Origin of the sequence: Hydrosulfovibrio ferrireducens (assembly GCF_046883345.1) — a bacterium.
Taxonomy (GTDB): domain Bacteria; phylum Desulfobacterota; class Desulfobulbia; order Desulfobulbales; family Desulfurivibrionaceae; genus Thiovibrio; species Thiovibrio ferrireducens.
In genome coordinates, this window is the sequence record NZ_JALKCW010000006.1 from 57210 (window position 1) to 114880 (window position 57671).

A 57671-nucleotide genomic window follows, 5' to 3' on the forward strand; every position below is an offset into this window, starting at 1 on the left:
CGATTCTTTTTTGCGGGGTGATTACAAGGGAGAGATCCCGGAGGTTGACGCCGAGGGCGTGCTTTCGATGTTGACCAAAAGAATCAACACCATGCTGGTCAACATGAAGACCGTGCAGGTTCCCTTGGCCAGCGCGGGTGAGCAGGCGCCTTTCGTGCTGAGCCATGCCCTGGATGTGGTGCAGCTCATGGAGCAATCCACCAGTGCGGTTCTTGATAAATCCGACAGGATTATCCTGCAGATCGAAGAGCTTGAGAACATGCTCCGCCAGACAGGCGGGAATGACGCCCGGGCCAAGGCGGTTGTCACCGAAATGAAGGCCGCCATGTACGATATCATCGCGTCCCAGTCGTATCAGGATGTTGCCCGGCAGAAGATGGAGAAAATCATCGTTGATCTCAATCAGATCCGTGACTGGCTCCTTGAAGTTCTGGTGATTCTCAACATCAAGAAAGATGGTTCCATGGAAAACGTACAGAAAAAGAAGGAATTGTTGCGAGGGGTTCATGCTCCCAGCGCGCCTTCTTCCTTGAAGCAGGACCTGGTTGATGATCTTCTGGCCGAGTTTGGCTTCTGAACCTGGAACTGTTTTGCAGCCCCCCTCTGAATTCCCGCAAGCGCACATATCCGCTTCGCCGTCTTAGACCCCGTCCCTTCAGCTCGCTATTTTCTTCCTTTCGCCAAATTGCAGTTCCGCGTCCGAGGCCCGCACATAGATGGGCACAGCCGTGGCCGGATTCAGGAAAGAACCTTGCCGGAAAAGACCCCAGGCCAGGGAACCAATGGCTGCCGCCCTGGCAAAACAGATCTCCTGGGGCGCTAGCAGAGCGGATTCTCCCAGCAGTTCCTTGAGCATCCGGCCATACAGGGGCAGGCCATCGCCCACCAGCAGGGTGGGGGTGGTGATGAATTCCTGCAAGCGTTCGGGCTTGATCACCATGGGACCGGTGGTTTTTTCCGGAAGCCCTTGTTCGTTGCAGCGGTAGAGGGCGGTGTAGATTTCGTTTTTCCGGGCATCAACCACCGGGCAGATGGGCAGGGAAGAGTAGGGCAACTGCCCGGCAAGCCCATCCAGGGTTTCCACCCCGAGGAGCGGTTTGCCCGTGGCCATGCAGAGTCCCTTGGCCGTGCTCAAGGCGATGCGCAGACCCGTAAAGCTCCCGGGGCCAAGACCAACGGCAATGGCTCCGATTTGGGGCCAGCTCAGCTCACACTGGGCAAGAAGCCAGTCGATCCCGGAGAGCAACCGGCGGGAGTGGGTGATGGAGGTGTTGAGGGAATACTCGGCCAGGCAGCGGTCTTCCGCAACCAGGGCCAGGCTGCCGCAGGTGGTGGCGGTTTCCAGGGCGAGGATAACCGGGGCGGATGCGGAGGAAGGGACCATTGCCTGGATCAGCCCCCGTTGCCGAGAAAGCGGAAGTCGTTGTAGAAGACAAAGAGCATCAGGGAAATAAGCAGCACTAGGCCGACGACCTGGAGGCGCTCCCTGGTTTCCACGCTCAACGGCTTGCGGCGGATGGCCTCAACGGCGAAAAAGACCAGATGCCCGCCATCGAGGATGGGGATGGGGAAAAGATTCAGCACCCCGAGACTGACGCTGAGGAGTCCGGTGAAGTGCAGCAGATTGAGCCAGCCGGCCTCCATCTGTTGCCCGGCGATCTGGGCGATGCGGATGGGCCCGCCCAGTTCGCTGGCCGGGACCACCTTCTGGATGATCTTGACAATGCCCAGGAGAGTAATCTTGATCAGGGCCCAGGTATGCATTGCCCCGGTCTGCAGCGCTTCGACAGGGGAAATAGGAACCACCTCGTCGGCCACCCGGATGCCGAGCATGTAGCGGGTGTCGATCACCTCGCCGAAGATGTTCTTGTCTTGTTCCATTTTCGGCTGGCCGGTAAGAGTCAGGGTTTGGTCGCCCCGTTGGACCATGAGGGTCACGGGATTTCCCTCGCTGAGCTTGATGAGGCGGGCAACATCATTCCACTCTTGGACCGCGGCGCCGTTGATGCTGAGGATGAGATCGTTTGGCGCGAGCCCGGCCTTGTCCGCCGGGGAATCCACGGTGACTCCGCCGATTCGCGCTTCGTTCACCGGTTGGGAGATGCCCATGACCGCAAAGATGGTCGAGAAGAGCAGGACCGCGAACAGGAGATTGAAGAGCGGTCCGGCAAAGACCACCAGAAAACGTTGCCAGATGGCCTTGTGCGAAAAGGAAAACCCTTGCTGGTCGCTGGCCACCTCCTCGGTGAGGCTTTCGCCGTACATCTTCACGTAGCCGCCGAGGGGGAAGGCGCTCAGCAGATATTCGGTGTCGCCCACGGTGCGGCCGAACACCTTGGGGCCAAACCCCAGGGAGAATTTAAGCACCCGGATGCCGAACAGCTTGGCGCAGAGAAAATGGCCGAATTCATGGATGAAGATCAGAGGGCCAAGGACGAGGATAAAGGCGAGGATAGAGGTCATGGGTCTCTTCAGATGGTTAAGGGTGTGTGTCCGGGCGGCAGCTCCGGACTGAGAACGTCTTTGCCGAGGCGTTGCTGGGTCTGCATGCGCAGGGCCTCGATAATCGAGGCCGCCTGCATTCGGGCGGCAAGGTCGGCGTCTAGGATTGCGGTCAGGCTGGCGCCTTCCTCCCTGGGCAACCGGCTCACGGTTTCCGCAACCACCAGGGCGATTTCCGGAAAGCGGATGGCGCCGGTCAGAAATGCCTCGACCGCCACTTCGTTGGCGGCATTGAGCACCGCGGGCAGGCTCCCTCCCCGTTTGCACACCTGGTAGGCGAGTTTTAGGGCGGGAAATCGTTCAAAATCCGGCCGGGAAAAACTCAAATCCGAGGCCTGCGCCAGGTTCAACCGCGGCAGATTCATCCGCAGCCGTTCCGGGTAGGAGAGGGCATAAGCAATGGGGATGCGCATGTCCGGCACCCCCAGTTGGGCGACCACCGAGCCGTCCACGTATTCCACCATGGAATGGACAATGCTCTGCGGGTGGATGAGCACCTCGATGTCCTCGATGGCGATGTCAAACAGCCAGCGGGCCTCGATGACCTCCAGACCTTTGTTCATCAGGGTGGCGGAGTCGATGGAGATCTTTTTGCCCATCTCCCAGTTGGGGTGATTCAAAGCCTGTTCCGGGGTGACGGCCCAGAGATCGCGTTCGTTCAGATTGCGGAACGGCCCGCCCGAGGCGGTGAGGATGAGCTTGCTGACATCCGCTTTTTTCCCGGCTTCCAGGGCCTGGGCAATGGCGCTGTGCTCGCTGTCGATGGGCAGCAGGGTTCCCTTGTTGCGCTGAACCGCCGCCATGACCAGGTGCCCGGCCATGACCAGGGTTTCCTTGTTGGCCAGGGCGATGTTTTTTCCAGCCTCAATGGCGGCCATGGTGGGGGTGAGCCCGGCTGCGCCGACGATGGCGGAAACAACCGTGTCCGCGGAGGGCAGGGTGGCGACGGCCACATTGCCCTCGGTGCCGACCACTATCTTTTCAGACCAGCCGGGGGGCAGGCTCTGGGCCAGTTCGCCCGCCAGCTTTGCCTCGCTAATGGAGATTTTTTCGGGGTTGAAAGCCTCGATCTGCTCGCGCAACAACCGGCCATTGGTGCCCGCGGCCAGACCCACGATGCGGAAGCGGCCGGGAAACTGGCGGACCACTTCCAATACGTTGCGGCCGATGGAGCCGGTTGAGCCAAGCAAGGAGATGTTTTTCATGCGTCTTTCGGTTCTCTTGAAAATGGGGGGCAACGGTAATGTGCTCCCGCATGGGTCACATCAAACACAGTCCTGTCCCAAAATACAACAGGTAATAGAGTACCGGCGCGGTGAGCAACAGGGAGTCGATGCGGTCCAGCAAGCCGCCGTGTCCTGGGAGAAGGCTGCCGGAATCCTTGACGCCGAAGGCCCGTTTGATGACTGATTCCGAAAGATCCCCGGCCGCGCCGAGGCAGCCCAGCAGAAGGACGATAAGGCATATCCAGAGCAACCCCTGCTCGGGCAGAAAAAAATGGCGGACAAGAAGGCTCGCGCCAAGGCTGCCGGCCAGGCCGCCGGCAAAGCCTTCCCAGGTCTTGCCCGGGCTGATGGTCGGGCAGAGCTTGTGCTTGCCGAATTTGCTGCCGGTATAGAAGGCGGCGGTGTCCGAGGCTACGGTTATGGCGGTGAGCAGCAGCAACCAGGCGCGCCCCTGCGGCAGGGCCATGAGCAGCACCAGATGGGCGCTGCACAGGCCGAGATAGAGATAGCCAAAGCCCGCGCGGCTGATAATTTCGTAGGGCTGGACAAAGCTGGCGTACCGGAACAAAGTGAGGAGCAGAAGGGCGACCAAGGCAAAGCTCAAGCCGCCGAGCAGGGTGGCGGCGTCGCCGGAATAGGCGCCGAGCACCGGCAACAGGCCGAAAAGGAGAATGGGTGTTCTGGCGCGGGTGTTGAGGTCGGGCAGGACAATGACCAGGTATTCGTTCAGCGCCACTGCGGCCAAAGCAGTGATGACCAGCCAGAACAGGGGCAATGGTCCCGCGAAAAGAAGGAACAGCCAGGCAGCGCTTGCCGCAATACCGGTAATGAGTCGTTTCATGCAGATCCTGTCATAGCCGATTCTGGCGGCGTATGATCAATGGGTGGGTGTCTGTTCCGCCTGTTCGCCAGTTTTGCCAAAACGCCGTTGCCGCTTCTGAAAGTCGAGAATGGCATGCAGCAGGTCCTTTTTTCTGAAGTCCGGCCAGAGGATCTCCGTGAAATACAGCTCCGCATAGGATGCCTGCCACAGGAGAAAATTGCTCAGGCGGGTTTCGCCTCCGGTGCGGATCACCAGGTCCGGATCCGGCAAGCCTGCGGTGTACAGGTGCTGTTCCAGCATACTTTGGTCAATCTCTCCCGGGCTCAGGGTTCCGGCCAGGCATTTTTGGGCGATTGCCTGCACGGCCTGGGTGATTTCACTCCTGCCGCCGTAGCTCAAGGCGAGGTTGAGGATCAGCCCTGTATTGCCGGAGGTTTCCTGGATCACCCGCTCCAAAACCTTACGGACTTCCGAGGGGATGCGTTCTTTCTGGCCGAGGCAGCGCAGGCTCACATTGTTGTGGACCATGGTGGCGAGCTCGCTTTCCAAAAAGGACTTCAGCAGCCCCATGAGCGCCTGGACTTCCAAGGGGGGGCGCTTCCAGTTTTCCGTGGAAAAGGCGTAGAGGGTCAGCACGCCGATGCCGAGTTCCCGGGCGGCGCGGACGATATCCTGTACGGATTCCACCCCGGCCCGGTGGCCCATGATGCGTGGTTTGCCCTGCTGTTCGGCCCAGCGGCCATTGCCATCCATGATGATGGCGATATGGCGGGGCAAGGCGGTGGTATCAAGCTTGGGCATTGGAGCGGTCTCGATTCTCAGCGGATGACAGTGTGCAACCGGCTGAAGTAAGGATGGGCAGGTCGTGAATATTTACGCCGTTGTAATCCGATACTGTCGTCAATTGGCTGGCAAGAACAGCATGGGAAGCTGCAACGAAATAAACGGCTCCTAAACCGCCATGACCTCTTTTTCTTTGTCAGCCATGATCTCATCGATCTGCTTGATGAAACGGTCGGTGGCGTGTTGGGCCTCATCCTGCATCCTGAAGAAATCGTCTTCCGGGATTTCCTTGTTGCCTTTTTGCTTTTTCAGGGTGTCGATGGCCTCGCGCCGCAGATTGCGAATGGCAACCCGGTGCTCCTCGCTGATTTTCTTGACGTTTTTTACCAGCTCCTTGCGCCGTTCTTCGGTGAGCTGCGGGATGGAGATCCGGATCATCTTGCCGTCGCTTGACGGGTTGAGGCCCAGGTCCGAGGAGAAGATGGCCTTTTCGATGGCGGGAAGGAGCTTGGTGTCCCAGGGTTGGATAACCAGCATTCTGCTTTCCGGGATGGTCACGGCGCCGACCTGATTGAGCGGCATCGGTGTGCCGTAGGCCATTACCTTTATCCCGTCGAGCAGGGAGGTCGTGGCCCGTCCGGTACGAATCTTGGTGAGATCGCGCTTAAAGGCCTCGATGTTTGCCGTCATTTTTTCGGTTAGCGCTTCAATAATTTCACTCATTGTCCTCTCCCTGTATCAAGGTGCCGATCTGTTCTCCGCAGATGGCTTTCTTCATATTGCCGGGGATGTTCATGTCAAAAACCATGATGGAGGTGTTGTTGTCCATGGCCAGCGAGATTGCCGCCGCATCCATGACCTTGAGACGTCGCTGTAGAACCTCGCTGAAGCTGAGATGGGGAAATTTGACCGCATCCGTGTGCTTGAGAGGATCCTTGTCGTAGACGCCATCGACCCGGGTGGCCTTGCAGATCAGGTCGGCATTGATTTCCAGACCCCGGAGCACCGCGGCTGTATCGGTGGTGAAGTAGGGGTTGGCTGTGCCTGCCCCGAAGATCACTACCCGTCCCTTGCGCAGATGATGCACTGCTTTTTGCCGGGAATAGGGTTCGCAGACCGTGAGCATGGGGATGGCGGAAAGAACCCTGGCCGGGATGCCTTTTCTTTCCAAGGCGTCATGCAGGGCCAAGGCATTGATGACCGTGGCCAGCATGCCCATGTTGTCGGCGGCGGCCCGGTCCATGCCGGAAGAGGCGCCGGATACTCCCCGGAAGATGTTGCCCGCGCCGATGACCAGGCTGATTTCCACCTTGAGATCCACAAGGGTCTGGATCTCCGCGGCCAGATAATCAAGCACCTTGGTGCTGATGCCGAAAGCGGCGTCGCCCATAAGGGCTTCGCCGCTCAGCTTCACGAGAACTCTTGGGTATTTAGGAGCCGTCAAAGAATTATCCATGTTTTTCTGGTTATTCATTTACGGCCGCTTATGCCGTTCTTTTCATATTTAGGGGCCGTTACGAAATAACCATTACATTTTTTACCATTTCGTTACGGCCGCTTATGCCGGTCACGACATTACGTGGAAACAGCGTTAGGCGCCAACCTGAAACCGGGCAAAGCGTTTGATGCTGATCTCTTCGCCCACCTTGGCCGCCAGTTCCTTGAGCAGGTCCTGGATGGAGATGTCGGGGTTCTTGACGAACTTCTGCTCCAAGAGGCAGCTCTCGGCAAAGAAGCGATCCATCTTGCCGCCGACCATTTTTTCGGCGATGTTCGCCGGCTTGCCGGAGTCGATGGCCTGCTGGATGAAGATGTTGCGCTCTCGTTCCGCCAGATCCGCGGGGACTTCCTCGCGACGGATGGATACGGGATTGGCCGCAGCAACATGCATGCAGATATTCTTGGCGAACTCGCTGAAAGCCGGGTTCTTGGCAACTGCGTCGTTTGCGCAGGATAATTCGACCATCACGCCCAACTTGCCGCCGGCATGGATGTACGTTTCAACCACGCCCTCGTTGAATTTGACGAAGCGCTTGACGCCGCTGTTCTCGCCGAGCTTGGCGACCAGTTCGTTGAGCATGTCCTGAATGGAGAGCGCGGGGTTTTTGACAAATTTTTCCGCCATGAGCTCGGCAGGGGAAGTGGCACCGCTCTCTGCCACATGCAGGGCAACGTTCTTGGCGAACTCGATAAAGGCGTCGCTTTTAGCAACAAAATCGGTCTCGCAGTTAACCTCGACCATCACGCCCAGTTTGCCGTCGGCCTGAATGAGCGTTTCCACCAAGCCTTCGCTGGTTGCCCGGCCGGCACGCTTCTGGGCAACAGCCAACCCTTTCTGCCGGAGCAGATCGATGGCTTTTTCCATGTCGCCGCTGGTTTCGGTCAGGGCTTTCTTGCAATCCATCATGCCCGCGTTGGTTTTGTCGCGGAGCTCTTTTACCATCTGACTTGTAATATTCACGGTTCTACCTTCATGTTCGGTAACTGTCCAACAACGCGCCGCATCTGCGTCGGAGTCTCGCAGGCTCGCTTACCTGTCATCGGCCTGCTCATGTGCACTGGCACACTTTGCAGACTTCTTCCTAGCATCTGCGGTGTTGCTGAACAGTTACGTTTCTTGGTTTGTATCTTTCCTGTCCCCAACGGGGATGGTTACCATTGTAAAGAGACTGGTTATGCGTCGCCTTTCGCGGCGGCAGCCTTGGCTTCGGTGTCCTTGTCGGTGGCGGCCTGGTGGGCGGTGGCAAGTTTCTCCTTGCCGCTCAACACCGCATCCGCCATCTTGGAAGCGATCAGCTTGATGGCGCGGATGGCGTCGTCGTTGCCGGGGATGAGATAGTCGATGCCGCGGGGATCGCAGTTGGTGTCGATCAGGGCAACCACCGGAATGCCGAGGCGGTTGGCCTCTTCGATGGCGATCTTCTCCCGTTTCGGATCGATGAGGAAGATGGCGGCGGGCAGCCCCTTCATGTTCTTGATGCCGCCCAGGTTGCGGTCCAGTTTGATCGCATCCTTTTGGATCTGGAGGGCTTCTTTCTTATGGTAGTGGTTGATGGTGCCGTCTTCCTGCATGGCCTCGTATTTCTTCAGCTTGTCGACACTGTTCTTGATGGTTTGGTGGTTGGTCAGCATGCCGCCCAGCCAGCGGTTGTTGATGTAGTACATGCCGCAACGCTCGGCTTCTTCCTTGATGATGTCCTGGCCCTGGCGCTTGGTGCCGACAAAGAGCACGGTGCCGCCCTTGGCCGCGGTCTTGGCGATGAATTCGTAGGCCTTGTTGAACAGGGGCAGGGTTTTGTCGAGGTTGATGATGTAGATCTTGTTGCGGGCGCCGAAGATGTACGGCTTCATTTTCGGGTTCCAGCGGCGGGTTTGGTGGCCGAAATGCATACCGGCCTCCAGCATTTCCTTCATGGTCATGTAAGACATGGTACTTCTCCTGTGGTTTTGGTTTTTCGTCCACCCCATCGCTCCAACCCGATTTCGGGCACCAGAGGAGCTTTTTGCAGGGGTGTGTTTATTTTTGAACCCGAATTTTTTAACATCCGAACCGTTTTTTTGCAAGGAAGAAGAGGGGGATTGGTCTTTTTTCTTTCTTTCCGGTGCTCGGCTGCGTGCCAATGGGAGGTTTACCCTCCCCCATTTGTTCTGCCGCCTTCGGCGAGAGGTGAGGAAAGCCCGCGGGGCCAGGACTGGCTGGGGTGCCTTTTTCTTGTTTCTTCTTTTGGGCACGCACAAGAAGAAAGAGAGAACAGCAGAAAGATTATCTCCGCCTTGTCCGAAATTTCCAGTAAGAAAAAAACTTGACGCCTCCGGGAAAAAAAGCAAAGGTCGCATGTCCACTTCAGGCAACACATCCCAGGAACAGGTATGACGAAAACAATCAGCCAGCTTTCACCCAAAAAGATCCTGATCCGCTCCACCAACTGGATCGGCGATGCCATCATGACCACTCCGGCGGTGCGGACCATCCGGGAAAATTTTCCCGCCGCCGAGATAACCATCCTGGCCTACCCTTGGGTTGCCGATATTTTTGCGGCCAGTCCCCATGTGGATCGGGTCATGCTCTATGAGAAAAAAGGCAGGCATAAGGGATTGGCCGGGATGTGGCGTCTGGGTCGCGAACTTGCGGCCCAGCGCTTTGACATGGCCATCCTGTTGCAGAATGCTTTTTCCGCCGCGCTGCTTGCCCTGTTGGCCGGAATCCCGGTGCGGGCCGGGTACCGGAGGGATGGCCGCGGTCTGCTGTTGAGCCATGGGGTAACCATTAAAAAAAGCACCAGGATGCGGCATCAGGTCTATTATTACCAGGAAATGCTCAAGGATCTTGGCCTGATCTGTTCTCCCCAGGAGCTGTTTCTTGCCCTGCCGGATTCCGCCAATGCGTGGGCCAGGGATTTCTTAGCGGCCAAGGCGAAGAAGCCGGTGGTGGGCTTGAATCCCGGTGCGGCCTATGGCCCGGCCAAGCGCTGGCCCGCGGAGAGGTATGCCGGACTGGCCAAGCGTCTGGCCGAGGAACAGGGCGCCACCCTCCTGGTTTTCGGCACCTCTGCCGATGCCGAGGCTGCGGCGGAGATTTGTGCGGCAGCGGTGGGCCAGGTACATGATTTGACCGGCAAGACCACGCTGGCCCAAGCCATGGCCCTGATCGGGATGTGCGATGCCTTTGTCACCAACGATTCGGGCCTGATGCACGTGGCTGCCGCCCAGAAAACTCCGCTGGTCGCCATCTTCGGCTCCACCGATGCCGTGGCCACCGGGCCATTCGCCCCAAGGGTGGAGGTGGTGAATAAAAATCTCCCCTGCAGCCCGTGCTTGAAAACCCATTGTCCTCAAAACGATTTTGCCTGCATGCTGGAGATCGGGGTGGGCGAGGTATATGCCGCAACCTGCAGGCTTTTGGAAAGAAAGGAGGGATGAGTATGCGACCGGCCGTGTTTCTCGACAGGGATGGAACCATCAACGAGCAGATGGGCTACATCAACCACATCTCCCGTTTTGTCATGCTGCCGCGCGCTGCTGCCGGTATCCGTTTGCTCAACGCGCAGGGGATTCCGGTGGTGGTGGTCAGTAACCAGTCCGGCCTGGCCCGGGGCTATTTTCCCGAGAGCCTGATTCAAGAGGTGCATGCCAAGATGAACCGTGTGCTGGCCGAGACAGGAGCCCATGTGGATGGCATCTACATCTGCCCCCATCATCCCGAGGCCAAGGAGGAGCGTTTCCGTCTCGCCTGCGACTGCCGGAAACCAAAGCCGGGGCTGTTTCTCCAGGCTGCGGCGGATCTGGACCTGGATCTTGGCCGCTCCTATGTGGTGGGCGACCGCTGGTCGGATCTCAAGGCGGCGGCGGCGGTGCAGGCCAAGGGAGTTTTGGTGCTCACCGGCTATGGCCGTGGGGATTACGAGTATATCGGCCCGACGCAGCCGGTGCAGCCGGCCTATGTGGCGGAGGACCTGTATGCGGCGGTGGAGTGGATTGTACAGGATATGGCAGGGTAAGGTTCTGGCGAGGGATTTTTATATAACGATGGTTTAATGAATGAGACACCCTTCGACAGGCTCAGGGCGAACGGCAAATCGGTTGATTCCGTTCATCCTGAGCCTGTCGAAGGACGATTTGGTAGTGCCACCCTAGAAACAACTTGTGGGTTTATTCGTGCCGCTTCTTTTTCTCGGGAAACTCGTAGATAACCTCATTTTTTTTAATGAGGCCGAATTTACGTCGCGCCACTTCTTCCAAATAGACCGGGTCTTTTTTCAGTTTGTTGATTTCCTGCCGTAATGCGGTATTGCTCTCGCGCAATTGTTCGTTTTGCGCCAAAATCTCGTCCAACTCATGGGCAACCCCGTAGTATTTCAAAGCCCCGTAAGGTCCGAATATGGACCAGGCCCCTACCACCGTGACAATGAGCACGCTGTACAGCAGCACTTTTTTCCGGTCACTCTCTGAGAGGTTCGCTGGCATGGCCGCCCGTTGCAGATGGTTTTTCCCTGTTGACTCTGGGATTTGACAAGATTTTTCTCTTATTATTCCTGTTAGATAGCATAGATGGAAAGTTCATGCAATCGGTGAGTTGTACTGGATGATCCGCACCGTCAACGAACTGGCTGGCAAAAAAGCGGCGCCTCACGCGATCCGCAGCAGTTTTAGGGCAATGATCCCGACTTCGTAGAGCATATAGAGGGGGACGCCCATGAGCAGCATGTTGAAAATATCAGGGGTCGGAGTGAGGAGGGAGGCGACGACGCTGATAACCAGTGCAGCGTAGCGGCGGTTTTTTTCAAAGAAGGTTCTGGGCAGAATTTTTATCTTGGCCATGAAGATCATGAAGATGGGCAGCTCGAAAATCAGTCCGAAGGCGAGGACAAAGATGGAAACAAAGGAAACGAACTCGCTGATGGAGATAACCGGCTTGAGCTGTTCGGTCTGGAAACCCAGCAGGAAATCGATGCCGAAAGGCAGGGTGAAGAAATAGCAAAAGGCGGCCCCGCTGTAGAACAAAAAGCAGGTGAAGAGCACGAACCAGAAGACAAAGGAGCGGGACAAGGCAAATGGTTTGGCCAGGGCGCGCCAGAGAAAAAAGCTGAGCATGGGCATGAGGGTGAAGATCGTCATGGCCAGGGAGACGGTGACATGGGCGAGAAAGGGCTCGGCCACCGTAAAAAAAGCGAGTTTCTGGTGGAGATGGGTCTGGATGTACGCCAGCAGGTGGCGAGAGATGCTGTAGAAGCCAAGGCAACCAAGGATCAATCCAATTCCCGTCGCCAGGAGAGCCCGGCGCAGGTCTTTGATGATGATGGCGAGACGTTGGGTGGTGGTGTTCACGGTGCGCGGGCCTGGGCTATCGGGAATTGTCTGGATTGTTTGGTGGGCTGCCGTGGATTTCCTTGTCCAAACGTTTGAAAAAGATCTCCATGAACTCATGCCGTTCGGCAGCCAACCGTTTGCCTTCCGGGGTGAGCATCTTGTCTTTGATCTTGCAGAGCTTCACTAGAAATTCCCGATAGGCCGTGTCTTCGGTGGAGTAGGATCTGGTTTTCGCCACATCCACCCCCCGGTTATGCAGACGGGCTCCGACCTGACCGGCAAAAAGAAAGGCCCGGCCGATGCCGATGGCGCCGATGGAGTCCAGCTTGTCCGCGTCAAAAAGGATCTTGGCTTCCAGGGTTTCCGGGATTTTGTTGTTGCGGTAGCGGTGCGCTTCGATGCAGTGCAGGATCGCTTCCTGCATTTCCGCGGAAAAGTCTAAGCCCGTGAGGATGGCGCGGGACATCTCCGCCCCTTTGGCCGCGTGGCAGATTTTTCCCTGGGAGAGCATCTCGTGGCTGCGGCCAATGTCGTGCAGCAGGGCCGCGGCGCTCAAGATATCCAGGCGGGCGTTCATCAGGCGGCCGATGTGGAGCGCCAGATTATGGACCCGTTCGGTGTGGTCCGGTCCGTGGCAGCCGCCTTCGGCTTGGCAATACTCATGGGAAATGGCCAGCAGCCGTTCGGTGAGTTCCCGGCCCAGGGGTGGTTCTCCCTGCAACTGTCCGGCCGGCGGGCTGGTATGCTGACGGTTAGTGTTGGGAGAGGACATGGTTCAACCACCTGATGCCGAGGCGGAGCAGGGCAAGATCGTCCGTGGCAAGTTGTTGCCGTTCGCTGTCCGTGACGGAGATGGGCAGGGCAATCGTGGCGTCGAGGAGCAGGTTTCTGAAGGTATCCAGGGTATAGAGGGAGAGAAAGATCTCCACCTCCCGGGCTTCCGGTTGATGCCCTTCCTTGAGGCGGGGATGCTGGAGGACGGCCAGCAGTTCATCGTTCATGGCGTTGTAGAGGGCCAGATCCTGATCTTTTTGCCAGGCAGAGATGTCTTGCGGCGTGCCTTGGTTGAACCCTTTGCAGTGGGGTTCGGTGAGGAGGACATGCATCTCGTGGCGTTTGCCGTCCGGAGTGGTGAAGGCGCCGCGCCCCAGGGGATAGGTCCGGCAGGCGGAGGGACGGTCGGCATAGACGCTGCAGCCGGAGGCGGTGACAAACGGACAACTGGCGTGGCCGTCATCCACCATGCCCAGGAAAACCTGGGGAAAACCGAGGTCCTCAGGCTGTTCGACGAGGACGTATTGATCGAGAAAGGTCGAGGGGGTAAGCCCCAGATGTTTGCTCAAACGGAGGGCATCGTAGGGCGTGAGGGCAAGGTCCAGTTGCCGGCAGCAGTCGGTGAAGCAGGCGACGCCGGGATGGCAACTGAACCGGAAGGTCTCGTCCGGGGTCAGGGGCCGGACATGCTCTGGGGCGAGATCGGGCCGCATGGCTACGCGGTTCTGCCACGGTGCCAGAGGGTGAGCAGGGGGCTGGCCACGAAAACCGAGGAGTAGGTGCCCACCATGACCCCCACCAGCAGGGCAAAGGAAAAGTCGTGGATCACCGAACCGCCCAGAACATACAGGGCCGCCAAAACCAGGAACACGGTGAGCGAGGTGACGATGGAGCGGCTCAGAACCTCGTTGGTGCTGGTGTTGATCAGGGCGTCGGTGATGTTTTCCGGGTCTTCGCTCTTACGTTGGTTCTCCCGGATCCGGTCGAAGATGATGACCGTGTCGTTTAAGGAATACCCGGCCAGGGTCAGCAGCGCGGTGACGGTGAGCAGGGTGATCTCCATGTTGAGCAGCCAGATGAGGCCGAGTACCGCCAGAACATCGTGGAGCGTGGCCAGGGTGGCGGCAACGCCGAAACGCAGGTCAAAGCGCAATCCCAGGTACACGACCACCCCGAGCAGGGAGATGACCACGGCCAGCAGCGCTTTTTCGCGCAGGGTGTCGCTCACTGAGGAGCCGATTTCCGACTGGTTTTCCACCACGAAATGCTTGTCCGGAAAACTGGTGTTCAGTTGGGCGGTGACTGTTTCGGAAACGTGGCCCACCACCTCTTCGCTGTTTTTGATCTTGACGATAAGCCGGTTTTCGCCTTCGACCTTTTGCAGCTCAACGCCCTCAATATTCCCCTGTGCCAGGGCGGTGCGGACCTCGCCCAGGGAGAAAGGTTGAGCGGACTGATACTGGAGCAGGGTGCCGCCGGAAAAATCCACGCCCATGTTGGCCTGGCCGCGGGTGATCTGGACAAAGGCCAGGCAGCCGACCAGGGCAAATACGCCGGAGATGGCAAAGCTCAGTTTTTTGATCCGCATGTAGTCAATGTTCGGCTTCTTGAGAAAGAGCATGAAGGAGAGATTTTTGAGTTTCCGTTTTCCTTGCATGGAGTCGTAGAACAACTTGGAGGCGAAGAGGGTGGAGAAGAGGTTGAAGATGATGCCCAGCGACAGGGTGGCGGCAAACCCCTTGATCGGGCCGGTGCCGAAGAGAAACAGGGCCATGGCGGTGATCAGGGTGGTCACATGGGCGTCGATGACGGTCCAGAATGCCTTTGAATAGCCAGCCTCGACCCCGGAGCGCACGGATTTACCCAGGGCGAATTCCTCGCGCATCCTCTCGAAGATGACGATGTTCGAGTCCACCGCCATGCCGACGGAGAGGATGATGCCGGCAATGCCCGGCAGGGTCAGAGTGCCGCCCATCATCGCCAGCCCGGCAAAGAGCAGGAGGATGTTGAGGACCATGGCCAGGTTGGCGATGACCCCGGAAAGCCGATAGTACACGGCCATGAACACCACCACCAGGAAGGTGCCCACCAGGCCGCTCATCAGTCCCTTGTTGATGGAGTCCTGGCCAAGGGAGGCGCCCACCGTGAGGTTCTGGACGATTTCCACCGGGGCGGGCAGGGCGCCGATCCGCAGAACAATGGCCAGGTCGGTTGCCTCCTCATAGGTGAAGCTGCCGGAGATCTGGGCGCTGCCGCCGAGGATCTTTTCCCGGATCACCGGGGAGGAGCGGACCACTTCATCCAAAACGATGGCGAAGCGTTTGCCCACGTTTTTTTCCGTGACCTGGCCGAAAACCGCGCCGCCGCGCCCGGTCAGGTCGAGGCCCACGTAGGGTTCATTGAAATTGCCGCCCACACCGACCTGGGCGCCCTTGACCATGTCGCCGGTCATCAGCACCTGGCTCTTGAGCAGGATGGGCTGCCGGGTTTCCTTGCCGGTGGTCTTGTCCACATCTTTTTCAAAATAGATCTCCGAGCCAGCCGGGAGCATGCTCTGCAAGGCGAGATTGAGCTGCTTCCGGCTACCGCCCTCCTGCCATTGCCCGGACTGGATGGCCTGGCCGATGAGCTGTCCCAGGTTGAGACCAGGCGTTTCGTCCACCAGCTTGAATTCGAGCTGGGCCGTGCGGCCGATGAGGTTCAGGGCCCGCTGCGGATCCTTGACGCCGGGAAGCTGGATAACGATTTCGTCGGCCCCCTGCCGGACAATGGCTGGTTCGGCCACGCCGAACTGGTCGATCCGGTTGCGGAGAATCTCCAGAGACTGGTCAACGGCCTTGTTGTTGATGAAGTCGATCTTGGCCTGTTTCAGGGTAAGGATGATGCGGGGAAAGGATCCCTGGTCGGTCTGAAAGTCGCCGTCAAGGTCGGGGAACTCTTTGGTGATGGTTTGCTTGACCGTTTCCAGGGCGGTGGTGTTGGGCAGGGTCAGGATGATTTTGCGGGGGTCGGTGGACGCGGTGCGAACCACGGTGATTTTTTTCTCGGCCAGGGCATCTTTCAGATCCTGGGCCGACAGGTCCAGATTGTTTTCAATGGCCTTCTTGAGGTCCACCTTGAGGACCAGATGCATGCCGCCCTGGAGATCCAGGCCCAGCTTCAGCCCTGCCGGAGCAAGGTATTTCTGCCACCAGGCCGGAACCGTGGTGAAGGATGGCGCAACGGTGAGACCTGCAAAGATGGTGACACAGAGCAGGAGGGTGATTTTCCAGCGCAGGGAACTCGACATAAACACTCCATGATGCGGGTTGACCGTTGAGGTGAAATAAAAAAGCTGCCGCGGATTACGGGTAAAACGGCAGAAGAAGCCGTGCCAAATTGGTCAGGAAAGCAAAAGAGTTGCTGTGTGACGGCTCCTCACTGCGTGGGCTGACAACAGCACTCTCCGGCGTCTTGGGCCAAGGCCCGGCGGCACGGCTTTCACCCGATTTTTCCGTCATATCGGGGCAGGCATGATTCGGTGCGAGATTATACTCTCCTTTTGTCAGAAGTCAAATTGCAAAAAGGATGGTGTGCTTAATGCACTCCGCTGAATGCCAGGACGATTTTTCTCCTCCGGTTTGCCGAAAGAAAATTTTGGGGCAAGAAAACGCTATGCTATACTCTATATGAAAGGAATTTTTTAGCAGGAGAGCAGCGCAGGAGAGATATGGGCAAGAAAATTTTCGTTGTTGATAACCACCCCATGGTGCTCAGGCTCATCGCCAATTTACTGGAAAAAGACGGGCATGAGGTGCGGACCGCGGAGGATGGCCTGGGCGCCCTGGATATCCTGAGATCCTATGTGCCGGACATTATTTTTGTCGATCTGGTGATGCCCAACATCAGCGGCGAGAAGCTGTGCCGGATCATCCGCAACATGCCCCATCTGCAAGGGGTCTTCCTTGTCATTCTTTCAGCCATCGCCGCCGAGGAAGAACTTGATTTCGCAACCCTTGGGGCGGATGCCTGTATCGCCAAGGGAAACATGAGCAATCTGGGCCGGCATGTCGCCAGGGTCATTGAGCTGTCGAATTCCGTCAACAGTCAGGAAAACTCCCACTTCATCATGGGGCTTGATGAGGTGGCGACCCGCGAGATCACCAGGGAGCTGCTTTCTTCCCGGAAGCATTTTGAGGTGATCCTGGAAAACATGTCCGAAGGGATTCTTGAGTTTGCCGCGAATAAGAAGATTATCTTCGTAAACCCCGCCGCGCTTTTGCTGGTGGGCATCCCGGAAGAAATTCTCCTGGGCACGGAATTTACCGATATTTTTTGCGGGCAATCCCTGGAAACCGTGACCGCGCTGTTGAAAGATCCTGGAGAGAATCCCAGGAAAATCTCGGCGGAGGCGCCGGTGCTCCTCAACGACCGTCAGGTTTCCTTGCAGTTTCTGCCTGTTGCCGGGGAGGGCGGCAATTCCACCATTGTCATCATCCACGATGTTACCAACCGGAAGCAGGCAGAGGAGAAGATCAGCGAGCAGAACAGGTTTTTGAGCAAGCTCATCGAGTCGTTGCCCCATCCTTTCATAGTGGTGGAGTCCGAGGAGTATCAGGTATTGCTGGCCAATTCCTCCGCGCAGCGTCAATTGATCGGTTTGGCCGACTATCCGAGACACGTTCCCGGAACTGTTGCATGCAAGGCGCCGCTGCCATATTTGCCTTTTGAGCGAGTGCGGCAGGACAAGGAATCCTTTCTCATGGAGTATGTCGAGCAAGGAGCGGCCGGGCAGGAAACCACGCACGAGATCCACGCGCATCCCATCTTTGATAAAGAGGGCAAGGTTTCGCAGATTATCGAATACCGGCTGGATATCACCGAGCGTAAAAAAGCGGAGCAGGCCCTGCATGACTCGAAGGATGCGCTGCAAAAGGCCTTGGACAATCTGCAGGTTGCCCAGCAGGTCGCCATTCGCCAGGAAAAGCTGGCCTCCATCGGCACCCTGGCCTCGGGGGTGGCCCACGAAATCCTCAATCCCCTCAATATCATTGGAACCCTGGCCCAGGTCATGCAACTTGAGAAGATTCCCGCGAGCATGCGGAAGAATCTTGATGAAATTCTGGCCCAGATAAAACGGGCCACCAAGATCACCAATAGCCTCAGAACGTTTTCCCACCAGCATGCCTTCGAGGTTCGCCCGGTCGATATCCATGCCTTGTTTGACAAAACCACCGCCCTGCTCGAGCATGATTTGAACCTGGACAATGTCCGGGTGGAGCGGCATTACGCCCATGACCTGCCCCGCATCGAAGCGGATGAAGATCAATTGGCCCAGGTGTTTCTCAATCTGGTGAGCAATGCCCGCGATGCCATGTCTTCCGCGGATAAGCGGATTATTGTCGAAACCAGGCCCAAGGATGATGGGGTTGAAATTCGTTTCGGCGATACCGGTGTGGGTATCGATCCCGGCGAGATCGACAAGATATTTGATCCGTTTTTCACCACCAAGGATCCCGGGCGCGGCACCGGTCTTGGCCTGTGGATTGTTTATTCGATAATTGAAAACCATTGTGGTACCATCCGGGTCGAGTCGGAAAAAGGGAAAGGGGCTTGGTTTGTGATTTTTTTGCCAACGCATCCGCCGCGCCGGGAAAAATGCGGCCCGGCGGAGGGAAAATAGGCGTGCGCCATCGGAGCACGGGGATCCGGGGGGATCATGGATGAAGAAAAAAATAAAAATACTTGTCGTGGACGATGAATACGTCTTTTGCCGGTCGCTGAAGACCTTTCTGGATAAACTCGGATTCGAAACCCTTGTTGCCACCAACGGCGAACATGCCCTTGACATAATCAAGGAGGAGAAACCGGCCATCATGACCCTTGACATAAGGATGCCGGGGCTCAACGGCTATGATGTGCTCCAGAAGGTAAAGAGGCTGCATCCCGACCTGTTCATCATCGTTGTCACCGCCATTGATGTGCCGAATATGGAGGAGATGCTTGATCACAGCGGAGCCCATGCGCTCCTGCACAAACCCATCGATCTGCAGAAGCTTTCCGATACGATCTACGGATTTGTCGGGCATTTGCTATAGCCATTGCCGGGCCGGGAAGAAAAGCCGCCGGTGATTGAAAAAACAGGGCAGCACCATCAAGGAGGATGGATGAAGAAAAAAATAAAAATCCTTATTGTTGACGATGAAAGCGCCATCTGTCAGTTATTGCAGGATTATCTGGAGAGATTGGGGTTCGAGACCTGTGTCGCCACGAATGGTGAACAGGCCCTTGACCTCCTCATGAAGGAAAACCCGGCCATCATGACCCTTGATATCAGGATGCCGGGGCTTAACGGCTATGAGGTTCTGCAGAAAGCCAAGAGGCGGCACCCCGAACTGTTCATCATCGTTGTCACCGGCATCGATGTGCCGAATATGGAGGAGATGCTTGAACACAGCGGAGCCCATGCGCTTCTGCAAAAACCCATCGACTTGCAGAAGCTTTCCGATACCATCTGCGGGCTTATCGGCATCTGCTGTAAGCCGCTTTTGCATAGTGGAACCGGGGATGATTGACGCCGGCAAGGGGAGGAAAATGCTCGTTTTTTGGACAGTCATTGCCTACTGTCTGATCGGCATTGAAATCATCATCATGATTTCCCCCTTTGCCCTGTATTTTTATTCGGTGTACGGCCCCGTACTCCAAGCCCTGGCCGCAAACCCTCTCACCAGTTGGTCCACGGAGTTTTTTTTGCCGCATCTGGTTTTTCCCGCTGATCCGCTGATCAGGGGTATCTCCCTGTTGCAGGTTCTCATGGTTGCCGGCTTGCTGCTTTTTGCCCTGGCGGCCATTCCTCTGTATTATGGGCGTTTCACCGGCAAGGGGGTGGTGGCCCGCAGTTTTTATGGCAAGATCCGCCATCCGCAATATCTTTTCCTTGCCGTCTCCGGGTTTGGCCTGATGCTGTACTGGCCCCGTTTTATCATTCTGATCATGTATATCACCATGCTCTTTGTCTATTATGCCCTGGCCCGCAATGAAGAATGGCGGATGCAACAGGAGCAGCCCGAGGCCTATGCCCACTACATGGCCTCAACCCCCATGTTTTTGCCCGGCGAGCCCGGGGGGCGGCTGTACCGGCTGTTCTTTGGCCGAATCCAGCCCAAATGGCTGGGGATTGTCGCGGCCTATTGTCTGACCGTGACCTTGGCCGTGCTCTTGGCCATGGGGTTGCGCAACTATACGGTGCGGACGCTGCCCATGGTCTTGGCCGCGGATTCCCGGCTGATTGTTTCGGTGTTTCCCCGGCCGGATTCGGAGATTCTTGGCGTATACCAGGCAACCCTTGACTCGGCTCGGGTGCAGGAAGCACTGCAAGGCAGGGAGGCTAACGCGGTGTATCTGCTGCCCGGGGATTTTTTCTTGAATGCCCTGCTCACCGAGGAGGATCGGCGGTTTTCCGACGACATGCTGGAACGGTTTCCCGAGATTCTCGAATGGCACCAGCATCGGTTCAGCGGCGGGCTGGGCAAGTTTTTCCGGATTTTTTATAATTTTGTCCGTTCCTGGGGGTCGGTGGAAACCGATTATGAGGTCGAGCGGCTTATTTTCATGCGGGTGGACGATGCCGACGGTCATCCTGTCGCCCCGGCGGAGATCTTCAAGGTCGGCTTGAAGCGGAGGCCGGTTCTCCTTGTTGATCTGGAAGCCACAAGCCATGCGGTCCGCTCCGTGGTCATCACCACGGACAATCACAAATGGGGCCTGATGCCCATGCCCACCTTTTAAGCATGCACCGGAAAGGGAGTTTGCCCATGGCCCGTTTTTTTGGAAGTACGCGTTCGCCCTCTGCCGGGTGTCTCCTGTTTTTTTTCGCCCTGCTGTGGGCAAGCCTTTTCATCTCGCCGCCTCCAGGCCAGGCCGCTCCCCCGCAGAAAAAGCCCCAGGAGCTGGTGTTTCTCAACTGGCCCGACTACATGGATCAGGGGTTGATCAGGAAGTTTGAGAAACTGCACGGAGTCAAGGTCCGCCAGGTGTATTACGAAACCGAAGAGGAGCAGGTGCGGCTGCTCTCGTTGACCAATGGCAAGGGGTATGACGTGGTGCTGGCGAGCATGGTCAACGGCCTGTCGTATCTCAACCGGAAGTGGCTGGCCCCGGTGGACGCCGACAGCGTGCCGAATATCAGGCATATCGATCCCGCCTGGAGGCGGCTGGCCCCGGAGTTCATGAAGCATGCGGTACCTTTTTCCTGGGGAACCATGGGAATCGTTTATCGAAAGGATCTGGTCAAAGGCGAGGTGCGCGGCTGGAAGGATCTGCTCGCGCCCCAGGAGCAGTTGCGCGGGAAAATCCTCATGATCAAGGATCGGCGGGACGCCATGGTGCCGGCTCTGAAGATGCTGGGGTATTCGGTGAACAGCACCAGCATGGCGGAACTGGATGTTGTCGAAAGGACGATGCTTGCCCAGAAGCCTTTTGTTAAAAAATACGGCTACCCCTCTCTGGATAAACAATCCCAATTGGTCAAAGGGGATATCTGGATGGCCATGGTGTATAGCGGTGATGCCCTGACGCTTCAGGAACTCAACAAGAACATCGCCTTTGCCTTTCCCGAGGAAGGCACCAGCCTGTGGCTGGACAACCTCGTGGTCATGGCCTCTTCTTCGAAAAAAAATCTGGCCATGGATTTTATTAATTTTCTCAATGAGCCGGAAAACGCTGCGCAGCTTGCCGAGCATATCTTCCAGGCAACCCCGAATCTGGCGGCGAAAAAACTGCTTTCCCCCGAACATCTGAGGAATACAATCATCTGGCCCGATGAAAAAACCATGCTCGGGTCCGAACTGTATGGGCCTTTGCCGCCGCGGGTGGAAAAACGGTATAATTCCATTTTTCTCAAAACCTCCGAAGGGCTCCGCTAGGCATGGCCTTGGGTTTGCATATCGGCGCAAGGATTCCTTTTTTACAAGGCCGTGATTTTCCATGAGACTTCGGACAAAAATCAGTCTGCTCCTGCTTCCGCTCATCGCTCTCCCTTTTTTGGGGATCGGCGTGTTCGTTTCGACCAGGCTATCGGATTATGCGCGGGAAACCGCCTTTTCCCAGGCAGATGCGCTTGTGGGCCAGGTAAAGAACAACCTTGTTTCCTACCTGGATATTTCCCGGGCCAATCTGGAGCTTTTTTCCCGGTCCGACCTGCTCAAAAGCTACATGATGATTCCCGACGAGCAGACTCGCTACGCCATTTTCCAGAATCCGCTCCTCACCCAGTTCGCCAAATACATGGAAGTCTATCCCGAGTACTACGAAATGCGGGTGCTCTTGCCCGATGGCTATGAGGATGCCCGGGTTGTCCACGGGGAGGTGGCCAACTCCACCGAGGAAGAGCACGGGGCTGCCTGGTTTCAACGCATGCGCGAAAGCGGGGAGGAGTGTTTCTTTCAGTTGACGGTCAATGCGGACAACCAAAGAAGCGTGGTCTATTTTTCCAAAAAACTTGTCTATGAAAATGATCCGGAGCAGGGGGCGTTAGCGGACAAGTTGCTGAAAGGCTATCTGGTTCTCACCATTGAGCCGAATTTTCTGGCCAGGCCGGTGCGGGAAACGAAAATCGGCGCGAACGGGCGGATGTTTTTCGTCAACGGGGGAGGACAGGTTCTTTTCAGGAGCCCTGAAGACAACCTGCCGGAATCCCTGCCTTCCGGCCTGTTGAGCGCCTTGCGGCAGAATCAGGAGCGATTTTTGTTTACCAACGAGCTGCCCCAGCCGTCCTATTGCAAACTGAGCCAGGTGGCGCCGGATCTCTGGCTTGGGGCCGTATTGCCGGAAAAAGATCTGCTGGCCGCCGGGCGCAACCTCCAGGCGCTCATCCTCTGCATCACCCTGGGGATCGTGCTGTTGCTTTCCCTTGTTTTGTTTTTCGGTCTCAAACGTTTTTTTGTCGATCCCCTTTCCTGGCTGGTTGCTTCAAGCCGGAGGGTGGGCAAGGGCGAGCTGAAAAAAATCGAGATTCAGGCCGAGCGAAGCGATGAAATCGGCGAATTGCTCCATACCTTCAACACCATGGTGGATGACCTGAGCGTATCGCGCCGGGAACTTCTCGGCCAGCAGGAGCTTCTGGAGCAACGGGTCCGGGAGCGTACCGAACATCTGGTCGAGGTGAATAGGGAGCTTGAAATCGCCCGCCATGAGGCGGAACAGGCCAATCAACTGAAAAGTGAGTTTTTGGCCAATATGAGTCATGAAATCCGCACTCCCATGAACGGGGTGATCGGCATGACCCAGCTTCTGCTCAGCACTACCTTGAGCAAGGAGCAAACCGAATACGCCGAAACCGTGTACTCATCGGCAGAGACCCTCCTGCATATCATCAACGATATCCTCGATTTTTCAAAGATCGAGGCCGGCAAGCTGGAGCTGGAATCCATCGAGTTTCGGCTGCGGGATCTGGCCGAGGATACCGCGGAAATGTTTGCCCAGGTCGCCCATGCCAAACGGCTTGAGATTCTGGCCTATGTCACCCTGGATCTTCCCCGGGTTGTGGTGGGAGATCCCACCCGGTTGAGGCAGGTGATCACCAATCTGGTGGGCAACGCCCTCAAGTTTACCGCCAAGGGCTCGGTGTGCATCAAGATTACCCGGGCCAACGATGTGGCTGCACCCGGCGCGGGGATGATTCCGATCCGGGTGGAGGTGGAGGATACCGGCATCGGCATAGCCAAGGAGGCGCAGGGGAGGTTGTTTAAGTCCTTTACCCAGCTTGATGGCTCCTACACCCGGCAATACGGCGGCACCGGCCTGGGGTTGGCTATTTGCAAGCAACTGGTGGAAATGATGCATGGCGTCTTGCAGGTGGAAAGCGAGCCAGGACAGGGCAGCAATTTTCAGTTCGTGCTGGCGCTTGCCCCCGGCAGGCCGGAAACGGATACCTATCCCTGGGCGGAAACCATGGCGGCCTTGCAAGGAAAACGAGTCGTGCTGGCGGTCCGGGATCCGGCTTGCCGGCAGTTGCTTGCCACTATTCTTGCCGAACTGCATGTGACGGCGCACACGGTGGAAAACGGAGAGCAAGCCCTGGCTTTGTGCTGCGAGGAGCGGCAGGCCGGGCGATCATTTGACGGCGTTCTGGCCGAGGCGGAGATGGAGGGAATGGATGGCTGGAGCCTGGCCCGGGAATTGAAACAGCAGGAGGAAGGAAAAATCCCGGTGGCCCTGATGCTGACCGCGGTTGATCAGCGGGAAAGCGTGGGGGAATGGGGGACGGATCTTGGCGAGTATCTTCTGCCCAAACCCATCAAGTTGGAGCGGTTGATCAGGGTGCTGGCCAAGATGTTCGGCCTGGCCGTAGGGACGGACGAAGAGTCTCGGCAGGCTTCGATTTCCTGGGGAGAGGGCGAGGACACCCTGCCGTCGCTGACCATTCTGGTGGCGGAGGATAATCCGGTCAATCAGCGGCTGGCCGTGCGGATGCTTGAGAAAAAAGGGCACACCGTGCGTGTCGCCAACAATGGCAAGGAAGCGGTGGCCGCCTTTGAACGGGAATCTTTCGACCTCATCCTCATGGATATCCAGATGCCTGAGATGGATGGCTTTGCCGCCACCGGGCTTATCCGTTCCCTGGAGAAAAACCACGGCGGGCATATGCCGATCATCGCCCTCACCGCCCATGCGATCCAGGGATACAAGGAACAATGCCTCGCCGCGGGAATGGATGATTACTGCGTAAAACCGATTCAGGCCAAGAACCTGTTTCAGACCATGGCCGAGGTTTTGCAAAAACAGCGGAGATAGGGGGTTGTCCGACTTTTTGCGGGGCGTGTCGCTTTTGATTATTTAGTTGAGTAATTTGCCGCTTTCTTATAATTGTAAAGGATATCTTTCTTTCTGGGCACTATCCCGACACATTGGAGCCGCTACATGAGTCAAGCCGCTGGGTACAAAACCGATATTCTTCTGCAGGCCGGGACAAACGAGCTGGAAATCATTACCTTTTTTCTCCAGTGGCACGATCAGACCAACGACTCCATCAGCAGGACGGCATACGGCATCAATGCCGCCAAGGTCCGGGAGCTGGTGGCCATGCCGGAAAATTTGACCGAGATCCCGGATAGCGTCGCGGCCATGAAGGGCGTTTTTCTGCTGCGGGACCGGACCATCCCTCTGGTCGATCTCTGTGAATGGTTTGGCTATGTCCCGGACCTTTCCCCTGAGGCAAAAGCAAAATGGGTGGTCATTGTCACCGAGATCAACGGCAAGTTTTTCGGTTTTGTCGCCCATGGGGTGGATAAGGTGTACCGGGTGAGCTGGACGAAAATCATGCCGCCGCCGCCGATTATCTCCCATTACAGCAGCCTCACCGGGGTATGTCTGGTGGACGGCAATATCATCCAGATGGTTGATTTCGAGAGTATCATCGCCTCCATCGACCCAAGTATGGTTATCGATTCCGATGCGCATTCCATCTTGGAGCATCCCGATGCGTCCCAAGCCGAGAAGGCCGTGGTTATTGCCGATGATTCCAACCTTATTCAGGACCAAATCCGCAAAACCCTGGAAAGGGCGGGATACCGGGTTGTCGCCCATTCCGACGGGCAGGATGCCTGGGAATATCTGGAAAAACTGAGAATCAACGGCACCCTGCACAACGAGGTTCTGGCTGTTATCAGCGATATAGAAATGCCGCGCATGGACGGGCATAATTTCTGTAAGCGGATCAAGGAAAACAGCGGGTACGATGGGATTCCGGTCATGCTTTTTTCTTCGTTGATCAACGACATGGCTCGTCATAAGGGTGAAGCCGTGGGCGCTGACGACCAGATTTCCAAACCAGAGCTTGGCCAGCTTGTTTCCAGACTGCAGGACTGTCTCCGGCGTTTGGCCGCTTGATGGCTTTTGTCTTGTGAGCGCCGGTTTTTCCCGGATACCCTGCTGTTGCAGCCTTCTCCATCGTAGCACCATTGCATGGCGCAAGACAGGATCATGAAGAGCGCCATGCATGTGTATCGGTCCAATAGGGTTGAAGCCCTGCTGGATTCGTTGGCGGACGTTTTGCGTACGCCGCTTTCCTCGCCCCTTGCCCCGGAATGTATCGTCGTGCAAAGCAAGGGCATGGCGACCTGGCTTGCCATGCAGCTTTCAGGCCGCTTCGGAGTGTGGGCCAATCCGGATTTTCCCCATCCCCGGCAGTTTGTCCAGCGGGCGCTGCGGGCAACGCTAGGCGATGAGGGCGATCTGGTGCAGAGGTACAGCCGGGAAAGGCTCGCCTTTGTGATCTGCGCCCTGCTCGATGACTGCCGCCGTGATCCCGATTTTTCTCCCCTGACCTCCTACCTTTCCGATGGCCCGTTGAGCAAGAAGCTCCAGTTGGCCAGGCAGATCGCCCATCTCTTTGATCAATACGCGGTGTACCGGCCCGCGATGATCCTTGCCTGGGAGGAAGGCGAGAACCGGGCCTTTTCCCATGCTCTGACCGAGGATCTCTGGCAGCCCAAGCTGTGGCGGCAACTGGTGGCGCATCTCGGCTGCTGCTCTCCTGCCCGGCTCATGCAGCGAGCCAGGCAGGCGCTGGCCGCCGGCGTGATTCCCTTTCCCCGTCATCTTCCTGCCAGGGTTTCCCTGTTCGGCATCGACACCCTGCCCCCCATGTATCTCGACATCATGGGGGAGCTGGCGCACATCCTGCCGGTGCATTTTCATCTTTTCTCCCCAACGGAAGGTTACTTTGGGGACATCCGCTCCCAGGGAGAGGTCCACCGCGCCCTGGCCCGTTTGCCTTCCGGCCTGGACGAAGCGGACCTCTCCCTGGAAATCGGCCATCCGCTGCTTGCCTCCATGGGCGGCATGGCCCGGGATTTTCAGGAGATTCTTGAAGGCTCGGTTGCCTATGTTGAGGCGGGGGAGCAGTACTTGGGCCATGATGCGCCGCGCACCATGCTGGAGGTGTTGCACAATGATATTCTGCAGCTCTACCATCGCTCTCCGGCAGGCGGTAATGCCGCGCCCGTATTCTTGGGCGAGGATGATGCTTCCCTCCGCATCCATGCCTGCCACAGCCGTCTCCGCGAGGTCGAGGTGTTGCAGGATCAACTGCTGGCCCTGCTCCAGGAGGATCCGGCTCTTACCCCCCGCGAGATCGTGGTCATGCTGCCCGATGTTTCCGCCTATGCCCCGCTCATCGAGGCGGTTTTCGGGCTCTCTCCGGAGGACAAGCGTTTTATCCCCTTTCGCATTGCGGACCGCTCCCTGTTGAGCGAAGCGTCGCTCATCGAGGTGTTCTTCCGTTTTCTTCAGATGGTCCCCGGCAGGATGCCGGTTTCAGAGGTTCTGGAACTGCTTGCCTGCGAGGCGGTCCAGCAGCATTATGCCATTACCCCAGAGGAGCTGCCAAGGATCCGGCTTTGGGTGGAAAAGGCCGGGATCCGGTGGGGGATCGACGAGTCGCACCGCGAGACGCTGCAACAGCCCAAGGAGCGGCAGAACACCTGGCGCTTCGGCTTTGACCGGCTGGCCTTGGGCTATGCCGTCCGCACGGACGGGGCATTCCTGGGCGATGTCCTGCCCTATGAGGAGATCGAGGGGCAGGGCGCTGAGCTTGCCGGCCGGTTTATCCATTTTTGCGAGACCCTCTTTGGTGCGGCGGACAAGCTCTCCACCGCCAAGAAGATACCGGAATGGCAGCGTGTTCTCACCGAGCTGCTGGCAGCCCTGTTTCCGGAGGAGTCGCCCCAGGCGTGGCAAGTGCAGAAGATCCGGGACAATCTGGCCCAGATCGCCCTTGAGGCGCAGGATGCCGGGTTCAGCCAACTCCTGGATCTGAACGGCATCACTATTCTCCTCAAGGAGAAACTCTCCGGCCAGGCCACGGCCCAGGGCTTTCTTGAGGGCGGCCTTACCTTTTGCGGCATGCTGCCCATGCGCTCGATTCCCTTTAAGGTTGTCTGTCTGCTGGGCATGAACGACGGGGAGTTTCCCCGGGTGGAGCATCCGCAGAGCTTTGACCTGATCGCCCGCTACCCGAAGCTGGGCGACCGGTCCAAGCGCAACGATGACCGCTATGTTTTTCTTGAGGCCCTGCTGGCCAGCCGCGGGAAGTTCCTTGTTTTTTATCAGGGCAATACCCTGCGGGACGGCAAGGAGATTCCGCCTGCCGTGGTGGTGGAAGAGCTGGTGGATTGCTTGGCCGAGAGTTTCTTGCGCGATTCCGACCCTTCCGGCTCCGCCACTTTTGCCGAGCATCGGAAAAAAATGGCGGAGCGCCTTGTGGTCCGCCATCCCTTGCAGCCTTTCAGCCGGAAATACTTTTCCGGCGCGGACCAAAGGCTATGCAGTTTTGGCGCGGAATACTGCCGAGCGGCCCAGGCAAAAGAATCAGGGGTGCGGCGCAGGCATGCCTTCCTGCCCGCGCCCCTGCCGCCCGTTGCTGCTGACCCTGTCTCGATTTCTCTTGGTGATCTGTCCCGCTATCTTTCGCATCCGGTCCGCTGGTTTCTTGAAAACCGGCTTGGCATTTTTTTGCAGGAGAGAAACCGCGAGTTCCAGGACCGTGAGCCCATCCATCTTGATTCCCTGGAAAAATACCAGTTGAGCCGGGATCTCCTGGCCATGCACGGGGAGGGGTTGGCCAGCCCGGAAATCCTGCTCTCCCGTTGGCGGGGCGAGGGGCGGATTCCTTTGGGTCAGGCTGCCCATGCGGTTTTTGCCGAGATTCGGGATACCGTGCGCCCGATTGTGGAGCAGGTTCTTGCATATGGGCCAGGTCCGGCGGATCGCGAACTGCCTCCTCTGCGCCGTGAAATCCATCTTGCGCAGGATGTTGCCCTGCACGGCGAGTTGCACGGTAGATATCCCTCCGGCCACATCTATTGGACCAACAGCCTGCTCCATGGCAAAATATTGCTGCCGGTCTGGCTGGAGCATCTTTTTCTTTCCGCCGTTGCCCCGACGGATCAGCGCTGTGAAACCACGGTGATCGGCAGAGGAAGCGACAAAGGCACGGCCCAGGTGCTGCGCTTTTCTCCGGTTCCCGAGGCCGCAGGCGTGCTCCATGATCTTGCCTCCCTTTTTGCCGAAGGGTTGAACACGCCTTTGGTGTTTTTCCCTAAAAGCGGCCTCGCCTTTGCCCGGGCCATGTGTAACGCACAAGGGAGCGAGCAAGAAAAAATCATTGGCGCCTGTGCCAAGGCGGAGGAGGAGTATCGCGGCAGCGAATTTGCCCCCGGAGAGGGGGAAGACGCATACTGCCGCCAACTTTTTGGTGAGGCCCTGCCCGTTTCCCCGGGCTTTGTCCTGTATGCGGAGGATAACTCCCCGCCCTTTACAGAGCTTGCCACCCGGATTTTCATGCCCATGCTCAACCATATGGAGGAGTTATGAGCCGGGGTTTTGATCCGCTTCTCATAGCCACCACCGGCGTGCAGCTCATTGAGGCCAGCGCCGGCACCGGCAAGACCTATTCCATCACCTCCCTCTACCTGCGGCTCTTGCTGGAGCGGAGGCTGACCGTGGAGCAGATCCTGGTGGTCACCTTCACCGAAGCGGCCACCGCCGAATTGCACGAACGGATCAGAACCCGGCTGCGCACCGCGGCGCAGGGGTTTCAGGAGCAGGACGGCGGCAATGATCCATTTTTATGCCAGCTTCTGGAGCGCAGCACCGACCATGAGGCGGACCGCCGTTTGCTCGCCCGGGCGGTAAGCGATATCGACAAGGCGGCGGTTTCCACCATCCACGGCTTCGCCCGCCGGGTTTTGCAGCAGCATGCCCTGGAAACCGGTCTGCTCTTCGAGCTGGAGCTCACCGGCGCCACCCAACGGTTGGTGCAGGAGATTGCCGACGATTACTGGAGCACCTTTTTTTACGCCCTGGATCATCGACTGGCGAGCCTGGTGCGACAAGGCGTTTCCCCTGCCCAATTGCGGGGGCTGACCCAGGAAGCGATCCGGCACGGTGATTTTGCCATTGTCGGCGAAGTCCCTTCGGAGGAAGAGCTCTCATCCCTGATGCAGGAGTATTGTCGGCTCTATGTTGAGGCGCGGGATTGCTGGCAGGAGCAACGCGAAGCGCTGGCCCAATATTTTGCCCTGGCGGAGGGGGTGACAAAGCCCTTTAAAACGTTGCTCACCAATGGCCTCTTGGACCGGCTTGCTGATTTTTTCGCCCAGGACGAGCCGGCGGCCATTGGTGTGCCGCGACATACGGAACTGCTTGGCGGGGAAAATATCTTTCAGCCGGAGGGTAAGGTCTTTACGGCCACGGCCCTGAAAAAAGGGGGGACTTCCGACAATCCCTTTTTCGAGGTATGGGGCAGATTGCTTGCCCAGGCCGAGGTTCTGGGCGCAAGCTGCCAAGCGCGGTTTCTTGGTGGGGCGGCGCGCTATATCCGGGCGGAATTGCCCAAACGGTTGCTGGCCGGTCAGCAGCAATCCTTTGACGAACTCCTCACCGGGCTGGACCGGGCTCTGCGAGGTCCACAGGGAGCACAGCTTGCCCAACAGATCCGCAGCCGTTTTCCCGTGGCCCTTATCGATGAGTTTCAGGACACCGATCCGGTCCAGTACCGCATCTTCCGGACCATCTATGGGCAAGGGGGCAAGGAGGCGCTTTTTCTGATCGGCGACCCCAAGCAGGCGATCTACGGTTTCCGGGGCGCTGATATCTATGCCTACCTGGAGGCCGCTGGTCAGGCGGAAGCTGAAAAACATACGATGACCACCAACTGGCGGGCCGACCGGAAGATGGTCGCCGCGCTGAACGCTCTTTTCGGCGGGCTGGCCCACCCCTTTGTCGATGGCCGGATCAGCTACGCCCAGGTTGCTGCGCGGCCCGGGGCTGAGGATCTCTGGCAATCCCCGAGCCTCGGCTCATCCCCTCTGCAGTTTCTCACCCTGCCTGAGGGACTCTGCGGAGTCAAGGGGAAGCGTCTGATCAAGAAACAGCTTCTTGCCCTGATCCCCGATCTGGTGGCCGGGGATATCGCCGGGTTGCTTGCCGGGGATACGAGGATCGGGGAGCGCTCCGTTCGGGCCGCAGACATTGCCGTGCTGGTTCGCACCAATACCCAGGCCGCGGAGATCCAGAGAGCATTGCGGAGCAGGGGCGTCAACGGGGTGCTCCAGAGCAAGGCCAGCGTCTGGGCCAGTACCGAAGCGCAGGAGTGTCTGCGTCTTCTCGTGGCGGTGGCAGAGCCGGGCAACGAACAATTGCTCCGCAAGGTTCTGGCCACCACGATGCTCGGCTTTACCGGAAATGATCTGGATCGCCTCAACCAGGCGGAATCGGAGCTCTACGCACTCATGGGGCGCGTAGCTGCCTGGCAGGAGGTCTGGCGGAAAAACGGGGTCATGCGGATGCTGCTGGCGGTCTGGCAGGAGCATTCCGTTACCGAACGGCTGCTCGTGCTGGAGGATGGAGAGCGGAGACTGACCAATCTGCGGCATCTTGGTGAACTGCTCCAGGAAACGGAGAGCCGGAACCATTTCAGCCCGGAGATGCTGGTGGCTTGGCTCAGCCAGACCATCACCGCGGGCGAGAGTGGCGAAGAGGCGGAACTGCGGCTGGAAAGCGACGAGGATGCCGTGCAACTGGTGACCATCCACCGCAGCAAGGGTCTTGAGTATCCGATTGTTTATTGCCCCTATCTCTGCCTGGGGGGAGGCGGCACCTCCAAGCAGCCCTTTGTCTCCCTCCATGATCCGGAGGTCGGCTGGCAGGGGAGGATCGTTCTTTTTCCCGATGATGCGGCCCGGGCTCTGGCGTCTGGCGAGCGCTTTGCCGAAGAGCTGCGCCTTGCCTACGTGGCCATGACCCGGGCTCGGCATGGCTGTCATATCTTCTGGGTGCCGGTCTCCGGGTACGACAGCAGCGCGCTGGCCTGGCTCCTGCATGGCGATCAGGCCGAGCCGGAAACAGCAAGCCCGGAGGGTGTGCAAGAGCAGCTCAAGGGATGCACCGGTCAGGAGCTGCTGGCCAGGCTGCAGGCTCGGGCCAAGACGAGTGAAGGCTGGCAGGTCCGGCCGTTGCACCTGGGTTCGGATTCGATTGGCAAAGCAGCCAAACCGGATGTCCCTCCGCCCTTAGCCTGCCGGGTTCCGGGCCGCACGCCCAAACAGGTCTGGCGGATCGGCAGTTTCTCCCATCTCACCGCCCAGTCCGGCCATGACTTTGAACAACGGGAGCCGGAAGCCGCGGCAGAGGGTTTGGCGCCGCCTCTGGATATGGAGAGTGCTTCCGTTTCCCAGCTTCCGCTGGCCCAGTTTCCCAAGGGGCCGGTGGCCGGGAATTTCTTTCACTCGCTCTTTGAAAAAATTTCTTTCCAAACGGAGAGTCCCGCGCAATTGCGGGAGCAGGTGCAAGAACAGCTTAGGTTTTACGGCTATCCCGAACTGTGGCGTGCCCCGGTTTGCCTGGCCTTTGGCGAGGTTCTCAAGACCCCCCTGCGGACAAGGGATATTTTTTGCCTTGCGGATATCGGCGACGATCAGCGACTCATCGAGATGCCTTTCACCTTTCCGGTGGGCGCAGGGTTGGGCGAGGACGCCAGCCTGTCCGCCGAACTCCTGGCCCGCCCGTTTATCGATCACCCCCAGGGGATTCCCGCCGGGTATGCCGAGGCTTTGCGCGCCTTGCGCTTCATCCCGCTACGCGGTTTTCTCAAGGGGTTTATTGATCTGATCGGCGTTTTTGAGGGCAAATGGTATCTGTTTGATTACAAGAGCAACCATCTCGGCGCAAGCCGGGATGATTATGCCCGGGAGAAACTGCCTGCGGCCATGGCCGACCATCACTATTTCCTGCAATACCACATCTACACCGTGGCCCTGCACCGCTATCTGACCTGTCGCTTGCCCGGCTATGACTACGACCGGGATTTCGGCGGGGTCTTGTACCTGTTTATCAAGGGGATGCATCCGGACTCCGGGCCGGATTGCGGGGTGTTTGCCGACCTGCCGCCCCTGGCCCGTATCGAACAGCTTTCGGCGATATTTGAGAGTCTGGCAGGGGAGGGTGCATGATCAGGGAGATTGAACAGCTCATTGCCAGCGGAACCCTGGATCAGTTCGACCGCTATTTTGCCGGAACCCTCCAGCGGGTTGCCCCCACCGCTACCGCCAGGACCCTTGTCCTCGCGGCCCTTGCCCGGAAGGCGGTGGGCAACGGCCATGTCTGCCTTGATCTCAAACGGCTGCTGGCTGGAGCCTCTGAAAAAAATCCCCTCCCCCCCCGCGGGGGAGGGTTAGGGAGAAGGGGAACCAGCGATGAACCCGGCAGCTCGCCACTTCACCCACCCCCCGCCCCCCTCCCGTCGAGGGAGGGGGAGTCAACGCCTTCGCTTGCAGAGCTGATCGCAGAGCTTCAGGTAAGCCCCCTGGTGAGCCGGGATGGCACTCTGGCCCCGCTGGTGCTCGAAGGTGCGCGCCTCTATCTGCAACGGTACTGGCGTTACGAGGAGGAGCTTGCCCAAGAGATTCGGGCCAGGGCCGCACGCCCGGTAGCAGTGCAAGAGGATCTGCTCGAATCCTGCCTTGCCCAACTTTTCCTCGGCACGGAACAGGATGGTCAACAACGCGAGGCCTGTGCCGGGATCTTCCGGGAGCGTCTGGGGTTGATCACCGGCGGGCCCGGCACCGGCAAAACCACCCTGGTCGCGAAATATCTTGCCCTGCTCCTGCTGTATGCCAAGGCTTCGGAGGAACCGTTGCCGCGCATCCTGCTGCTTGCCCCCACCGGCAAGGCAGCGGCCCGGCTCACCGAATCCCTGCAGAAAAAGGCCGGAGAATCGTCCTTGCCGCAGGAGCTGGTTGCGGCCCTGCCCACCCAAGCGGCGACCATCCATCGCGCCTTGGGCTACCGACCCGAGCATCCGACCACCTTCCGCCATAACCAAGAGAATCCCTTGGCCTGCGAGGTGGTGGTGGTCGATGAGGCGTCGATGATCGACGTGGCCCTCATGGCCAAGCTCTTTGCCGCGGTCATGCCCACGTCCCGGCTGGTCCTGCTCGGCGACAAGGACCAGCTCGCCTCGGTGGAGGCAGGGTCCATCCTGGGGGATATCTGCGGCGCGGTCTTGGACAAGGGGGTCGGGTCCGGGGGAAATCCCCTGGCCCGGTGCGTTGTCCGGCTTACGGAAAGCTACCGTTTCTCCCCGCAGGAGGGGATCGGCGCCCTGGCTTGTGCAATACACTCCGGAAATCCGGAGGCCGCCGTTTCCATAGCGCAGCAGGGTTCGCCGGAGGTCAGTCTGCTGCCGCCTCTGGTGCATGGTGATCCGGCCCATCCCCTGGCGGAGATGATCCTGGCCGGATACCGCCCCTTTCTGGAGGCTGCCGACCCCCTTGCGGCCCTGACGCTGTTTGAGCGATTCCGGCTGCTCTGCGCCCACCGGCTTGGGCCGATGGGCGTCTCCTCGTTGAACCGCTACGCGGAAAAGGTTCTAGCCCGCCACCGGCTGATCGAGCCGACCGGGCCGTGGTACAAAGGACGGCCCGTGCTGATCCAGGCCAATTCATACCCCTTGCACCTTTTTAACGGCGAGACCGGCATCCTCTGGCCCGGGGAAGATGGCGAGGGGCTCAAGGCTTTTTTCTTTGCGGAAAACCGTGCGGAGGTTCGCTCCTTTTCCCTGCGCCAGTTGCCAACCCACGAAACAGCCTTTGCCATGACCATTCACAAGAGCCAGGGGTCTGAATTCGACCGGGTTGGGCTGGTTCTGCCCGGGGAGGAGTCGGCCCTGTTGAGCAGGGAACTTCTTTATACCGGCATCAGCCGTGCCCGGCGTCAGGTTGTTCTGGTCGGGCGGTCCCAGGAGATTGAGGCCGCAGTGGGCAGACAGGTGGAACGGGCCTCGGGACTTGGAGAAAAATTGACAGCCTGAATGGGATTTTCCGGCCACAGTGGAGAACGAAAAATCATTCACCCTTGTCTTGGTAAATAAGACATGGTTCACCGTCAGCATCGTTATTATCGTGGCGCTTATTATTCTTTTTCTGCTTCTCGCCGCCAAGACCAATATCCTTCGCGATGTCGGCCCGAATCCCGATGTTGGGAGAAAGCCTTACAGCCTCGCCCTCGTACAGATGGCCGTCTGGTTCTTTGCTATCATGACGTCATGGCTGCTGCTCTACGTTGTACGGCACAGCTTCAATACGATTTCCGATACGCTTGTTCTCCTAATGGGCATCAGCGCAGGCACCGGGATTGGAGGTGTGGCTATCGATACGAACCGGTCGAGACCTGCGAAACAATCGCAGGGTTTCATAAAGGATATCGTTTCAGACGACTACGGCGTCAGTTTTCACCGGTTTCAGATCTTCGCCTGGACAATTGTCCTGGTTGCGGTATTTATTCGACAGGTAACTGCATACCTGGCCATGCCGGAGTTCAATTCTTCCCTTCTCGTTCTGATGGGGATAAGCTCCGGAACCTACCTGGGAGTTAAGGTGACAGAAAAACCCGTAGAAAATGGGGGATAAAAAGGGCATCCGTGAACTTGGAGGGGAATTGACATGTGCCCCATCTGCCCATTTCATCTGTATAAGGTAGGGGGGGAGTGGAGAGACCTTGAAAAGTTTTCAGGGTAAAAAAACATCCAGTTAGACGTGATCCTCGATACCTGTCCCAAGTAATACCCGGAATCCCGTGGGCAGGAGCCCGGGCTAAAAGCGCACCTGGTTGCGGCCGTTTTCCTTGGCGGCATAGAGCATTTCGTCTGCAATGGTGATCATCTCTTCCAACGATTCCTTTGCCTCCACGCACAGGCCGATGCTGACCGTAATCCGGATCTTTTCTCGCCCGAGATCCATCGTGGTTTGGGCGATATTTTCTCGAACACCGTTAAAAATTTCGTGGATGCTATCCCCGGCCATATTGACCGCCAGGATACAGATTTCTTCCCCGCCATAGCGGCAGACGATGTCCGTTTCGCGGAAGCGGCGCAGCAGCACGGCGCCGAGATTCTTGAGCACCAGATCACCAGCGTCATGGCCGTGGGTGTCATTGACCTTTTTGAAGAAATCGATATCCAGTAGGGCAATGGCCACCTCAATGTGCCCGCGCTTGGCGCTGGCCAGGAGTTTTTTGCCCATTTCGAAGAAGTAGCGGCGGTTGTAAAGGCCGGTGAGGTAATCCCGGTTCGAGCTTTCCTTGATCTGCCGGATATATTCGAGCAGATCCATGTTCTGGTTCACCCGGCAGTAAAATTCCTCGGTGGAAAAAGGCTTGCTCAGAAAGTCGTTGGCTCCGTTCTTGATGAACTGCGTGGAGATGGTTTTGTCGTCGGTGCCGGAAAGGCCGATGATGGCCAGTTCATCCTTGGCGTGACGGTGCCGGATCTCCTTGGTCAGTTGCAGACCGGTCATTGTGGGCATGTCGTTGTCGGTGATCAGGAGTTTGATGTCCGGATGCTGCTCAAGAATGGGCAGGGCCTCCTCGCCGTTTCCCGCCTCATATACGCAGAAGCGATGGATGGTCAGCATATTGCTCAGCTCAAGCCGCGACGAGCGCGAGTCGTCCACAACCAACGCCTTGACCCCGCTGTTGTTGGCGATGCGCCGGACAAGTCCAAGAAGATAGTCGATGCTCTGAGGGTTTTCCTTGAGGACATAATCGACGATCATCTTCTGCCAGAGGGTATCCCGTAGTTTCTGGTTGAATCTGCCTGCGAAGATGATCGGTGGAATGTTGCGGGTCAGAACATAGTCCACCACCTCGTTGCCCGAGGCGTCCGGCAGGGTAAGGTCGAGGATGGCCAGGAAAAATTGATTCCGCTGATCCGCGATGAGGCGTCTTGTCTCGGCAAAGGACGTTGCCAGGGAAACGGAGAGGGCGAGTTGCGCTTCTATCTTGTCTTTTACCATCAATCCGAGGGATTTGCTGTCTTCCACCAGGAGGAGCTGGCGGCTGTTCGTTTTCTCTTTCATCCCTCAACCTTCACAAAAGCCCGATCTCGATGAGCATACCCTTGGCCGCGGCAAACAGCGCATCCTTGCCCGATTCGCTTCTGGCCTCGACGTAAAAGCGCACCTTGGGCTCGGTGCCGGACGGCCTGATCATCAGCCAACTGTTGTCGTCCAAGATCATTTTTCTGCCGTCAATGGTGATTACTTCGGTGATTTTCCTTGGTTGCCCGCCAATATCAAGCACTGTTCCAACCGCATATTTTTCCAGTCCGGCAAGGGTGTCCAGCAGCGCCTTACCCTGCCGGCTCACCTCAACCCCGCCCCTGGCCGGGTAGTAATAGCCGTATTCCGCTTGGATCTCGCGCAGATAGTCGCCAAGATTCTTTTTCAGGGTGAGCATCATGTCCAGGGCGAGAAGCAGGCCGATGTAAGCGTCTTTTTCCGGGGTGTGCCCGATGACCGAGATGCCGTCGGACTCCTCAAAGCAGACCAGGGCTTTGCCGATGACCGGCTTGAATTCCTTGAACCCGACCCGGGGTTCGAAAATTTCTTCGTGCAACCCCTTGGCAATGGCGTTTGCGAAATTGCTGGTCGCGACGTTTTTTGCCACCAGACCATGCTTTCCCTTTTTTTCATGCAGATAATGAAAGGCCATGGCTCCGAAGAGGTTCATGTCCAGCTCAATGGCGCCATCGCTGAAACGGATGCGGTCGCCGTCCGGGTCGATGATGACCCCGAGCTTGAGCGGTTCCGGCCTTTTACGCAGGGTGGCCAGCACCTGCCGCATGTTTTCCGATGAGGGCTCCGGCGAGACTCCGCCGAAGGTGGGGTCGGGCTGGTCCCGTAACACAATGAGCCTCTCCGAGGGCTGATTGCCGAACAGGGCGTGCATGTGCACCCGGCTGGCGCCATGCACGCAGTCAACCACGACCACGCAGTCCGAGGCCCCACGAAGGGTTGCCAGTATGCCGGGGTAATCCAAGCCGTGCTTGGCTGCCCCTCTGGCGACCAGCTCCTGCCAGCAGGCCAGGGCATCGCATTGTTTCACCAGGGTCGCATCCGGAGCCAACACGGGGGGGGTGCCCTCGGCGATGAGCTGCCGCCCATTTTCCGTGATGCGGCTGGTCACCTCGGAAGCGGCCGGACCCGCATCGGCGGCATTGAACTTGAACCCGGCATATTCCAGCGGGTTATGGCTGGGGGTGAGATTTATCGAAAAGGCCGCATCTAACATGAGAACCGCGGCGGAAAGGGTGCCGGTCGTCGCTTCATGGGCATAGTGAACCGTGATGCCGTTGCTGGTCAATACTTCGACAACCCGCTGGGCCAGGAGGCTGCCGCCGAATCGGTTGTCAAAGCCGACCACCGCGCCCCGGTGCTGCGCCTCGCTGAAGCTGCGCACTCCCAGGGGGGCGGCCAGGGAATCGTCCTGGTCAAGGTCGCGGTACATGGCAACAATGGCCTGGGTAACCAGGGCCACGGAGTGCAGGGAGAAATCCTTGCCAATGATCCCGCGCCAGCCGGAGGTGCCGAAGGAGATCTCCTTGTCCGGAGGATTGGTATTGGTCCGTATTTCATCCTCCACCAGGGCATATGCTTTGGCGATGGCCTCGCCTGCCTGTTGGAAATCTTGCGAGTCAGGAGCGGCGCTGTTTTTCAGGGACACCAGTTTTTTGATGAGGCCGAAATAGTCGCTGGCCGCATGGTTGTCTGGCGCGAGATGTTCAGCAAAAAAGCGTTCGATGTCTTGGTTGATCATGGGCAGACCTTTGGCTTGTTGGAAGAAGGAAAGGAATAAAAAAAATCAGGCATGGGTACATTATGTTATACTATGCGCATATGTGCTGAGCAACGGGTCATTTTTTTGGAGTTTGCTCAGGTTTCGATTGACCCGCAAGGCAAGATTCGCTATACATTGCTGGCGTGATGACCGTCGCAAATCAATGTATTTTTCAGTGCGTTCCACGTCCTGAACTTTTAAATAAATAATTAGGGAGCAGAACACAATGGGTAAACATGATGAGGCTTTCATTCTCTGGTTTGATGATATCGGCATTGAGGATGTACCGCTGGTTGGCGGCAAAAACGCATCTTTGGGTGAAATGCATCAGAAGCTTACCTCAAAGGGTGTTGATGTTCCGAACGGTTTTTCCATTACCGCCTATGCCTACCGCCATCTGCTGAAAACCGCCGGTATCGCCCAGGCCATTGAAGATGCCTTGGCTGATCTTGATACCCATGATCTGCGCAATCTGCAGGCCCGCGGCGAGAAAGCGCGTAATATTATCCGTACCGCCGAGTTCCCCGATGATCTGCGTTCGGCTATTCTTGAGTCGTACAAGAAGATGGAAGAGATGTACGGCCCCAGTGTTGACGTGGCCGTGCGTTCTTCCGCCACGGCCGAGGATCTGCCGGACGCCTCCTTTGCCGGCCAGCAGGAAACCTATCTGAACATCCGCGGCCCGGAGCAGCTTATCGACGCCTGCCGCCGCTGCTTTGCCAGCCTGTTCACCGATCGGGCCATCTCCTACCGGCACGACAAGGGCTTTGGCCAGTTCGACGTCTATCTTTCCATCGTGGTCCAGAAGATGGCGCGCAGCGACTCCGCCTCTTCCGGCGTCATGTTTTCCATCGATACGGAAAGCGGTTTCGAGGATGCGGTCTTTATCACCGGCGCCTGGGGTCTGGGAGAAACCGTGGTCCAGGGTGCGGTCAATCCCGATGAGTTTTACGTGTTCAAGCCGACCCTCAAGCAAGGCAAGCGTCCCATCGTCGGCAAGACCATCGGCAGCAAAGAAATCAAGATGATCTACGACAACGATCCCAAGACCGAAGAGCCGGTAAAAACGATCAACACTACGCCGGAAGAACGCGGCAAATATGTGATCAACGACGATGAAATTCTCCAGCTTGCCAAATGGGCCTGCATTATCGAGGATCACTACGGCAAGGGCATGGATATCGAATGGGCCAAGGACGGCGACGGGGTGAACGTCGGCACCGGCAAACTCTTTATCGTGCAGGCCCGTCCCGAAACCGTGCATTCCCAGACTTCCAAGGGTTCCATCGAAACTTACAAGCTGAAGGAAAAAGGCAAGGTTTTGGTTGAAGGTTTGGCGGTCGGCACCAAGATCGGCCAGGGCGAGGCCAACGTCATTGCCGCCGTGGTCGACATCCACAGCTTTAAGAAGGGCCAGGTCCTGGTTACCGACATGACCGATCCTGACTGGGAGCCGATCATGAAGATTGCTTCGGCCATCGTCACCAACCGTGGCGGCCGGACCTGTCATGCCGCCATTATCTCCCGTGAGCTGGGCATCCCCTGCGTCATCGGTACCGGCGACGGCTCCAAGAAGATAAAGAACGGCCAAAACATCACCGTTTCTTCGGCAGAGGGCGAGAAGGGCATTGTGTATGAAGGGCTGCTGAATTTCGAAATCGATCGGCTCGACCTTACCAACCTGCCCAAGACCAAGACCAAAATCATGATGAACTTGGCCATCCCGGAGAAGGCTTTTTCCGAGTGCCAGATTCCCAATGACGGCGTTGGCCTGGCCCGCGAGGAGTTCGTCATCAACTCCCATATCGGCATTCATCCGCTGGCCCTGTTCAACTACGAAGAATTGAAGAAGTCCTCTGATCCGGAAAAACAGGCGGTGGTAAGGGTGATCGACAAGAAAACCACCGCGTATACGGATAAGAAGCAGTTCTTTATCGACAAGGTTGCCGAGGGCGTGGGCCGTATCGCTGCGGGTTTCTATCCCAAGGATGTCATTGTTCGCCTTTCCGATTTCAAGTCCAACGAATACGCCAACCTCACCGGCGGCACTTTTTACGAGCCGCACGAAGAGAATCCGATGATCGGCTGGCGCGGCGCTTCCCGTTATTACGATCCCAAGTACCGGCCGGCCTTTGAGCTGGAGTGCAAGGGGCTGCTCAAGGCCCGTAACGACATGGGGCTCACCAACATCAAGCTGATGGTGCCTTTCTGCCGTACCCCCGAGGAGGGCAAGAAGGTCATTCAGGTCATGAAGGAATGCGGTTTGGTTCAGGGCGAGAACGGGCTGGAGTTGTACGTAATGTGCGAAATTCCCTCGAACGTCATTCTGGCCGATGCCTTTGCCGACATCTTCGACGGCTTCTCCATCGGCTCCAATGACCTGACCCAGCTCACCTACGGTCTTGACCGCGACTCGGGTCTCCTTGCCGGTCTCGCCGACGAGCGCGATGCTGCGGTCAAAGAGATGATCAAGATGGTTATTGCCACTGCCAAACGGCGGGGGCGCAAGATCGGCATCTGCGGTCAGGGCCCCTCGGATTTCCCCGAGTTCGCCACCTTCCTGGTCGAGTGCGGGATCGACTCCATGAGCCTGATCCCCGACACTGCGGTCAAGACTCGTTTAGCCGTGGCCGCCAAGGAGAAGGAGATGGGGATTACCCCGTAAGTTTCGCTGAAGTTGGAATCATAAAAAAGGGGCCCCGCTTGATTGCGGAGCCCCTTTTTTTATGGTGTGTTTCGCCGGAATCTCCCCTGTGGCGGGGCAGATTTTTATTTCAATTCTTTCAACCGTTTCTGGGCCATTTCAAACTGTTCGCTTTTGGGGTAATCGGCAAGAAGCTTGTTGTAAACGATCTTGGCAGTCTCCTTTTCGGAGAGCTTTTCAAATGCCTGCCCCTGTTTAAAGAGTGCAGCCGGGGCCTTGTTGCTTTTGGGGTAATCGGCGATCACCTTTTGATACTCAAGGATGGCCAGCTCGAATTCTTTCTGCTGAAAGAGGCACTCCCCTAGCCAGTACCGTGCATTCGGGGCCAGAGGCGCGGTCCGGTTTTTCTCCAGGTAGCTCGAAAAGGCGTTGTACGCTTCCTTGTATTTATTCGCCTTGTACGCGGCAAGCCCTTTATTGTAGAGGGTGTCGCTGGTGTTTGTTTCCGCATCCTGCGCCGCGGTTTTGGCTGGTGCAGGTTTTGATGTTTCTTCCTGCTTTGCCGCTTCTTCGGTGTGGCCGGGTTTTTTCTTGGTTTGTTCCGGTTCGATGGTCCGCGGGCCGTTGGCCAGGTCAGCTTTTTTGCGTGCCTCTTCCGCGGTTTTGGCGGCAGCGGCGGCACGTTCCGCTGCTTCTTTAGCGCGGTTTTCCTGGATGCGGCTGAAATCATCGGAAACCGTGGCAACCTGGGCATTGACGCCGGTCACCTTGCTGTTCAGCTCCGCCACCTGGCTCCGCAATTGCTCAAGCTGGCTGTTGGTATTTTGTTTCAAGGCGGCGTGTTCATCTTGAATTCGCTTTGCCTGGATATTTCTTTCCTCAACCCGCGCTTCAAGCTGCAGCAAGCGCGATTTGATCTGCTCGAATTGACTCGCCAGTTCAGCCTGGGAACCGCGCTGGTTTTTCATGGCGGTGAGGGTGTTTTCCATATCCGTGATTTTTGAATCCGCGGTGCGGAGCCTCATGTCAAGGCCTCGGACATCTTTTTCAGCGGCGCATTGCATGAGAAGGGGGGAAAGACACAGGGCAAGAACAATATTGGTCACTGATCGGTTCATCGGTCTGTCTCCTGGCAGAATATAACGCTTGGTATCCAAGGCTGACTAATCATTTTTCCGCATTTAGCCGCGGGTCCGGATACATATGCCGTATTTGCGCTTTCGTTAGCAGGGCTATTTTTTGCAACGGCTTACAAATCTTGCCGCGGGGACCATTGCGGGTTGGATTGCGCGCCCCTGAGATTGAAAAGCGGGCGAAGTCCCATGCCGTTTTTAAAGATGACGCATATTTCCTCTTTATTGTTCCGTTTTCTTGAAAAAACGATTTGCCGGCCATCGGGAGACCAACTGGGCGACTCATGATTGCCTGCTGTTTGCGTCAACTGGACCGGAGTTCCTCCTTCAGGCTTGATCATCAGAATATGGGTGCTGCCATTTATTCTGCCCGTATAGGCGATCCAATCTCCCTTGGGAGACCAGCTCGGAGTGCTGTTCTCGTTGCCAAGGTAGGTTATCCGCTGCACGGATTTGGTGGCCACGTTCATGACGTAAATTTGCGGGGTGCCGCTTCGATCGGAAACAAAGGCAAGCTTTTTCCCGTCCGGCGACCAGGTGGGGGAGACGTTGACGCCCTCGCCGTTGGTCAGTCGCCGCAATTCTTTACCGTTGATATCAATGAGATAGATGTCCGGATTGGATGATTTACTGAGGGTTACGGCCAGAACGCTGCCGTCCGGTGCCCAGGCCGGCGCCATGTTGAGGCCTTTCTGGTGGGAGATGGCGCGGGTGGTTTTGAGGGTGCTCAGCGCGGTGATATAGAGATTGGGGTTGTTCCGGTGGTATGAGGTGTAGGCGAGCCATTTGTTGTCAGGGGAGAATTTGGGAGAGACAGCCAAGTATTCATGCTGGGTTACCTGACGGACGTTATCGCCAAGGACATCGGCAAGCCAGATCTCCTTGTGCCCGGACGACGTGGAAACGAAAGCGATCTGGCTCTGGCTCACCCCGGGTTCCCCGGTGAGCTGGGAAATGACTTCATCGCAGAATTTTTTTACGCTTTGCTGATGCTTGCTGACCGGAGTCTGGTAACGGCGGCCAAGAATCATGCGGCCGGATTGAATTTCATTGAGGCGCAGTTCCAGCACAAGTCCGTCCGCGGTCATTTCATATTGGCCGAGGATCGTGAATTCCGTGCCGAGAGCAGCCCAGTCCCAGGTCTGGGCGCCACCGTAGGCAGCGGGATCGATTATATTCACAAACCCGTGAAAGGCCAGGGCCCGGCTCAGGAGATCCGCCATCTTCTTGCCGCCGTCATGGATGGTGCCCGGTTGTTTTTTGTCGACAAAATATGGAACCGCGATGTTCACCTTGCGGACGTTGGCAGAGGTGATATCCAGATAGACTATGGCCTCCGCCGGGCGGACGGAGCCGAGCAACAGGGTGAGGCAAAGAAGGATCATGCCCGATGCGGAAGCGAAGATGCTGTTTCGCTTGGCAAGGGCATGGTGCGCCTTGCCAAGGGTTGCGGCGTGGTCCGCTGGTGGATTTTCAGTCTTTTTCGTCCAAATGTTTTTCATTAAAAAATCCATGTTATAAAACTTCTCCTGGTCTGAATTTCAGGCCGATTTCCATTTCTGACTGGTTGATGCCGATGGGGAATGGCGGGAGCGGTGAAGAGAGCTTCAGCGTTTTTTCAACAAATTGATTGAAAAAGATATTGTCTGATTTTTTCTTGAAAGAGCTTTCAACAATAACACCATCGCGCCTGACCCGGATAATGACGATGGCCTCGATGTTATCCTTCCAGTTTTGCAGGTCCGGCAGGGCCCAATGCTCATGGATCTGGTTGTTCACGGCCAGCAGGTAGCGGCGGAGATTTTCATCGACCATGATTCCGCTGCCGCCCGCGCCGCTCCCTGTGCCACTGCCTGCCTGAGTCGAGGCCGTGGAGCCTGTCCCCGTCCCGGCCGCGGCTTTACCGGCGGCAAGCTGCTGGTTTGCCTTGAGGTTTTGTTTTATCAGGTCAACCGCGCTTTTTGCTTTTTTGTCCGCATCGGCCTTGGCTTTTTCCGCTGCGTCCCGGGCCTTTTTCGCATTGTCTTCGGCGAGCAGTTTGTCTCGCAACAGCTTTACCTTGTCAACGTCTGCTTTTTCCTTTGTTTTTATCGGTTTCAGCGAAATGGCGTCCTTGGCGACCGCCGGCGGTTCTGGCGCCGGCGGTGTTTTTTGTGGCGGCGTGGGCTTTGTTGGCTCAGGCACAGCCACGGGCGGGCTGGGTTCCGCCTGGGGGGCGGTGGTTGCGGCTTTGCTTGGTGCCGCCGCCGGAGCAGGTCCGCCGAGATCCTCCACGGAAAAAAGGTTGACCGTATACACCTCCGGTATTTTTCGTTGGAAGTGCAGGAAATTTGGAGCAAAAAGCCCGAAAAGCACGAAGCAAACATGCACGGTAATGGTCAAAAACAGGGGTTTTTGCCATTGGTTATCAGGCAGCTCGGATGTCGGCGGACGAAAAGGCACGGTGTATATGCTATTTTTTGGGTTTGTCGATTTCGGGCTGGGTTATCATCCCGAGTTTGTCAAAACCAACGGCCTTGATGTCGGACATAAGAGAAACCACGACACCGTAAGGGACTTCTTTGTCGGCCCTGAGCAGGACCGCATCATTCGTGCCTTTTTTGGCAAGAGCGGCCAGTTCTTGTTTGATGGCGGCCTGGGTGCCTTTGGTATTGTTGAGCAGGAAATCTCCTTTTTTCGTAATCGTCACAATGATGGGGGTCTTTTCCTGTTGCAGGGGTTTGGCGGTTGTTTCCGGCAGATCGATGTCAACGCCCTGGGTCATCATGGGGGCGGTGATCATGAAAATGATCAGCAGCACAAGCATGACGTCCACCAGCGGAGTGACGTTGATATCCGAAACAAGCCGTTTTTTGCAGTTGCCGTCTTCGACCGGACCCATGGCGAATTCCTGTAAACCGTAGTTTGAAAAAAATTATATGGTGCAATGCCGTGATCGGCGGAAGGAATCGTAACGAAGTGACAAGAACTGACAGCACTGTTTTGTCACGGTTCCCAATGCGTATTAACTCTGGCGGGAGATGAAATCCCTTTCCACGAGGTTCAAAAAATCAACGGAAAAGCTGTGCATCCTGCTTTCGATTTCCGCCATCTGGTTGGAGTAATAATTGTAAAAAACAACGGCTGGGATGGCCACGGCAAGGCCTGCGGCCGTAACGACCAAGGCCTCGGAAACACCGGGTGCCACAACGGCCAGCGAAGCTGAGCCGCGCTGGCCTATTTCATGAAAAGAGGTCATGATGCCCCAGACCGTCCCGAAAAGACCGATAAAGGGGGCGGTGCTGCCGGTGGTGGCCAGAAAAGGAAGCGACTGGGACAGCCTGGCGGATTCGAGATTTTCCGCTTTGCGGAGCGCCCTTTTCAGGGGTTCCATGCCGGCAAGGCGTGTCTCCAGGGTTTCATCGGCGGCACGGGAGGTCGCTGTTGTTTTGCCGAGTTTCTGGAGTTCATGGTAGCCGGTCCGGAAGATGTTCGCCTCCGGACACAGGGAGAGGTTGTTGGCGAACCTGAGGGCTTCGGAAAGATTTTTGCTCTGCCAGAAGGTTTCCAGGAATTCTTCGCTTTCCATTTTCGCCTTCTTGTACAGGGAAAATTTCTGGAACACAATGAACCACGAGTACAGGGAGAACCCCAGGAGCATGATCATGACAAATTTGACCGTGAGTCCGGCCTCAAGAAACATTGAAATAATATTAAGCTCACCCACTTGCAGTCATCCTCTTTAGGTTAATTTGGTTGAGATCTGAAAAACATACATTCATGCAAGAATGCACATCGATGGAGCAGCCGGGCTGATCCTTGGCCGAGGAATGGGATGTGACGCGGTGACATTCCGGTGGATTGCATCCCCGAAGATTCCCGCTACTTGTAATTTTTTTTGCGCATCTTGTCAATGGAACTCATTAATGATAGCCGGGTTTTTCAAGAAAATTTCGTGGAAAACCCAAGGGAGTTCCACCGTGAATATTTTTGACATCATCCGGCAAAAAAGGTATTAAATTCCGGTTGAGCATCGTCGGGACGGCGGCGGGCGGTGTTGCCCGCTTGAGCAGGAGTCCGTTTCGTTTCCGGATACATTTTGCAGGATAGTCCCATGAAAGAAATCAAGGTTGGTTTGCTGGGTTTTGGCACAGTCGGCAGCGGTTTAGCAGAGGTTCTGTTGCAGCAGGCCGAGCGGCTGCGGCGGAAAACAGGCGCCTCCATCCGGTTGTGCCGGGTTGCGGATATCCGTCTTGAAGCATTGCCCCCGCAATTTAAGGAGGTTGAGCTGGTCCGGGACGCGGACCTGATCTTCAAGGACCCGGAGATCGACATCGTGGTCGAGCTCATCGGCGGGATTGAGCCGGCGAAAACCTTTATTTTGAAGGCCATAGAGCATGGCAAGCATGTGGTCACCGCCAACAAGGCCCTTGTCTCCCAGCACGGCATGGAGATCTTTGAAGCCGCGGCCAGGAAAAACGTCGAGGTCGGCTTTGAGGCCAGCGTCGGCGGCGGCATTCCGGTGATCAAGGCCCTGAAAGAGGGGCTGGTTGCCAACAAGATCCTCTCGATCATGGGCATCATGAACGGGACGGCCAATTATATCCTGAACAAAATGACCGACGAGGGCATGGCTTTTGCCGAGGTGCTGAAAGAGGCCCAGGAAAAAGGATACGCCGAGGCAGACCCCACCTATGATGTCGAGGGAATTGACACGGCCCACAAGCTGGTGATTTTGATGACCATGGCCTACGGCATGCGGATGAGCCTGAGCGATGTCAGCATCGAAGGAATCTCCCAGATCGAGCCCATTGACATCGATTTTGCCCGGGAATTCGGCTACCGCATCAAGCTCCTGGCCATCAGCCGGAATCATGGCGACACCGTGGAGGCCAGGGTGCATCCGACCATGGTGCCGGAAAAGGATCTGCTGGCCAACATCGGCGGCGCCTATAACGGCATCCAGTTCACTGGGGACATGGTGGAGGACATCCTGCTCTATGGCCAGGGCGCCGGCAAAATGCCCACCGGCAGCGCGGTTGCCGCGGACGTGGTCGACATCGCCCGGAACATCCTCTGCAACAGCATCAACCGGGTGCCGTGCCTTGCCTATCTGCCGGAGGAGATCAAGCCCCGGTCCATCACCCCCATGGAGAGCCTGCGCGGCTGTTATTATTTCCGGATGACCGCCATGGACAAGCCCGGCGTTCTCTCCACCATCGCCGGGATTTTGGCGCATCACAACATCAGTATCGAATCGGTTCTCCAAAAGGGCAGGCAGAAAAAGGGCACCGTGCCCGTGGTGATGATGACCTATGAGGCGGAGGAAGCCTCGGTGCGCAAGGCACTGGCCGAGATCGACGCCCTGGATATCTGCACCGACAAGACGGTGAAGATCCGGATCATGAAGGCCCATGCGGAATAGCAACAACATGAAATATATCATTCTGGTCGGTGACGGCATGGGGGATCTGCCCATTGCCGAATTGGGCGGCAAAACCCCCTTGGCGTATGCCAAAACCCCGGCCATGGACAGGATTGCTAGCCAAGGCGAGCTCTGCCTCGTCCGCACCGTGCCCGAGGGGTTTCCCCCTGGCAGCGATGTGGCCAATCTCTCCCTGCTCGGGTATCTCCCGCATGAGTGTTACAGCGGCCGCGCCCCCCTGGAAGCCGCCAGCCTTGGCGTTTCCCTGGCGCCCGGTGAAATTGCCTTCCGCTGCAACCTGGTTACCCTGCGTTTCGAAGCAGATCGGGTGTACATGGAGGATTACAGCAGCGGCCATATCTCCAGCCCGGAGGCAAGAATCCTGATCGAAGGAATCGAGGCGGTTGCCGGCACCGACCGATTGCATTTTTATCCCGGAGTCAGCTACCGGCATCTGCTCGTGCACTCCGGCGAGGTCGGGCCGCTGGTCACCGTGCCGCCCCATGATCATACCGGCCGCGAGGTGACCGAGTTCTGGCAGCGGTACAACCGCATCCCCCATCTGCAGGAAGCCCTGAAAAAAGCGGTGGATTTTCTCGCTGACCATCCGGTGAACCGTGAGCGGCGGGCGGGCCAGCATAATCCCGCCAATGGTATCTGGCTCTGGGGGGAGGGCAAGGCGCCTTCCATGCCGTCCATCAAGGAGCAGTTTGGCGTTGAGGGCGCTTTGATTTCCGCGGTCGATCTGCTCAAGGGCATCGGCGTGTATGCCGGGCTTGAGATCATCAATGTGCCGGGCGCCACGGGATATCTGGACACCAACTATGCAGGCAAGGCCGCGGCCGCCATTGAGGCGCTGCAGGAAAAAGATCTGGTCTTTGTGCACGTTGAAGCGCCGGACGAAGCCGGGCATCAGGGCAGTCTCAAGGACAAGCTCCAGGCCATCGAGGATTTTGACGCGAAGATCGTGCAGCCGATTTTTGCAGCGCTGCTGGCGAGCGGGCATGATTTTCGCCTGGCCGTGGCCATGGATCACTGCACGCCGCTTTCCCTGAGAACCCACAGTTCTGAACCCGTGGCCGTGGCCATTTATGATTCGCGGCCGGGGCGGTCGGGCAGCGGTCTTCCCTATGACGAGCAAAGCGCTGCCAAGGCAGGGGAGCTGCTGGAGGATGGCCGGCAGTTTTTTCTGCGGGTGTTGGGGCGCTGATGGCTGATGCGCGCCTGGACATGCAGGAACCGCTGCATCACCACCGCTGCCGGGTGATTTACGGCGATACGGATTCCGGCGGGGTGGTGTATTATGCCAATTATCTGCGCTACTTTGAGGCGGCCCGCACCGAATTGATGCGGGAACGGGCGATCTCCTACAGGGAGATGGAACAGCAGGGGCTCATCATGCCGGTGGTGGAATGTCATGTCCGGTATAAGGCCTCGGCCCGCTACGACGACCTCTTGCTGGTGGAAACCTGCCTTGTGGAGGTGAAGTCCCGGACATGCCGCTTTAATTACCGGATTATCCGGGAAAATGACGGGAAAATGCTGGCCCAAGGATATACCACCCACGCGGTGGTCGATTGTGACGGTAGATTGACGAAATTTCCAGAGGCGTTGCTTGCCGCCTTGCGGGATCAGTCCCCGGATGCTGCTTAATCCCTTTATTTTCCTTGACATTCTCTCAATATAGAGTATTATCACAAAATTGACGCGGGGTGGAGCAGTTCGGTAGCTCGTCGGGCTCATAACCCGAAGGTCGTTGGTTCAAATCCAGCCCCCGCTACCATGTAAATGTTAAGGACTTGGCGTAGCTGCCGAGTCCTTTTTTTTGTTGCAGTGTCCTTGGCTGGGTTCAGGCCGGATGCTGTCTTTCGCAGCTCGTTTGGCTGATCGGTAATAAGGGGGGAATATGGCGGCGACCGTTGACGAGGTAACCATCAATTATGAAGAAGACGGGATCGTGGTTGTCAAGGAACTCGAGAAGGTTATCCTGTCCAAGGGCGCCTGGGCCACGATACTGTTTCGCTATCAGCAGTGGGATGCCAAAAAGAATGAATACAGTCCGGATCGGTATTCCATCCGTCGCTATCGCAAGGTCAACGGCGAATACAGCCCGCAGTCCAAGTTCAATATCTCCAGCCCCGATCAGGCGCAAAAGATTGTCGATGCCTTGCAAGGCTGGCTTGCGTAACCTTGATGCGCCTTTGCGCAATCTGTACGGGTGATTCCGGGCAACACCCTTTCTGCCTTGGAACCTCATGGAGTTTTCATCTTCGCAGGACGTCCTTTATGGTTGGCGGTTTTTGCGGAAACAAGCTATAGTTTTTGACGTACTACTCTTGATTTTCGACGTACAGACGGGTTGAGAGCATGCATATTACGATCAAGACACACCGTATCCGCAACACAACGATGGTGCTGGCAAACGCCATGCGCCGTTCGCGTGCGACCACGCACTTTGTTGAAAAGTTGCCGAGCCGTTAGGCCAAGCGATGAATACTCCCCCTGCAAATACCCCTCGGCAAAAGCGGGTTTCTTTCGCGCTCCTGCTGCTGCTCATCCTTCTTGGCTGGTGGTTTTTCTTCGTTTACCAGCGGCCGGTTCCCACACCCGAGATCACTCCCATTGCTGTTACGGCGCGCGGAGATCTCGCGGCTGACGAGCAAAGCACCATCGCTCTTTTTCGTTCCGCCTCGCCGGCGGTGGTCTATATCACCAATATCGAAGTCCGACGGAACATCTTCAGCCTCAATATCCACGAGATTCCTCAGGGAACTGGCTCCGGCTTTGTCTGGGACAAGCAGGGAAGGGTAGTGACCAACTATCATGTTATCGAGTCTGCCAGCAGGGTCGAGGTCACCCTGGCGGATCGTTCCACCTGGCAGGCCACCCTGGTGGGTGTTGCTCCGGACAAGGATCTGGCGGTGCTGCAGATTTCGGCGCCGGCGGAGAAACTCTCCCCGCTCCCTCTGGGTGAGTCCCATAATCTGCTGGTGGGGCAGAAGGTTTTCGCCATCGGCAATCCCTTTGGCCTTGATCAGACCCTTACCTCCGGCATTGTCAGCGCTCTTGGCCGGGAGATCCAGTCGGCAACCGGGCGCACCATTCAAGGGGTTATTCAGACGGACGCCGCCATCAACCCCGGCAACTCGGGAGGCCCCCTGCTTGACAGCGCCGGACGTCTTATCGGGGTGAATACTGCCATTTACAGCCCCTCCGGCGGCAGCGCCGGCATCGGCTTTGCCGTGCCGGTGGACGTGGTGGCCGAGGTGATTCCGGAGATTATCCGGCATGGGCGGCTGATCCGGCCCGGTCTTGGCATTGCCGTAGCGGATGACCAGATTGCCAAGCGGATTGGGGTGGCAGGGGTGCTGGTCATGAATATCGAGCCGGGCAGTTCCGCCGAATCCGCCGGACTCCGGGGAACACGGCGGGTTCGCGGGGAGATCGTCATCGGGGATGTCATTCTCGCCGTTGACGGCCACAAGGTTTTTTCCTACGACGATTTGCGCAATGCCATGGATCGCTACAAGGTCGGGGATGCGGTCACCCTGACCATTGAACGGGAGGAGCGGCAGATACAACTGCCAGTGGTACTGGAAGAGGTGGGATAGCTTTGTGACCTGGTGGACCCGCGCCCTTAAGAGTCTTATCTCCATAAACGAGCAGCGACTGGATCTGTTTCGGGTGTTTCCCGGAATACGACGGTTTCTCGCCGCCCGGCATCATTACGCCTATCTCCGGACCGCCGGCGATATTCTCTTTGCCCTGGTGGTTGTTTCGGGTCTTTTCGGTCCCAAGGATGCGCGGAGCAATGTCGCGGTATTCCTTTCCTGGGGCCTGATCTGGCCCAGCATTGTGCTGAGCTGGTTTTTCGTGGGCAGGATGTGGTGCGGGATCTGCCCTTTCCCCGGGCTTGGCGTCTTCCTGCAACGCCGGGGGATAAGCTTTTCCCTGAGCGTTCCGAAAATCCTGCAGAAATATGGGGTGTATGCCTCGGTTATTCTGCTGGCCCTCATCATCTGGACCGAGGTTGTTGCCGGACTTGACCGGTCTCCGGTGGGCACTTCGTATTTTGTCCTCTCCATTGTTTTCGGCGCGGCGCTGTTCTCGATTTTTTTCCCCGGACAGGCGTGGTGCAGGCATCTCTGTCCTCTGGGCCGCATCAGCGGCGCGGCGGCAACCCTTTCCATCACCGAGTTCAGGCCGGATCACGAAAAATGCCGCGGCTGCGAGACCTTTGCCTGCAAAAAAGGGCTTGCAGGCAAACGGGGTTGCCCGGTGTACCTTGGGGCCTACAATGTCCAGAATAATCTGCATTGTCTGGTCTGCGGCCATTGTCTCCCTTTTTGCGACCGGGACTCGCCGCAACTGCTCCTGCGCAATCCCTATTCGGAGCTGATTCGCAACAAGGGGCGCTACATCACCTGCTCGTATATCGTTCCGTTCCTCATTGGTTCCCAGCTCGCTCGTTTTCTGCGTAAAAAGGAGATCTACACCCAGCTTGCCGACTTCTCCGGTTGGTCGGACGCTGTTCTCTTCAGTCTGTTGCTGTTGATCGGTTTTGCCTTAAGTCTGGCGATTATCCGTTTTGGCGCCCGGTTGTTCGGAATCAATGAGGATCCCCTGTTCGGCAAGTTTTCCCCCATGGTCCCGATTCTGATCCCCATGGCCTTCACCGGGGAGCTTGTCTACCGGCTGGGATATTTTGCCGCGGGGGTGGGCGATTTCATCCCAACCGTCGGGCGTCAGATCGGAGCCGGGTTTCTGGAGAAGTTCTTTTTTACCATCCCTGATTTTCCGGTACAGATCCTTTCCGCATTCTTCATGCTCAACGGTTCCATTGCCGGATGCTATATCCTCTGGCAATTCTGCCTCAATGATTTCGAGGGCCATGTCCGTTTCCGGAACTTTCTCGGGATCAATCTCCTGATTATCGCTCTGCTCATTTTCTATCTGACTGTTATTTTTTAGGAGGTTGGAAATTATTTTCTGCGTTTTTTGGCTAGAAAATAATTTCGTTAACGCACGCCTCCCGTGTATCGGGGTTAGACGCCGTTACGCCTCGTGATGCACTTCTCGCCTTTCAGAAGATACGGATGTGCTGTTAACGGTTTTGCTGGGACTGGGTCATAAAGGAGAGCCGTTTGCGTTTGGCAAGCTCCCGCATGTCCATGGCCCGGTCTGATTCATCAATGATCTCCCTGCCCACAATTTCCTCAATGATATCCTCCAGGCTGACCACGCCGGTGACCGAGCCGTATTCATCAACCACCACAAAGAGATGTTTGCGGTGTTCGAAAAATTCGAGCATGACCGTGGTCAACCGTCCGGTTTCCGGGACAAAATGCACGGGTTGCATGAACTCCCGCAGGGTTTTCTCTTCGGCTCCGTGGGTTGCCAAGTTGAACAGATCCTTGCGCAGGAGAATGCCGATGACCTCATCCCTGTTTTTTTCATAAAGCGGAATCCGGCTGTGCATATTGAGCAGCCTCTCGTTGGCCTGCATTGCCCTGGTTACGGTGAGGTCGGCATCGAGCATGAAGGTGACGGTGAGCGGAGTCATGATCTGGCGGACGTTTTTATCCTTGAGATCGAGAATGTTGGTGATGACCCGGCGCTCCTGAAGACTTATCTCCCCGGATCTGTGGCTCTGCCGCGCCAGGGCCTGGATTTCCTGGGCCGAGACCAGGAGGCCGTCGTCCTTGGCCGGGAGAAGCCGGGTGATGGCCTGGATCAGCAGGATGAACGGGGCCAATAATTTTACCATCCACTGGAGGGGATAGGCGATCCAGACCGCTAGTTCCCGGCAGTAGGAAACACCCAGGGTTTTGGGGAGTATCTCCGAGAAGAGGAGAATGGCCAGGGTGAAGAATACGGAAAACCAGACCATGCTGTCGGCGCCAAACACCGCGGCGGCAGCGGCTCCGGAGAGCGTGGCGCCTGCGGTGTTGGCAATGGTGTTCAGGGTGAGCACCGCGGTGATGGGCCGGTGGATATCCTTTTTCATCTCCAGGAGAATCCGGCCGATCTTTTTGTGGCTCCGGCTGGTTATTTCGATATGACTCATCGGCAAGGAGTAGAACGCCGCTTCGCAGATGCTGCACAACGCGGAGACTATAATGGCAAAACCGACGGAAAGGCATAATTGCAGGATCAAGGGCGCCTCCATTTTTTCCAGGTGGATGGGGTTGGAAATGAGATTGCTGAAACGATCAGCAATCTAATGCAATTATTTGATTCTATCATGCAATTATCATTGCGTAAGGGGTACTCTGTATTATATAAAAAAACATCTCCTTCAATTAACTCCTTACAGGCAAGGAAAGTCGACCCGGACACCCCACCGAACCCTTCAGTTTTTTAAGATGGCGAGAACAGCTCTGTTTTCCGGATGCGCCACCATGGCTTTGTGCTGAAAGGTCCGAAGGGGATTACCATTCTATGGTTTGTATAAAAAAATGTTCGGTTTTTATTGTTGATCCGAATCCGTCGCACAAGGCGGCGTTCCAGGAATTGCTGGGGCGCTGGCCGCATCTTGTCTGTTATTGCACAACTATCGAGGAGTTCAAGCAGCTTCTCTCCGGGATTGTGCCGGATATCGTGTTGTGCAATCTCAATCTGCCCGGCCTGCACGAACAGGATTTCCTGCGCTATGTCAGCACCGCCTGCCCCCATGCGATCAGAATTATTTTTTCGGAAAAGACCGGGGCTGACGCCTTGGTCAGAACTGTGGCCACAGGGGCTGCGCACCGGGGGTTTTGTTTGCCCCTGAGCAAGGACTTGGGCCAATCGTTGGAGCACGATCTCTCCGTGCGCTCACGGATCAGAATGCGTAAATGCTGGGATTTCCTTGATAATGGGCAAGGGCTTCCCGCGCTTCCGCCGGTGGTGCATGAACTGGAAGTCATTCTCCAGAAGCCCGATTATGCCTTGAACCAGGTTGTCGAGGTTCTTGGCAAGGATCCGGTCCTTGCCGCCCGGCTCCTGCAGATGGTGAATTCCGTGCATTTTTCCCGGGGAATGAAGATTGACGATCTCCATCGGGCCGTAAGCTGCCTCGGCATCAGCAGGACACGGAAGATGGTTCTTTTCCTCTGCGCGCTCAACCATTTCCAGTATCCGAAAAAATATCATCCCCATGCCCTGAAGATCATTGACCACAGCATCCAGTGCGGCAAGCTCGCCGGACTCATCGCCAAAACGCTTGCCCCGGGACAGGAGAGGACCGCGGTTACGGCCGGACTTCTCCATGATATCGGCAAGCTGGTCTTTCTTGCTTCCCTTGATGAGGTGTTGCACCATTCCCCCACATTTCTAAGACGGTACGGCCTGTTCGCCACCGAGATGGAAGAGCAGCTTTTCGGCATTAGCCACCTGGAGTTGGGCAGCGCCTTGCTCCTCTGGTGGAATCTTCCCCTGGTCATGGTTGACGCCGCGGCAAATCACGGCCAGCCGCTCAACTCGCTGCAAGGGGTTCCGTTATGCGTGGCCATTGCCGACCGGTGTCTTCTCAAGATCGCCAACGGAGAGGCGTTCACCACGGATTTCAATCTGCTTTCCCAGGATCTGCCCGTGGAGCACTGGCTGCAATGCGCCCGCTCCATGACCATGGAAAAAATCATGCCCATTGCCGCATGATCCCCATTCCGTTGCATCGGTTTTTTATAATCAGCATTCCACCTTGAGGAGTACATGCATGCTGCAGTTCAGTAAGGTTGAGCCCAAGAACTATGCCGGGGATCTTCTTGTATATCTGGTGCGTCAGTCCGGCAAGGGAGCTCCCCGTTGCGGTGTGGGAATGGTTGATGAGGTTCTCCGGCGGGTGCATGCGCTTGGGGATTTTTCCGGAAAAGAGGGAGAGCACCTGCTTTTTTATCCGGAAAAAACAAAACAGGGCGTTTTTGCCGCACAGCGGATACTGGTTGTCGGTCTGGGCAAGGAGGATTTCAGCCAGGAGTTGTTCCGCAAGGCAGGGGGGACCATCGTCTCCCTGGCCATGAAGAGCAAGGCCAGGGATCTGTTGCTCGTGGCGCCTGATCTTGACTGCGACTTGACCGAAATGGTCGAAGGGCTCTCGGAAGGACTTGTGCTGGGCGCCTACCGGTTTCGAAAATACAAAACCAAAAAGGATGCGGATGGCCCGGGCGAGATGTTGCAGCAGGCAGCCCTGTATAGCGCTGACCGCACAGGGACAGGCAAGGCGATCAAGCTGGGGGAAATCGTCGCCCAGGCTGCCTGCCGGGCTCGCGATATGGCCAATGAACCGGCCAGCCACTGGACCCCGAGCCATTTCTCCGAATACGGCAGGCAGTTGGCTGCTGCCCACGGCATGACCTGCACTGTTCTGACTCAGGCTCGGTTGAAAAAACTGGGCATGGGCGGGATTGTCGGGGTCAATCAGGGATCGGCCTGCCCGCCGGAAATGGTGATCCTCGAATATGCGGTGAAACCTAGCGCGCCGACCCTGCTGCTGGTCGGCAAGGGACTCACCTTTGATTCCGGCGGTATCTCGCTCAAACCGAGCGCCGGGATGGAAGAGATGAAGTACGATATGTGCGGGGGGGCCGCGGTTCTGTGCGCCATGCAGGCGGTTGCCCAAGCGAAACTCAAGGGCTTGAATCTGGTGGCGATTGTGCCGGCCACGGAAAATCTCCCCGGCCCGGCCGCCCTGAAGCCTGGAGATGTGATCACCCAGTACGGCGGCAAAACCGTGGAGGTGGTCAACACCGATGCCGAAGGCCGTCTGATTTTGGCCGATGCCCTGGCCTACGGCATCAAAAAATACAAGCCGGACATGGTCATCGACGTTGCCACCCTGACCGGCGCCGTCATCATTGGTCTCGGGCATCATCACACCGGCCTGCTCTCCAATGACGAGGATCTGTGCGAGCAATTGCTTGCCGCGGGGGCGCGCAGCGGCGAACCTCTCTGGCGGCTGCCCCTGGACCCGGAGTATACCAAGCAGCTCAAGTCCGAGATAGCGGATATCAAAAACGTCGGGAAAAAAGACGGCGGCGCCATTACCGCCGCCTCTTTTCTCAAGGAGTTTGTCGGGGAGACCCCTTGGGCCCACCTGGATATTGCCGGCACGGCTTGGGATTTCACCGAAAAATCCTATATCCCCAAAGGGCCTTCCGGGATAGCGGTGCGCACCCTGTTTGATTTTGTCAGAAAGTGGAAGAAATGACCGATGGGGCAGACGCTCAGTCTACGGTTTTTTTGTTGTTCCCGGAGATGGCCCTGCTCCGATGGTGTGAACACTCGGTTACGAGCTTGTCCGCAGTAAACCTTTGGTTCTCGCCCGCTGCTTTTGCGGTCCTTGACCGCTCCTCAAGTGCAAAACCCTCGCCGTAGCGCTGTCCGCATCCGTTTTTATTTCTTTGGCAATTGCGCTTTCCGGCCAGCGGGTTGCGCCGGCTGAGAAGAATTGCCGGCCGCTGCCAGATCCTTGACCTGCTTCATGGCCCGGATATAGACTTCGCAGGTCTCGCATTGCCCAAAATCCTTGGAACAGGCAGTATTGGCGCGTTGCCAGCAGGGGATGGACCTGTCGATGTATGCCGAGCACCGGTCTCTTTTTTCCGGGGGGCATTTGGTTATTTCCCAACAGGGGGTGAGTTCGAGCAGCATCTTGATGCCGGGAATGCTGATACCCTTTTCATGGATAAGGGTGCGCAGGCAGGTGATCCACTCAACATCGTTGTTCGAGAAATAGCGTTTGTTGCCTTGCCGGGCGGGCTTGATCAACCCCTCTTCCTCATAGATCCGCAAGGTTCGCGGGTGAACGGAGAGAAGTTTCGCCGCAACACTGATCGGGTAAATCGGTTCGCTGTTGTCAAGTGCCATGTGCCGCTCCGTGTATATCCGTCTTTCATGAGCAGAGCATGGAGAAGGCCACCGTTCGGGCGACCCTTCTCCAATG

46 protein-coding genes and 1 tRNA gene (1 of these 47 only partly in view) are annotated in these 57671 nt (G+C 57.2%); 24 read left to right on the top strand and 23 right to left on the bottom strand.

Annotation, left to right across the window (positions count from 1 at the left end; translation table 11 throughout):
- Nucleotides 1-577, top strand: partial view of a protein phosphatase CheZ gene (locus tag MWR57_RS01720; RefSeq protein WP_423123058.1) — the 3' portion only. 59 nt of this gene lie to the left of the window's left edge; 577 of the gene's 636 nt are visible here — the last part of the coding sequence; its start codon lies off the left edge, out of view; its stop codon occupies nt 575-577.
- A gap of 78 nt (nt 578-655) precedes the next feature.
- On the opposite strand, the gene tsaB is transcribed toward MWR57_RS01720, so the two are convergent.
- From tsaB to rpsB, 9 genes are all read right to left on the bottom strand, one after another.
- Complete coding sequence (tsaB, locus tag MWR57_RS01725) at nt 656-1384, bottom strand: tRNA (adenosine(37)-N6)-threonylcarbamoyltransferase complex dimerization subunit type 1 TsaB (RefSeq protein WP_423123059.1); 729 nt, start codon at nt 1382-1384, stop codon at nt 656-658.
- A gap of 8 nt (nt 1385-1392) precedes the next feature.
- The gene (gene rseP, locus MWR57_RS01730) at nt 1393-2463 is read right to left on the bottom strand and encodes an RIP metalloprotease RseP (RefSeq protein ID WP_423123060.1); all 1071 of its coding nucleotides are present in this window, start codon (nt 2461-2463) and stop codon (nt 1393-1395) included.
- 8 nt (nt 2464-2471) lie between these two features.
- Nucleotides 2472-3707 (bottom strand): 1-deoxy-D-xylulose-5-phosphate reductoisomerase, encoded by a 1236-nt coding sequence (locus tag MWR57_RS01735; RefSeq protein ID WP_423123061.1) that lies wholly within the window; start codon nt 3705-3707, stop codon nt 2472-2474.
- A gap of 55 nt (nt 3708-3762) precedes the next feature.
- The gene (locus tag MWR57_RS01740) at nt 3763-4569 is read right to left on the bottom strand and encodes a phosphatidate cytidylyltransferase (RefSeq protein ID WP_423123062.1); all 807 of its coding nucleotides are present in this window, start codon (nt 4567-4569) and stop codon (nt 3763-3765) included.
- A 36-nt stretch (nt 4570-4605) separates the two neighbouring features.
- The gene (locus tag MWR57_RS01745; protein ID WP_423123063.1) at nt 4606-5352 is read right to left on the bottom strand and encodes an isoprenyl transferase; all 747 of its coding nucleotides are present in this window, start codon (nt 5350-5352) and stop codon (nt 4606-4608) included.
- Between the two features lie 150 nt (nt 5353-5502).
- Nucleotides 5503-6057, bottom strand: a complete 555-nt coding sequence (gene frr / locus MWR57_RS01750; protein WP_423123064.1) for a ribosome recycling factor — start codon at nt 6055-6057, stop codon at nt 5503-5505.
- Nucleotides 6050-6790 (bottom strand): UMP kinase, encoded by a 741-nt coding sequence (gene pyrH / locus MWR57_RS01755; RefSeq protein WP_423123065.1) that lies wholly within the window; start codon nt 6788-6790, stop codon nt 6050-6052. Before pyrH ends, frr begins: the two co-directional genes overlap by 8 nt.
- 135 nt (nt 6791-6925) lie before the next feature.
- Nucleotides 6926-7795 (bottom strand): translation elongation factor Ts, encoded by an 870-nt coding sequence (tsf, locus tag MWR57_RS01760; RefSeq protein WP_423123066.1) that lies wholly within the window; start codon nt 7793-7795, stop codon nt 6926-6928.
- A gap of 212 nt (nt 7796-8007) precedes the next feature.
- Nucleotides 8008-8763: a 30S ribosomal protein S2 gene (gene rpsB / locus MWR57_RS01765; RefSeq protein ID WP_423123067.1), complete on the bottom strand. Its 756-nt coding sequence runs from the start codon at nt 8761-8763 to the stop codon at nt 8008-8010.
- Between the two features lie 441 nt (nt 8764-9204).
- Here rpsB and waaF point away from each other — a divergent pair, with 441 nt between their 5' ends.
- Both waaF and gmhB read left to right on the top strand, forming a co-directional pair.
- Nucleotides 9205-10254: a lipopolysaccharide heptosyltransferase II gene (waaF, locus tag MWR57_RS01770; protein ID WP_423123068.1), complete on the top strand. Its 1050-nt coding sequence runs from the start codon at nt 9205-9207 to the stop codon at nt 10252-10254.
- Nucleotides 10255-10256: 2 nt separating this feature from the next.
- Nucleotides 10257-10832, top strand: coding sequence for a D-glycero-beta-D-manno-heptose 1,7-bisphosphate 7-phosphatase (gene gmhB / locus MWR57_RS01775; RefSeq protein WP_423123069.1), 576 nt, complete (start codon nt 10257-10259; stop codon nt 10830-10832).
- Between the two features lie 151 nt (nt 10833-10983).
- On the opposite strand, the gene MWR57_RS01780 is transcribed toward gmhB, so the two are convergent.
- The 5 genes from MWR57_RS01780 to secD all read right to left on the bottom strand — a co-directional run bounded on the left by MWR57_RS01780 (nt 10984) and on the right by secD (nt 16204).
- Complete coding sequence (locus MWR57_RS01780; protein ID WP_423123070.1) at nt 10984-11298, bottom strand: FtsB family cell division protein; 315 nt, start codon at nt 11296-11298, stop codon at nt 10984-10986.
- 162 nt (nt 11299-11460) lie between these two features.
- Nucleotides 11461-12159 carry a twin-arginine translocase subunit TatC gene (gene tatC, locus MWR57_RS01785; RefSeq protein ID WP_423123071.1) on the bottom strand — a complete coding sequence of 233 codons (699 nt, stop codon included), beginning with the start codon at nt 12157-12159 and terminating at the stop codon, nt 11461-11463.
- Between the two features lie 16 nt (nt 12160-12175).
- Nucleotides 12176-12913: an HD domain-containing protein gene (locus tag MWR57_RS01790; protein WP_423123072.1), complete on the bottom strand. Its 738-nt coding sequence runs from the start codon at nt 12911-12913 to the stop codon at nt 12176-12178.
- On the bottom strand, nt 12894-13628 hold the full coding sequence (locus MWR57_RS01795; RefSeq protein ID WP_423123073.1) for a YkgJ family cysteine cluster protein: 735 nt from the start codon (nt 13626-13628) through the stop codon (nt 12894-12896). The genes MWR57_RS01790 and MWR57_RS01795 overlap by 20 nt, the downstream gene beginning before the upstream one ends.
- 2 nt (nt 13629-13630) lie before the next feature.
- Nucleotides 13631-16204 (bottom strand): protein translocase subunit SecD, encoded by a 2574-nt coding sequence (gene secD / locus MWR57_RS01800; protein WP_423123074.1) that lies wholly within the window; start codon nt 16202-16204, stop codon nt 13631-13633.
- Between the two features lie 420 nt (nt 16205-16624).
- Between secD and MWR57_RS01805 the strand changes: the two genes are divergently transcribed.
- The 11 genes from MWR57_RS01805 to MWR57_RS01855 all read left to right on the top strand — a co-directional run bounded on the left by MWR57_RS01805 (nt 16625) and on the right by MWR57_RS01855 (nt 35363).
- Nucleotides 16625-18577 carry a hybrid sensor histidine kinase/response regulator gene (locus MWR57_RS01805; protein WP_423123075.1) on the top strand — a complete coding sequence of 651 codons (1953 nt, stop codon included), beginning with the start codon at nt 16625-16627 and terminating at the stop codon, nt 18575-18577.
- A 40-nt stretch (nt 18578-18617) separates the two neighbouring features.
- The gene (locus MWR57_RS01810; RefSeq protein WP_423123076.1) at nt 18618-18992 is read left to right on the top strand and encodes a response regulator; all 375 of its coding nucleotides are present in this window, start codon (nt 18618-18620) and stop codon (nt 18990-18992) included.
- 69 nt (nt 18993-19061) lie between these two features.
- Complete coding sequence (locus MWR57_RS01815; RefSeq protein ID WP_423123077.1) at nt 19062-19469, top strand: response regulator; 408 nt, start codon at nt 19062-19064, stop codon at nt 19467-19469.
- 19 nt (nt 19470-19488) lie between these two features.
- Nucleotides 19489-20682 (top strand): methyltransferase family protein, encoded by a 1194-nt coding sequence (locus tag MWR57_RS01820; protein ID WP_423123078.1) that lies wholly within the window; start codon nt 19489-19491, stop codon nt 20680-20682.
- 26 nt (nt 20683-20708) lie between these two features.
- Nucleotides 20709-21818 carry a polyamine ABC transporter substrate-binding protein gene (locus MWR57_RS01825; RefSeq protein WP_423123079.1) on the top strand — a complete coding sequence of 370 codons (1110 nt, stop codon included), beginning with the start codon at nt 20709-20711 and terminating at the stop codon, nt 21816-21818.
- Nucleotides 21819-21879: 61 nt separating this feature from the next.
- Nucleotides 21880-24687, top strand: a complete 2808-nt coding sequence (locus MWR57_RS01830) for a hybrid sensor histidine kinase/response regulator (protein WP_423123080.1) — start codon at nt 21880-21882, stop codon at nt 24685-24687.
- Nucleotides 24688-24813: 126 nt separating this feature from the next.
- Entirely contained in the window at nt 24814-25782 is a 969-nt protein-coding gene (locus MWR57_RS01835) for a chemotaxis protein (RefSeq protein ID WP_423123081.1), read from the top strand.
- Nucleotides 25783-25857: 75 nt separating this feature from the next.
- Nucleotides 25858-29268 (top strand): exodeoxyribonuclease V subunit gamma, encoded by a 3411-nt coding sequence (gene recC / locus MWR57_RS01840; RefSeq protein WP_423123082.1) that lies wholly within the window; start codon nt 25858-25860, stop codon nt 29266-29268.
- Nucleotides 29265-32906 (top strand): exodeoxyribonuclease V subunit beta, encoded by a 3642-nt coding sequence (gene recB, locus MWR57_RS01845; RefSeq protein WP_423123083.1) that lies wholly within the window; start codon nt 29265-29267, stop codon nt 32904-32906. Before recC ends, recB begins: the two co-directional genes overlap by 4 nt.
- A complete protein-coding gene (recD, locus tag MWR57_RS01850) occupies nt 32903-34765 on the top strand; it encodes an exodeoxyribonuclease V subunit alpha (protein ID WP_423123084.1) in 1863 nt (620 codons plus the stop codon). Before recB ends, recD begins: the two co-directional genes overlap by 4 nt.
- Before the next feature lie 19 nt (nt 34766-34784).
- Complete coding sequence (locus MWR57_RS01855; RefSeq protein ID WP_423123085.1) at nt 34785-35363, top strand: hypothetical protein; 579 nt, start codon at nt 34785-34787, stop codon at nt 35361-35363.
- Nucleotides 35364-35546: 183 nt separating this feature from the next.
- Here MWR57_RS01855 and MWR57_RS01860 read toward each other — a convergent pair whose 3' ends face one another.
- Nucleotides 35547-36809: a diguanylate cyclase gene (locus tag MWR57_RS01860; RefSeq protein ID WP_423123086.1), complete on the bottom strand. Its 1263-nt coding sequence runs from the start codon at nt 36807-36809 to the stop codon at nt 35547-35549.
- 10 nt (nt 36810-36819) lie between these two features.
- The gene (locus MWR57_RS01865) at nt 36820-38547 is read right to left on the bottom strand and encodes a phosphohexomutase domain-containing protein (protein ID WP_423123087.1); all 1728 of its coding nucleotides are present in this window, start codon (nt 38545-38547) and stop codon (nt 36820-36822) included.
- 247 nt (nt 38548-38794) lie between these two features.
- Here MWR57_RS01865 and ppsA point away from each other — a divergent pair, with 247 nt between their 5' ends.
- Entirely contained in the window at nt 38795-41233 is a 2439-nt protein-coding gene (ppsA, locus tag MWR57_RS01870) for a phosphoenolpyruvate synthase (RefSeq protein ID WP_423123088.1), read from the top strand.
- 104 nt (nt 41234-41337) lie between these two features.
- Here ppsA and ybgF read toward each other — a convergent pair whose 3' ends face one another.
- The 5 genes from ybgF to tolQ form a co-directional block, all read right to left on the bottom strand.
- Nucleotides 41338-42330 (bottom strand): tol-pal system protein YbgF, encoded by a 993-nt coding sequence (ybgF, locus tag MWR57_RS01875; protein WP_423123089.1) that lies wholly within the window; start codon nt 42328-42330, stop codon nt 41338-41340.
- A gap of 131 nt (nt 42331-42461) precedes the next feature.
- The gene (gene tolB / locus MWR57_RS01880; protein WP_423123090.1) at nt 42462-43847 is read right to left on the bottom strand and encodes a Tol-Pal system beta propeller repeat protein TolB; all 1386 of its coding nucleotides are present in this window, start codon (nt 43845-43847) and stop codon (nt 42462-42464) included.
- Nucleotides 43848-43860: 13 nt separating this feature from the next.
- A complete protein-coding gene (locus MWR57_RS01885) occupies nt 43861-44643 on the bottom strand; it encodes an energy transducer TonB (protein WP_423123091.1) in 783 nt (260 codons plus the stop codon).
- 154 nt (nt 44644-44797) lie between these two features.
- Complete coding sequence (gene tolR / locus MWR57_RS01890) at nt 44798-45226, bottom strand: protein TolR (RefSeq protein ID WP_423123092.1); 429 nt, start codon at nt 45224-45226, stop codon at nt 44798-44800.
- 123 nt (nt 45227-45349) lie between these two features.
- Complete coding sequence (gene tolQ, locus MWR57_RS01895) at nt 45350-46051, bottom strand: protein TolQ (protein WP_423123093.1); 702 nt, start codon at nt 46049-46051, stop codon at nt 45350-45352.
- Between the two features lie 387 nt (nt 46052-46438).
- On the opposite strand from tolQ, the gene MWR57_RS01900 reads away from it, so the two are divergent.
- The 7 genes from MWR57_RS01900 to MWR57_RS01930 all read left to right on the top strand — a co-directional run bounded on the left by MWR57_RS01900 (nt 46439) and on the right by MWR57_RS01930 (nt 52720).
- Complete coding sequence (locus tag MWR57_RS01900; RefSeq protein ID WP_423123094.1) at nt 46439-47749, top strand: homoserine dehydrogenase; 1311 nt, start codon at nt 46439-46441, stop codon at nt 47747-47749.
- Nucleotides 47750-47756: 7 nt separating this feature from the next.
- Complete coding sequence (locus MWR57_RS01905; RefSeq protein ID WP_423123095.1) at nt 47757-48959, top strand: cofactor-independent phosphoglycerate mutase; 1203 nt, start codon at nt 47757-47759, stop codon at nt 48957-48959.
- Nucleotides 48959-49402 carry an acyl-CoA thioesterase gene (locus MWR57_RS01910; protein ID WP_423123096.1) on the top strand — a complete coding sequence of 148 codons (444 nt, stop codon included), beginning with the start codon at nt 48959-48961 and terminating at the stop codon, nt 49400-49402. The genes MWR57_RS01905 and MWR57_RS01910 overlap by 1 nt, the downstream gene beginning before the upstream one ends.
- Before the next feature lie 53 nt (nt 49403-49455).
- Nucleotides 49456-49532, top strand: a tRNA-Met gene (locus tag MWR57_RS01915).
- A gap of 123 nt (nt 49533-49655) precedes the next feature.
- Entirely contained in the window at nt 49656-49937 is a 282-nt protein-coding gene (locus tag MWR57_RS01920; RefSeq protein WP_423123097.1) for a hypothetical protein, read from the top strand.
- A gap of 301 nt (nt 49938-50238) precedes the next feature.
- Nucleotides 50239-51360, top strand: coding sequence for a S1C family serine protease (locus tag MWR57_RS01925; RefSeq protein ID WP_423123098.1), 1122 nt, complete (start codon nt 50239-50241; stop codon nt 51358-51360).
- A gap of 4 nt (nt 51361-51364) precedes the next feature.
- Nucleotides 51365-52720, top strand: coding sequence for a 4Fe-4S binding protein (locus MWR57_RS01930; RefSeq protein ID WP_423123099.1), 1356 nt, complete (start codon nt 51365-51367; stop codon nt 52718-52720).
- Between the two features lie 133 nt (nt 52721-52853).
- On the opposite strand, the gene MWR57_RS01935 is transcribed toward MWR57_RS01930, so the two are convergent.
- Nucleotides 52854-53906, bottom strand: coding sequence for a hemolysin family protein (locus MWR57_RS01935; protein ID WP_423123100.1), 1053 nt, complete (start codon nt 53904-53906; stop codon nt 52854-52856).
- Nucleotides 53907-54190: 284 nt separating this feature from the next.
- On the opposite strand from MWR57_RS01935, the gene MWR57_RS01940 reads away from it, so the two are divergent.
- Together MWR57_RS01940 and MWR57_RS01945 are read left to right on the top strand one after the other, a co-directional pair.
- Nucleotides 54191-55387, top strand: coding sequence for a response regulator (locus tag MWR57_RS01940; protein ID WP_423123101.1), 1197 nt, complete (start codon nt 54191-54193; stop codon nt 55385-55387).
- Nucleotides 55388-55445: 58 nt separating this feature from the next.
- Nucleotides 55446-56936: a leucyl aminopeptidase gene (locus MWR57_RS01945; RefSeq protein ID WP_423123102.1), complete on the top strand. Its 1491-nt coding sequence runs from the start codon at nt 55446-55448 to the stop codon at nt 56934-56936.
- A gap of 185 nt (nt 56937-57121) precedes the next feature.
- Here the strand turns inward: MWR57_RS01945 and MWR57_RS01950 are convergent, their stop codons facing one another.
- Nucleotides 57122-57595 carry a MerR family transcriptional regulator gene (locus tag MWR57_RS01950; protein ID WP_423123103.1) on the bottom strand — a complete coding sequence of 158 codons (474 nt, stop codon included), beginning with the start codon at nt 57593-57595 and terminating at the stop codon, nt 57122-57124.
- Nucleotides 57596-57671: the final 76 nt, after the last annotated feature.

Coding starts and splice junctions, on each gene's coding strand:
- MWR57_RS01805 (WP_423123075.1), top strand. CDS start 16,625: ATGGGCAAGAAAATTTTCGTTGTTGATAACCACCCCATGGTGCTCAGG.
- MWR57_RS01945 (WP_423123102.1), top strand. CDS start 55,446: ATGCTGCAGTTCAGTAAGGTTGAGCCCAAGAACTATGCCGGGGATCTT.
- MWR57_RS01835 (WP_423123081.1), top strand. CDS start 24,814: ATGAGTCAAGCCGCTGGGTACAAAACCGATATTCTTCTGCAGGCCGGG.
- MWR57_RS01820 (WP_423123078.1), top strand. CDS start 19,489: ATGCTCGTTTTTTGGACAGTCATTGCCTACTGTCTGATCGGCATTGAA.
- MWR57_RS01735 (WP_423123061.1), bottom strand. CDS start 3,707: ATGAAAAACATCTCCTTGCTTGGCTCAACCGGCTCCATCGGCCGCAAC.
- MWR57_RS01860 (WP_423123086.1), bottom strand. CDS start 36,809: ATGAAAGAGAAAACGAACAGCCGCCAGCTCCTCCTGGTGGAAGACAGC.
- MWR57_RS01815 (WP_423123077.1), top strand. CDS start 19,062: ATGAAGAAAAAAATAAAAATCCTTATTGTTGACGATGAAAGCGCCATC.
- MWR57_RS01780 (WP_423123070.1), bottom strand. CDS start 11,298: ATGCCAGCGAACCTCTCAGAGAGTGACCGGAAAAAAGTGCTGCTGTAC.
- pyrH (WP_423123065.1), bottom strand. CDS start 6,790: ATGGATAATTCTTTGACGGCTCCTAAATACCCAAGAGTTCTCGTGAAG.
- tolB (WP_423123090.1), bottom strand. CDS start 43,847: ATGAAAAACATTTGGACGAAAAAGACTGAAAATCCACCAGCGGACCAC.
- recC (WP_423123082.1), top strand. CDS start 25,858: ATGGCGCAAGACAGGATCATGAAGAGCGCCATGCATGTGTATCGGTCC.
- ppsA (WP_423123088.1), top strand. CDS start 38,795: ATGGGTAAACATGATGAGGCTTTCATTCTCTGGTTTGATGATATCGGC.
- ybgF (WP_423123089.1), bottom strand. CDS start 42,330: ATGAACCGATCAGTGACCAATATTGTTCTTGCCCTGTGTCTTTCCCCC.
- MWR57_RS01940 (WP_423123101.1), top strand. CDS start 54,191: ATGGTTTGTATAAAAAAATGTTCGGTTTTTATTGTTGATCCGAATCCG.
- gmhB (WP_423123069.1), top strand. CDS start 10,257: ATGCGACCGGCCGTGTTTCTCGACAGGGATGGAACCATCAACGAGCAG.
- MWR57_RS01830 (WP_423123080.1), top strand. CDS start 21,880: ATGAGACTTCGGACAAAAATCAGTCTGCTCCTGCTTCCGCTCATCGCT.
- MWR57_RS01745 (WP_423123063.1), bottom strand. CDS start 5,352: ATGCCCAAGCTTGATACCACCGCCTTGCCCCGCCATATCGCCATCATC.
- MWR57_RS01925 (WP_423123098.1), top strand. CDS start 50,239: ATGAATACTCCCCCTGCAAATACCCCTCGGCAAAAGCGGGTTTCTTTC.
- MWR57_RS01790 (WP_423123072.1), bottom strand. CDS start 12,913: ATGTCCTCTCCCAACACTAACCGTCAGCATACCAGCCCGCCGGCCGGA.
- MWR57_RS01810 (WP_423123076.1), top strand. CDS start 18,618: ATGAAGAAAAAAATAAAAATACTTGTCGTGGACGATGAATACGTCTTT.
- MWR57_RS01825 (WP_423123079.1), top strand. CDS start 20,709: ATGGCCCGTTTTTTTGGAAGTACGCGTTCGCCCTCTGCCGGGTGTCTC.
- MWR57_RS01950 (WP_423123103.1), bottom strand. CDS start 57,595: ATGGCACTTGACAACAGCGAACCGATTTACCCGATCAGTGTTGCGGCG.
- MWR57_RS01910 (WP_423123096.1), top strand. CDS start 48,959: ATGGCTGATGCGCGCCTGGACATGCAGGAACCGCTGCATCACCACCGC.
- recB (WP_423123083.1), top strand. CDS start 29,265: ATGAGCCGGGGTTTTGATCCGCTTCTCATAGCCACCACCGGCGTGCAG.
- MWR57_RS01920 (WP_423123097.1), top strand. CDS start 49,656: ATGGCGGCGACCGTTGACGAGGTAACCATCAATTATGAAGAAGACGGG.
- tolR (WP_423123092.1), bottom strand. CDS start 45,226: ATGGGTCCGGTCGAAGACGGCAACTGCAAAAAACGGCTTGTTTCGGAT.
- rseP (WP_423123060.1), bottom strand. CDS start 2,463: ATGACCTCTATCCTCGCCTTTATCCTCGTCCTTGGCCCTCTGATCTTC.
- rpsB (WP_423123067.1), bottom strand. CDS start 8,763: ATGTCTTACATGACCATGAAGGAAATGCTGGAGGCCGGTATGCATTTC.
- recD (WP_423123084.1), top strand. CDS start 32,903: ATGATCAGGGAGATTGAACAGCTCATTGCCAGCGGAACCCTGGATCAG.
- tsaB (WP_423123059.1), bottom strand. CDS start 1,384: ATGGTCCCTTCCTCCGCATCCGCCCCGGTTATCCTCGCCCTGGAAACC.
- MWR57_RS01905 (WP_423123095.1), top strand. CDS start 47,757: ATGAAATATATCATTCTGGTCGGTGACGGCATGGGGGATCTGCCCATT.
- frr (WP_423123064.1), bottom strand. CDS start 6,057: ATGAGTGAAATTATTGAAGCGCTAACCGAAAAAATGACGGCAAACATC.
- waaF (WP_423123068.1), top strand. CDS start 9,205: ATGACGAAAACAATCAGCCAGCTTTCACCCAAAAAGATCCTGATCCGC.
- secD (WP_423123074.1), bottom strand. CDS start 16,204: ATGTCGAGTTCCCTGCGCTGGAAAATCACCCTCCTGCTCTGTGTCACC.
- MWR57_RS01865 (WP_423123087.1), bottom strand. CDS start 38,547: ATGATCAACCAAGACATCGAACGCTTTTTTGCTGAACATCTCGCGCCA.
- MWR57_RS01740 (WP_423123062.1), bottom strand. CDS start 4,569: ATGAAACGACTCATTACCGGTATTGCGGCAAGCGCTGCCTGGCTGTTC.
- MWR57_RS01795 (WP_423123073.1), bottom strand. CDS start 13,628: ATGCGGCCCGATCTCGCCCCAGAGCATGTCCGGCCCCTGACCCCGGAC.
- MWR57_RS01900 (WP_423123094.1), top strand. CDS start 46,439: ATGAAAGAAATCAAGGTTGGTTTGCTGGGTTTTGGCACAGTCGGCAGC.